Origin of the sequence: Mitsuaria sp. WAJ17, assembly GCF_014174515.1 — a bacterium.
In the GTDB taxonomy this organism is placed as follows: domain Bacteria; phylum Pseudomonadota; class Gammaproteobacteria; order Burkholderiales; family Burkholderiaceae_C; genus Roseateles_B.
In genome coordinates, this window is the sequence record NZ_JACJUG010000028.1 from 1 (window position 1) to 54,555 (window position 54,555).

General features: G+C 70.0%; 54 protein-coding genes (1 of these 54 only partly in view). 39 read left to right on the plus strand and 15 right to left on the minus strand.

Features of this window, described 5'->3' with window-relative positions:
* The 3 genes from H5407_RS19135 to H5407_RS19145 form a co-directional block, all read right to left on the minus strand.
* Positions 1-381 (minus strand): GNAT family N-acetyltransferase (locus tag H5407_RS19135; RefSeq protein ID WP_183106094.1); only part of this gene is annotated, 381 nt, incomplete at its 3' end.
* 33 nt (positions 382-414) lie between these two features.
* Positions 415-1,530 (minus strand): hypothetical protein, encoded by a 1,116-nt coding sequence (locus H5407_RS19140; RefSeq protein WP_183106095.1) that lies wholly within the window; start codon positions 1,528-1,530, stop codon positions 415-417.
* Positions 1,531-1,666: 136 nt separating this feature from the next.
* The gene (locus H5407_RS19145) at positions 1,667-2,269 is read right to left on the minus strand and encodes a phenylacetic acid degradation protein PaaY (protein ID WP_183106096.1); all 603 of its coding nucleotides are present in this window, start codon (positions 2,267-2,269) and stop codon (positions 1,667-1,669) included.
* 176 nt (positions 2,270-2,445) lie between these two features.
* On the opposite strand from H5407_RS19145, the gene H5407_RS19150 reads away from it, so the two are divergent.
* The 11 genes from H5407_RS19150 (at position 2,446) to paaZ (ending at position 13,098) form a co-directional block, all read left to right on the plus strand.
* Positions 2,446-3,282, plus strand: a complete 837-nt coding sequence (locus H5407_RS19150; protein WP_183106097.1) for an enoyl-CoA hydratase-related protein — start codon at positions 2,446-2,448, stop codon at positions 3,280-3,282.
* A gap of 50 nt (positions 3,283-3,332) precedes the next feature.
* Positions 3,333-3,809, plus strand: coding sequence for a hydroxyphenylacetyl-CoA thioesterase PaaI (gene paaI / locus H5407_RS19155; protein WP_183106098.1), 477 nt, complete (start codon positions 3,333-3,335; stop codon positions 3,807-3,809).
* Positions 3,810-3,813: 4 nt separating this feature from the next.
* Positions 3,814-5,121 (plus strand): phenylacetate--CoA ligase PaaK, encoded by a 1,308-nt coding sequence (gene paaK, locus H5407_RS19160; protein WP_183106099.1) that lies wholly within the window; start codon positions 3,814-3,816, stop codon positions 5,119-5,121.
* 27 nt (positions 5,122-5,148) lie between these two features.
* On the plus strand, positions 5,149-6,150 hold the full coding sequence (paaA, locus tag H5407_RS19165; protein ID WP_183106100.1) for a 1,2-phenylacetyl-CoA epoxidase subunit PaaA: 1,002 nt from the start codon (positions 5,149-5,151) through the stop codon (positions 6,148-6,150).
* 117 nt (positions 6,151-6,267) lie between these two features.
* Complete coding sequence (paaB, locus tag H5407_RS19170) at positions 6,268-6,558, plus strand: 1,2-phenylacetyl-CoA epoxidase subunit PaaB (protein WP_183106101.1); 291 nt, start codon at positions 6,268-6,270, stop codon at positions 6,556-6,558.
* A gap of 11 nt (positions 6,559-6,569) precedes the next feature.
* Positions 6,570-7,346 (plus strand): 1,2-phenylacetyl-CoA epoxidase subunit PaaC, encoded by a 777-nt coding sequence (paaC, locus tag H5407_RS24040; RefSeq protein WP_220800687.1) that lies wholly within the window; start codon positions 6,570-6,572, stop codon positions 7,344-7,346.
* A gap of 4 nt (positions 7,347-7,350) precedes the next feature.
* The gene (paaD, locus tag H5407_RS19175; protein WP_220800688.1) at positions 7,351-7,878 is read left to right on the plus strand and encodes a 1,2-phenylacetyl-CoA epoxidase subunit PaaD; all 528 of its coding nucleotides are present in this window, start codon (positions 7,351-7,353) and stop codon (positions 7,876-7,878) included.
* Positions 7,879-7,881: 3 nt separating this feature from the next.
* The gene (paaE, locus tag H5407_RS19180) at positions 7,882-8,961 is read left to right on the plus strand and encodes a 1,2-phenylacetyl-CoA epoxidase subunit PaaE (protein ID WP_183106103.1); all 1,080 of its coding nucleotides are present in this window, start codon (positions 7,882-7,884) and stop codon (positions 8,959-8,961) included.
* Positions 8,962-9,093: 132 nt separating this feature from the next.
* Complete coding sequence (locus H5407_RS19185; RefSeq protein WP_183106104.1) at positions 9,094-9,702, plus strand: TetR/AcrR family transcriptional regulator; 609 nt, start codon at positions 9,094-9,096, stop codon at positions 9,700-9,702.
* Positions 9,703-9,787: 85 nt separating this feature from the next.
* Positions 9,788-10,939 (plus strand): ABC transporter substrate-binding protein, encoded by a 1,152-nt coding sequence (locus H5407_RS19190; protein ID WP_183106148.1) that lies wholly within the window; start codon positions 9,788-9,790, stop codon positions 10,937-10,939.
* A gap of 104 nt (positions 10,940-11,043) precedes the next feature.
* Positions 11,044-13,098: a phenylacetic acid degradation bifunctional protein PaaZ gene (gene paaZ / locus H5407_RS19195; RefSeq protein WP_183106105.1), complete on the plus strand. Its 2,055-nt coding sequence runs from the start codon at positions 11,044-11,046 to the stop codon at positions 13,096-13,098.
* A gap of 20 nt (positions 13,099-13,118) precedes the next feature.
* Here the strand turns inward: paaZ and H5407_RS19200 are convergent, their stop codons facing one another.
* Positions 13,119-13,895 carry a glutaminyl-peptide cyclotransferase gene (locus H5407_RS19200; RefSeq protein ID WP_183106106.1) on the minus strand — a complete coding sequence of 259 codons (777 nt, stop codon included), beginning with the start codon at positions 13,893-13,895 and terminating at the stop codon, positions 13,119-13,121.
* A 135-nt stretch (positions 13,896-14,030) separates the two neighbouring features.
* Between H5407_RS19200 and H5407_RS19205 the strand changes: the two genes are divergently transcribed.
* Positions 14,031-17,111 carry a VIT domain-containing protein gene (locus H5407_RS19205; RefSeq protein WP_183106107.1) on the plus strand — a complete coding sequence of 1,027 codons (3,081 nt, stop codon included), beginning with the start codon at positions 14,031-14,033 and terminating at the stop codon, positions 17,109-17,111.
* Positions 17,112-17,197: 86 nt separating this feature from the next.
* Here H5407_RS19205 and H5407_RS19210 read toward each other — a convergent pair whose 3' ends face one another.
* From H5407_RS19210 to H5407_RS19220, 3 genes are all read right to left on the minus strand, one after another.
* Positions 17,198-17,425, minus strand: coding sequence for a DUF1161 domain-containing protein (locus tag H5407_RS19210; protein ID WP_183106108.1), 228 nt, complete (start codon positions 17,423-17,425; stop codon positions 17,198-17,200).
* 83 nt (positions 17,426-17,508) lie between these two features.
* Positions 17,509-18,243, minus strand: a complete 735-nt coding sequence (locus H5407_RS19215; protein WP_183106109.1) for a transporter substrate-binding domain-containing protein — start codon at positions 18,241-18,243, stop codon at positions 17,509-17,511.
* Positions 18,244-18,344: 101 nt separating this feature from the next.
* Positions 18,345-20,429, minus strand: coding sequence for a S46 family peptidase (locus H5407_RS19220; protein ID WP_183106110.1), 2,085 nt, complete (start codon positions 20,427-20,429; stop codon positions 18,345-18,347).
* Positions 20,430-20,589: 160 nt separating this feature from the next.
* Here H5407_RS19220 and H5407_RS19225 point away from each other — a divergent pair, with 160 nt between their 5' ends.
* Positions 20,590-21,432, plus strand: coding sequence for a hypothetical protein (locus tag H5407_RS19225; protein WP_183106111.1), 843 nt, complete (start codon positions 20,590-20,592; stop codon positions 21,430-21,432).
* A gap of 87 nt (positions 21,433-21,519) precedes the next feature.
* On the opposite strand, the gene H5407_RS19230 is transcribed toward H5407_RS19225, so the two are convergent.
* Positions 21,520-21,924, minus strand: a complete 405-nt coding sequence (locus H5407_RS19230; RefSeq protein WP_183106112.1) for a hypothetical protein — start codon at positions 21,922-21,924, stop codon at positions 21,520-21,522.
* A 38-nt stretch (positions 21,925-21,962) separates the two neighbouring features.
* Between H5407_RS19230 and H5407_RS19235 the strand changes: the two genes are divergently transcribed.
* On the plus strand, positions 21,963-23,288 hold the full coding sequence (locus H5407_RS19235; protein WP_255501330.1) for an MATE family efflux transporter: 1,326 nt from the start codon (positions 21,963-21,965) through the stop codon (positions 23,286-23,288).
* Here H5407_RS19235 and H5407_RS19240 read toward each other — a convergent pair whose 3' ends face one another.
* Entirely contained in the window at positions 23,289-24,167 is an 879-nt protein-coding gene (locus tag H5407_RS19240) for a hypothetical protein (RefSeq protein ID WP_183106113.1), read from the minus strand.
* A gap of 153 nt (positions 24,168-24,320) precedes the next feature.
* Here H5407_RS19240 and H5407_RS19245 point away from each other — a divergent pair, with 153 nt between their 5' ends.
* Genes H5407_RS19245 through H5407_RS19260 form a run of 4 tightly spaced genes read left to right on the plus strand, consistent with a single transcriptional unit; the run spans position 24,321 to position 29,141 of the window.
* The gene (locus H5407_RS19245; protein ID WP_183106114.1) at positions 24,321-25,316 is read left to right on the plus strand and encodes an ABC transporter permease; all 996 of its coding nucleotides are present in this window, start codon (positions 24,321-24,323) and stop codon (positions 25,314-25,316) included.
* On the plus strand, positions 25,309-26,154 hold the full coding sequence (locus tag H5407_RS19250; RefSeq protein WP_183106115.1) for an ABC transporter permease: 846 nt from the start codon (positions 25,309-25,311) through the stop codon (positions 26,152-26,154). The genes H5407_RS19245 and H5407_RS19250 overlap by 8 nt, the downstream gene beginning before the upstream one ends.
* A gap of 28 nt (positions 26,155-26,182) precedes the next feature.
* Complete coding sequence (locus tag H5407_RS19255) at positions 26,183-27,679, plus strand: ABC transporter substrate-binding protein (protein ID WP_183106116.1); 1,497 nt, start codon at positions 26,183-26,185, stop codon at positions 27,677-27,679.
* Between the two features lie 7 nt (positions 27,680-27,686).
* Entirely contained in the window at positions 27,687-29,141 is a 1,455-nt protein-coding gene (locus tag H5407_RS19260) for an amidase (protein WP_183106117.1), read from the plus strand.
* Here the strand turns inward: H5407_RS19260 and H5407_RS19265 are convergent.
* The gene (locus H5407_RS19265; protein WP_183106118.1) at positions 29,126-30,055 is read right to left on the minus strand and encodes a carbohydrate kinase; all 930 of its coding nucleotides are present in this window, start codon (positions 30,053-30,055) and stop codon (positions 29,126-29,128) included. The two genes, H5407_RS19260 and H5407_RS19265, sit on opposite strands and share 16 nt — an antisense overlap.
* Positions 30,056-30,166: 111 nt before the next feature.
* On the opposite strand from H5407_RS19265, the gene H5407_RS19270 reads away from it, so the two are divergent.
* From H5407_RS19270 to H5407_RS19310, 9 genes are all read left to right on the plus strand, one after another.
* Positions 30,167-31,036 carry an ABC transporter substrate-binding protein gene (locus tag H5407_RS19270; protein ID WP_183106119.1) on the plus strand — a complete coding sequence of 290 codons (870 nt, stop codon included), beginning with the start codon at positions 30,167-30,169 and terminating at the stop codon, positions 31,034-31,036.
* Positions 31,037-31,062: 26 nt separating this feature from the next.
* On the plus strand, positions 31,063-31,947 hold the full coding sequence (locus H5407_RS19275) for a hypothetical protein (RefSeq protein ID WP_183106120.1): 885 nt from the start codon (positions 31,063-31,065) through the stop codon (positions 31,945-31,947).
* The gene (locus tag H5407_RS19280; protein ID WP_183106121.1) at positions 31,947-32,891 is read left to right on the plus strand and encodes a LysR family transcriptional regulator; all 945 of its coding nucleotides are present in this window, start codon (positions 31,947-31,949) and stop codon (positions 32,889-32,891) included. Before H5407_RS19275 ends, H5407_RS19280 begins: the two co-directional genes overlap by 1 nt.
* Positions 32,892-33,064: 173 nt before the next feature.
* The gene (locus H5407_RS19285) at positions 33,065-34,738 is read left to right on the plus strand and encodes an OFA family MFS transporter (protein WP_183106122.1); all 1,674 of its coding nucleotides are present in this window, start codon (positions 33,065-33,067) and stop codon (positions 34,736-34,738) included.
* 115 nt (positions 34,739-34,853) lie between these two features.
* On the plus strand, positions 34,854-35,318 hold the full coding sequence (locus H5407_RS19290; RefSeq protein ID WP_183106123.1) for a formate dehydrogenase subunit gamma: 465 nt from the start codon (positions 34,854-34,856) through the stop codon (positions 35,316-35,318).
* Complete coding sequence (locus H5407_RS19295) at positions 35,318-36,895, plus strand: NADH-quinone oxidoreductase subunit NuoF (protein WP_183106124.1); 1,578 nt, start codon at positions 35,318-35,320, stop codon at positions 36,893-36,895. Before H5407_RS19290 ends, H5407_RS19295 begins: the two co-directional genes overlap by 1 nt.
* 2 nt (positions 36,896-36,897) lie before the next feature.
* A complete protein-coding gene (gene fdhF / locus H5407_RS19300; protein WP_404935643.1) occupies positions 36,898-39,783 on the plus strand; it encodes a formate dehydrogenase subunit alpha in 2,886 nt (961 codons plus the stop codon).
* A 7-nt stretch (positions 39,784-39,790) separates the two neighbouring features.
* Positions 39,791-40,663, plus strand: coding sequence for a formate dehydrogenase accessory sulfurtransferase FdhD (gene fdhD, locus H5407_RS19305; protein WP_183106150.1), 873 nt, complete (start codon positions 39,791-39,793; stop codon positions 40,661-40,663).
* A gap of 19 nt (positions 40,664-40,682) precedes the next feature.
* Complete coding sequence (locus tag H5407_RS19310; RefSeq protein ID WP_183106126.1) at positions 40,683-40,913, plus strand: formate dehydrogenase subunit delta; 231 nt, start codon at positions 40,683-40,685, stop codon at positions 40,911-40,913.
* Between the two features lie 21 nt (positions 40,914-40,934).
* Here H5407_RS19310 and H5407_RS19315 read toward each other — a convergent pair whose 3' ends face one another.
* A complete protein-coding gene (locus H5407_RS19315; protein ID WP_183106127.1) occupies positions 40,935-41,909 on the minus strand; it encodes a hypothetical protein in 975 nt (324 codons plus the stop codon).
* 605 nt (positions 41,910-42,514) lie between these two features.
* On the opposite strand from H5407_RS19315, the gene H5407_RS19320 reads away from it, so the two are divergent.
* From H5407_RS19320 to H5407_RS19340, 5 genes are all read left to right on the plus strand, one after another.
* The gene (locus tag H5407_RS19320; protein ID WP_183106128.1) at positions 42,515-43,609 is read left to right on the plus strand and encodes a hypothetical protein; all 1,095 of its coding nucleotides are present in this window, start codon (positions 42,515-42,517) and stop codon (positions 43,607-43,609) included.
* A 32-nt stretch (positions 43,610-43,641) separates the two neighbouring features.
* The gene (locus H5407_RS19325) at positions 43,642-43,845 is read left to right on the plus strand and encodes a hypothetical protein (protein WP_183106129.1); all 204 of its coding nucleotides are present in this window, start codon (positions 43,642-43,644) and stop codon (positions 43,843-43,845) included.
* A gap of 110 nt (positions 43,846-43,955) precedes the next feature.
* Positions 43,956-44,120: a hypothetical protein gene (locus H5407_RS19330; RefSeq protein WP_183106130.1), complete on the plus strand. Its 165-nt coding sequence runs from the start codon at positions 43,956-43,958 to the stop codon at positions 44,118-44,120.
* Positions 44,121-44,207: 87 nt separating this feature from the next.
* A complete protein-coding gene (locus H5407_RS19335) occupies positions 44,208-44,684 on the plus strand; it encodes a DUF2059 domain-containing protein (protein WP_183106131.1) in 477 nt (158 codons plus the stop codon).
* 145 nt (positions 44,685-44,829) lie between these two features.
* Positions 44,830-45,645 carry an isocitrate lyase/phosphoenolpyruvate mutase family protein gene (locus tag H5407_RS19340; protein ID WP_183106132.1) on the plus strand — a complete coding sequence of 272 codons (816 nt, stop codon included), beginning with the start codon at positions 44,830-44,832 and terminating at the stop codon, positions 45,643-45,645.
* Between the two features lie 39 nt (positions 45,646-45,684).
* On the opposite strand, the gene H5407_RS19345 is transcribed toward H5407_RS19340, so the two are convergent.
* The gene (locus tag H5407_RS19345) at positions 45,685-46,149 is read right to left on the minus strand and encodes a GNAT family N-acetyltransferase (protein ID WP_183106133.1); all 465 of its coding nucleotides are present in this window, start codon (positions 46,147-46,149) and stop codon (positions 45,685-45,687) included.
* A 106-nt stretch (positions 46,150-46,255) separates the two neighbouring features.
* On the opposite strand from H5407_RS19345, the gene H5407_RS19350 reads away from it, so the two are divergent.
* The 3 genes from H5407_RS19350 to H5407_RS19360 all read left to right on the plus strand — a co-directional run bounded on the left by H5407_RS19350 (position 46,256) and on the right by H5407_RS19360 (position 47,643).
* Positions 46,256-46,759 (plus strand): DUF1579 domain-containing protein, encoded by a 504-nt coding sequence (locus tag H5407_RS19350; RefSeq protein ID WP_220800689.1) that lies wholly within the window; start codon positions 46,256-46,258, stop codon positions 46,757-46,759.
* Between the two features lie 96 nt (positions 46,760-46,855).
* A complete protein-coding gene (locus H5407_RS19355) occupies positions 46,856-47,071 on the plus strand; it encodes a YgaP-like transmembrane domain (protein ID WP_183106134.1) in 216 nt (71 codons plus the stop codon).
* Entirely contained in the window at positions 47,068-47,643 is a 576-nt protein-coding gene (locus H5407_RS19360; protein ID WP_183106135.1) for an RNA polymerase sigma factor, read from the plus strand. Before H5407_RS19355 ends, H5407_RS19360 begins: the two co-directional genes overlap by 4 nt.
* Before the next feature lie 6 nt (positions 47,644-47,649).
* Here the strand turns inward: H5407_RS19360 and H5407_RS19365 are convergent, their stop codons facing one another.
* Positions 47,650-48,420 carry an SDR family NAD(P)-dependent oxidoreductase gene (locus H5407_RS19365; RefSeq protein ID WP_183106136.1) on the minus strand — a complete coding sequence of 257 codons (771 nt, stop codon included), beginning with the start codon at positions 48,418-48,420 and terminating at the stop codon, positions 47,650-47,652.
* 95 nt (positions 48,421-48,515) lie between these two features.
* On the opposite strand from H5407_RS19365, the gene H5407_RS19370 reads away from it, so the two are divergent.
* Positions 48,516-49,454: a LysR family transcriptional regulator gene (locus H5407_RS19370; protein WP_183106137.1), complete on the plus strand. Its 939-nt coding sequence runs from the start codon at positions 48,516-48,518 to the stop codon at positions 49,452-49,454.
* Between the two features lie 12 nt (positions 49,455-49,466).
* Here the strand turns inward: H5407_RS19370 and H5407_RS19375 are convergent, their stop codons facing one another.
* Positions 49,467-50,249, minus strand: coding sequence for an ABC transporter substrate-binding protein (locus H5407_RS19375; RefSeq protein ID WP_183106138.1), 783 nt, complete (start codon positions 50,247-50,249; stop codon positions 49,467-49,469).
* A 176-nt stretch (positions 50,250-50,425) separates the two neighbouring features.
* Here H5407_RS19375 and moaA point away from each other — a divergent pair, with 176 nt between their 5' ends.
* From moaA to mobA, 3 genes are all read left to right on the plus strand, one after another.
* Positions 50,426-51,562, plus strand: coding sequence for a GTP 3',8-cyclase MoaA (moaA, locus tag H5407_RS19380; RefSeq protein ID WP_183106139.1), 1,137 nt, complete (start codon positions 50,426-50,428; stop codon positions 51,560-51,562).
* A 302-nt stretch (positions 51,563-51,864) separates the two neighbouring features.
* Positions 51,865-52,218, plus strand: coding sequence for a hypothetical protein (locus H5407_RS19385; RefSeq protein WP_183106140.1), 354 nt, complete (start codon positions 51,865-51,867; stop codon positions 52,216-52,218).
* Positions 52,211-52,861, plus strand: a complete 651-nt coding sequence (gene mobA / locus H5407_RS19390; protein ID WP_310737672.1) for a molybdenum cofactor guanylyltransferase MobA — start codon at positions 52,211-52,213, stop codon at positions 52,859-52,861. Before H5407_RS19385 ends, mobA begins: the two co-directional genes overlap by 8 nt.
* Before the next feature lie 210 nt (positions 52,862-53,071).
* On the opposite strand, the gene H5407_RS19395 is transcribed toward mobA, so the two are convergent.
* A protein-coding gene (locus tag H5407_RS19395) for a PKD domain-containing protein (RefSeq protein WP_183106142.1) crosses the window boundary here: on the minus strand, positions 53,072-54,555 show its 3' portion. Its footprint extends 274 nt past the window's final position; only the last 1,484 of its 1,758 coding nucleotides appear in the window; the start codon falls outside the window, past its right edge — the gene reads right to left on this strand; the stop codon is at positions 53,072-53,074.

Here is a 54,555-nt window from a genome sequence, read left to right on the forward strand (position 1 = left end):
CGCGCCGCACTGCGCCGCCCAGGCCTCCAGGGCGGCCACCAGCCGGCGGGCCAGGCCGCGGCCCCGCTGCGCCGGGTGGACCATCAGCAGCCCCAAGTGCCAGACGCCCGCCGCCGGCGCCTCGCTGCAGACCTGCAGGCAGGCGAGCAGCGTGTCGCTGCCAGGTTGGACGATGCCCAGGTGCCATTGCGCCGCCCAGGCGAAATCCGCCGGGGGCAGGCTGCGCAGGTCCACCAGGGCCTCGTCGGCAGCCAGGGGCAGGGCGCAGCGCTGGAAGTAGTCGGCACAGGCCTCGAACAGCCGCTGCAGGCGGGGCGCATCGGCTTCATCCAGGGGCTGGACGAGCAGGTCCGGGCCGGCAAGAAAGTCCTGAAGGCCCATGGGCCCTCCTTGCGATGAAGAAAAGCCCGGAGCCTAGCGCAGGAGATCGTGCTGACCCGAAAGCCATTGCGGCGTCTGGCGGCGCAGGGCGCGCAGGGTCTCACCCACCTGCCGGCGCTGGCGCTCCTGGTCCTCCTGCAGCTCCCGCAGGCGCTGGGTGTACTGCGCGGCGCGCGCCGCCTCGCCACAGGCCTCGTACAGGCGCAGGGCATTGCGTAGCAAGGGGGCACGCATGAAGGGATAGGCCTGCAGCGCCTCCGGCTGCAGAAGGGGTTCTAGCAGGGCCCGCGCACGCTCCAGCTCGCCCGCCAGGAGCGCACATTCGCCCTGGGCATGCTGCAGCGAAGCCCAGGCATGTGGCAGTTCCTCTTGCCGGATCAGGACCTGCCCCGCCTCGAACAAGGCCTGCGCCTCGGTCAGACGCCCGCCATGCATCATGCCGATGCCGATGTTCATCAGCAGGGAGGCGCGCTGTCGCGGGTGCATTTCCGGCGCCTCGATCTGCGAGCGCGCCTGGAAGGCCAGGCGCAGCTGACGCTGGCCCATGGCGTCGGCCTGCAGGTCCTCGCCGCGGCGGCGCAGTTCATCGATGGCCAGCGCTCCTGCCAGCAGGGCATTGGTGTAGGCCCGAGTCATGGCGTGGGGTTCCTGGCTTTCCCGCGCGCGGGACAAGGCCTGCATGTGCAGCATCTCGGCCTCGTCGTACTGACCCAGCTGGGCATAGACATGGGCCAGGGCGCCCAAAGCACGCGGCAGCACGGTGTGGAGCTGGGGCGGCCGGGTGGCCTGCTCGACAGCCTCGCGGGCCATCTCCAGGGCCTCGTCCATCAGGCCGGCGCCGCTGAGGCACAGGCTGGCGATGTCCAGCATCTCCACACGCTCGAGCCGGGCCTCGGCCTCCAGCAGGCTCAGAGCCAGGCTGGCGCCGGCAAAGGCCTGGCGCAAGTCATAGAGCGCCCAGCCGGCGCGGGCCTGCATCTGGCCGATCTCGCAGCGAAGGGCAGGCGCCAGGGCGTCCAGCTGGCAGCTGTCTCTGGCCGCGTCCAGCAGGGCCAGGGTGTCCCGCATGCGCTGCTCGGCGAGCGCCCGGCGGGCGCGCTCCAAACATTCCCCGCAGGCGTCAGGTTGGGATTTCAGCAAAGACTTCATGCACACCGTCCCGGCCGGCGCAAACAAGGCAGGCGCCGGACTTCCCGCAGCCTAAGGCCTCGGGCGCGCCGGCCCCCCGGAGGCGTCGGTGCAAAGCGGGGGTCGCCGTGTAGAACTTGGGGCCGGATGCGCTTTTTCAGTCCTGGCGGCTGGCATGAAGGGGCTGGTGCAAGCTGGCCGGAAGCGCCGGACGGTTGCTTTCCGCCTCAGCCAGGGGCTTCACCTCCTCCAGGCTGGACAGGCAGCGCTGGCTCAGCTGCTGGTAGGTGCGGGTACCTTCGAGCTTCCAGCGGATCTCGTCCTCGCCGAGCGGGCGCATCACCTTGGCAGGCAGGCCGGCGATGAGGGACTTCTCCGGCAGCGCCTGCCCCGCCTTCACGAAGGCGCAGGCCGCGAGGATGCTATAGGCGCCAAGCACCGCCCCGTCCATCACCACGGCCTTCATGCCGACCAGCGCGTCATGCCGAATCACGCAGCCGTGCAGTACGGCACCATGGCCGATGTGGCCATTGCGCTCCACCAGGGTCTCTGAGCCCGGAAAGCCGTGAATCACGCAGCAGTCCTGCACATTGGCGCCCTCGTGCAGCACGATGCGGCCGAAGTCCCCGCGCAGGCTGGCATTGGGGCCGACATAGCAGCCGGGTCCGACGTGGACGTCGCCGATCAGCACCGCCGTCGGGTGCACGTGAGCGCTGGGATGGACCACGGGGATCACCCCGTCAATGGCGTAGCAAGGCATGGGAACTCCGTTTGGCAGGCCACAGCGCGGGTTGGCGGGTGGGTGGCAGCGCAAACCTAGGGTTTACGTCAATCCACCAGCGCTTGTGCCAGATCAAGCGACACCTTACGATCTACCGACCGGTCGGTCAAGAGTGCAGAAAACTTGACCTGACGCATAGCCACACGAGGCCACCCATGTCCCAGACGCCCGCCCAGCCTTCCGCGCCCCCCGCAGACGCCGCCCTGCTGATCAGCCAGGAAGGTGCCGTGCGCACCCTCAGCTTCAACCGCCCCGCGGCGCTGAACGCCTTCACCGCCCAGCTGTTGGCCCAGACCCGCGCCGCCCTGGACGAGGCCGCCGAGGACGCCGGCGTGCGCGCCGTGGTGATCACCGGCACGGGCCGCGCCTTCTGCGCCGGGCAGGACCTGTCCGACCCGCTGATCAAGCCCGAATTCGGCGCCGATGCCCGCCCCAAGGACATCGGCCACCTGCTGGACAACTACTACATCCCCCTGGCCCTGCGCGTGCGCTCGATGCCCGTGCCGGTGATCGCCGCCGTCAACGGCGTGGCCGCGGGCGCCGGTGCCAACCTGGCGCTGGGCTGCGACCTGGTGATCGCCGCCGAATCCGCCAGCTTCATCCAGGCCTTCTCCAAGATCGGCCTCGTGCCCGACTGTGGCGGCACCTGGCTGCTGACCCGCCTGGTGGGCCGCGCCAAGGCGATGGAACTGGCCCTGCTGGGCGACAAGCTGCCCGCCGCCGAGGCCGCCCGCCTGGGCCTGATCGCCCGCGTCGTGCCCAACGAGGAGCTGGCCGCCACCGCCCAGGCCCTGGCCGCGCGACTGGCCGGCATGCCCACGCGCGCCCTGGTCGAGACCCGCCAGGCCTTTGACGAAGCCCTGAGCCTCAACTTCGAGGACGCCTTGAAGCTGGAGGCCGTGATGCAGAGCCAGCTGGGTTTCGCGCACGACTACCTCGAGGGCGCCGCCGCCTTCCTGGAAAAGCGCGCGCCGATCTTCAAGGACCGCTGAGACAGCCCCTTGCTGCCCCGCCCCTTCCTGTTGTCCGAGGAGCCGCCTGCATGTCCACGTCCCTGAGCCCGCAAGCCGTCGCAGAAGCCGTGCGCGACGCCATGTTCCGCGAGGACCATGCCTCCAAGGGGCTGGGCATGGACATCCTGGCCGTAGGCCCCGGCAGCGCCACGATCCGCATGCCGGTGCGACAGGACATGCTCAACGGCTTCGCCATCTGCCATGGCGGCCTCATCACCACCCTGGCCGATTCGGCCTTTGCCTTCGCCTGCAACGCGTACAACGAGTTGACGGTGGCCTCGGGCATCACGATCGACATCGTGGCGCCCGCACGGCAGGGCGACGTGCTGACCGCCGTCGCCCACGAGGTTTCGCTCGCCGGCCGGACCGGTGTCTATGACGTGAATGTGCGCAACCAGCGGGACGAGCTGGTGGCCGTGTTCCGCGGCAAGTCCTACCGCATCAAGGGCAAGCCCGTGGTTCCCGGCCTGGTGTCTGCCACCGACGCTGGCGCTGCGCAGGAGTGAACCCATGACCGTGAAGCATCCCGCCCCCGGCGACCTGGAACCCATCGAGACCGCCAGTCGCGATGAACTGCAGGCGCTGCAGCTGCAGCGCCTGCAATGGACGCTCAGGCACGCCTACGAGAACGTGCCCCATTACAAGGCCGCCTTCGACGAGAAGGGCGTGCATCCCTCGGACCTGAAAGCACTGTCCGATCTCGCGAAGTTCCCCTTCATGACCAAGAAGGACCTGCGCGACCACTACCCCTTCGGCCTCTTTGCCGTGCCGCGCGAGCAGGTCGTGCGCCTGCATGCCTCCTCCGGCACCACCGGCAAGCCCACCGTCGTGGGCTACACGCAGGCAGACATCGACACCTGGGCGAACCTCGTCGCCCGCTCGCTGCGTGCCTCGGGCGTGCGCCGCGGGGACATCGTGCACATCGCCTACGGCTACGGCCTCTTCACCGGCGGACTGGGCGCGCACTACGGCGCCGAACGCCTGGGCTGCACCGTCATTCCGATGTCCGGCGGCCAGACTGAGAAGCAGGTCCAGCTGATCCAGGATTTCAAGCCGGATGCCATCATGGTCACGCCCAGCTACATGCAGGTGATCATCGAGGAGTTCGTGCGCCAGGGCCTGGACCCGCGCGAGAGCTCGCTGAAGGTGGGCATCTTCGGTGCCGAGCCCTGGACCGAAGCCATGCGCCGCGAGATTGAGGCCAAGGCCGCCATCGACGCCGTGGACATCTACGGCCTCTCCGAGGTGATGGGACCCGGTGTCGCCAACGAGTGCATCGAGTCCAAAGATGGCCCGGTCATCTGGGAAGACCACTTCTACCCCGAGATCATCGATCCCGAGACCGGCGAGGTGCTGCCCGACGGCGCCGAGGGCGAGCTGGTGTTCACCTCGCTCTCCAAGCAGGCCCTGCCCGTGATCCGCTACCGCACCCGCGACCTCACCCGCCTCTTGCCGCCGACCTCGCGCAGCATGCGCCGCATGGGCAAGATCGTGGGCCGCTCGGACGACATGCTGATCATCCGCGGCGTCAACATGTTCCCCACGCAGATCGAGGAGCTGGTGCTGCAGGAGCCGCAGCTCTCCGGCCAGTACCAGATCGTCGTCAGCCGCGAGGGCCCGCTGGACGAAGTGCTGGTGCGCTGCGAGATGCAGCCCGGCGCCGACATGGCGCTGAAGGACGGCATTGCCCGCCATCTGCAGCACCGCATCAAGACGCTGATCGGCGTCTCCACCAAGATCGACATCGGTGCGCCGGACAGCATCGAGCGGACCTTGGTCGGGAAAGCTCGGCGCGTGATCGACCGCCGCCCCAAGTAACCCCCGGATTCCCACAAGGAGCCATTCATGTACACACAAGCGATGAGCGTCGGGCCGCAGGAGCAGGCGGCCAAGGTGCAGAGCGCGGAGGATGCCAAGCGGCTGGAGGCCTTCGAGGCCCGCGTCGGCGAGGGCGAGTTCGTCGAGGCCAAGGACTGGATGCCCGAGCACTACCGCAAGACCCTGGTGCGCCAGATCAGCCAGCACGCGCACTCCGAGATCGTCGGCATGCTGCCCGAGGGCAACTGGGTCACACGCGCGCCCACGCTCAAGCGCAAGGCCATCCTGATGGCCAAGATCCAGGACGAGGGCGGCCACGGCCTCTACCTCTACTCGGCCGCCGAGACCCTGGGCACCAGCCGTGACCAGATGCTGGAGGCCCTGCACTCGGGCAAGGCCAAGTACAGCTCCATCTTCAACTACCCCACGCTGAACTGGGCCGACATCGGCGTGATCGGCTGGCTGGTCGATGGCGCGGCCATCATGAACCAGGTGCCGCTGTGCCGCTGCTCCTACGCGCCCTATGCACGGGCCATGATCCGCATCTGCCGTGAAGAGAGCTTCCACCAGCGCCAGGGCTACGAGAGCCTGCTGGTGATGATGCAAAGGGGCACGCCCGAGCAGAAGGAGCTGGTGCAGGACGCCGTCAACCGCTGGTGGTGGCCGTCCCTCATGATGTTCGGACCGCATGACAAGGACTCGCCCAACTCCGAGCAGTCCATGCGCTGGGGCATCAAGCGCATCTCGAATGACGACCTGCGCCAGAAGTTCGTCGATGCCACGATCCCGCAAGCCGAGGTGCTGGGCGTGACCGTGCCGGACCCCGACCTGAAGTGGAACGCCGAGCGCGAGCACTACGACTTCGGCGCCATCGACTGGGACGAGTTCTGGCGCGTGGTGGGCGGCGATGGCCCCTGCAACCGCGAACGCCTGGCCACCCGCGTCAAAGCCTGGGACGAGGGCGAATGGGTGCGCGAAGCCGCCCTCGCCTATGCCAAGAAGCAAGCAACAAAGGCGCAAGCCGCCTGACAGACCACCCCCTACGCGCTGCGCGCGCCCTCTCGAAGGGGGCGAGCCCGCAGGCCCGGCCAAGCCGGATCCTCGGGCTCCGCGCGGTCAGAACACCGAATACGAAAGGATGCTGACATGAGCCCCAAGAACGAATGGCCCCTGTGGGAAGTCTTTGTGCGCAGCAAGGCCGGCCTGGACCACAAGCACTGCGGCAGCCTGCACGCGCCGGACGCCAAGCTGGCCCTGCAGATGGCCCGCGAGGTCTACACCCGTCGCCAGGAAGGCGTGAGCATCTGGGTCGTGCTGTCCAGCCAGATCGTGGCCTCGGACCCGGGCGAGAAGGGCATGTACTTCGATCCCATGGAAGACAAGGTCTATCGCCATCCGACCTTCTACGAGCTGCCCGACTCCGTCAATCACATGTGAGCGTGCCCACCATGAGCCAACAATCGATCAAGGTGGGCGACAAGCCCGAGGTGCGCTACCTGCTGCGCATCGCCGACAGCTGCCTGGTGCTCTCGCAGCGCCTCTGCGAATGGTGCGGCCACGGCCCCATCCTGGAGGAGGACCTGGCGCTCACGAACATGGCGTTGGACCTCATCGGCCAGGCACGCGGCCTGCTGACCCGCGCCGGCCAGCTCGACGGCCAGGGCCACGACGAAGACCAACTGGCCTTCCTGCGCGACGAGCGCCAGTACTTCAACCCGGTGCTGATGGAGCTGCCCCGCGGCGACTTCGCCTTCACCACGGTGCGCAACCTGGCCGCCGCCACCTGGCTGCGCCTGCTGTGGGCCCGCCTGCAGGACTCCAACGACGCCGAGGTGGCCGCCATCGCCGCCAAGGCCTTCAAGGAAGCCAGCTACCACCAGCAGCACGCGGCCGACTGGACCGCGCGCCTGGGCGACGGCACCGAGGAATCGCGGCGTCGCATGGAAGAGGCCCTGAAGACGCTGTGGCCCTACACCAACGAGCTCTTCGCCAGCGATGACATCGACGCCCATGCTGCCGCCACCGGCCTGGGCCCCACCTGGGACACGCTGCGCGCCGACTGGCGTTCCGCCATGGACGAAGTGCTGGCCGAGGCCACGCTGCAGGCGCCCGCCGACAGCCGCTACATCCCCAGCGGCCGCGTGGGCATCCACAGTGAGCATATGGGCCACATGCTCAGCGAGATGCAGTACCTCCAGCGCGCCTTCCCCGGCGGCGTGTGGTGAAGCCATGAGCACGTCGACGCCCTCCAGCGACCAGGCCTGCGGGCGGCTCTCGGCCGCCTGGGAAGTCCTTCGCCAGATCCCGGACCCCGAGGTCCCGGCGGTGAGCCTGTGCGAGCTGGGCATCGTGCGTGACCTCAAAGAGACGGCCGGCGGCCTGGAGGTGGTGCTCACGCCCACCTACTCAGGCTGCCCCGCCACCGAGCTCATCCAGGACAACGTGCGCGAGGCCCTCGCCCGCTTCGGCGAGATCGCGATCACGATGCAGCGATCGCCCGCCTGGACCACCGACTGGATCACCGAGGAGGGCCGGGCCAAGCTCAAGGCCTATGGCATCGCACCGCCGGGGCCTGCGCATCCAGGGGCGGAGCAGCCGATCCGGCTGGTGCACCGGGCTTCGCTGACGAAGCTGGCGTGCCCGCGCTGCGGGTCGGAGCAGACCGAGCGCCTTTCTGCCTTTGGTTCCACTGCGTGCAAGGCCCTGTATCGCTGCCTGTCCTGCCGTGAACCCTTCGAACACTTCAAACCCATCTGAATCATGAGCCTCAGCTTCCACCCCCTGCGCGTCCGTGAAGTCCGGCCGGACACCGAAGAAGCCGTGATCGTCAGCTTTGACGTGCCGCCCGAGTGCGCCGAGCTGTTCAAGTTCACGCAAGGGCAATACCTGACCCTGCGTGCCGATGTCGAAGGCGAAGACCTGCGCCGCTCCTACTCCATCTGCGCAGGGGTCGATGACGACTGCCTGCGCGTGGGCGTGCGCAAGGTGATGGGCGGCCGCTTCTCCAACTGGGTCAACCGCGAGCTCAAGGCCGGAGACGTGATCCAGGTCTTCCCGCCGCAGGGCCGCTTCTTCGTGCCGGTGGAGCCGCAAAGCCAGCGCCACTACCTGGGCGTCGCCGGCGGCTCGGGCATCACGCCCATCCTGTCCATCATGAAGACCGTGCTGGCGAAGGAGCCGGGCAGCCGCTTCACCCTCATCTACGGCAACCGCCGCCAGGCCTCCACCATGTTCAAGGAGGAGATCGAGGACCTGAAGAACCAGTACCTGACCCGCGTCTGCCTGCACCACGTGTTCAGCGACGAGGTGGTGGACTCGCCCCTGATGGCCGGCATCATGAACCGCGACAAGATCGCCGAGTTTCTGGGCGCCCTCATCGAGCCCGCCAGCATCGACCACGCCTTCATCTGCGGCCCCTACCAGATGAACGACGAGGCCGAGGCCGCGCTGCTGGCCGCAGGCGTGAAGCCCGAGTCCATCCACATCGAGCGCTTCGGCACGCCCGAGATGCTTGCCGGCCAGCCCGCGCCGCACGAGGTGCGCGAGGGCGATGCCGAGGTGGCCACGGTGCTGGTGATCCGCGACGGCCTCTCGCGCGAGATCAGCGTCAGCAAGAGCGACCCCAGCATCCTGGACGCCGCCGCCCGCGCCGGCATGGACGTGCCCTTCTCCTGCAAGAGCGGCGTGTGCTCCACCTGCCGCTGCAAGCTGATCGAGGGCGAGGTGCGCATGGACAAGAACTTCGCGCTGGAGAAGCACGAGGTGGCGGCCGGGTTCATCCTCAGCTGCCAGGCTCACGCGCTGACCCCCCGCGTCGTGATCTCCTTCGACGAGCGCTGAGAATGGCTCCCCCCCTACACGCTGCGCGTGCCCCCTCGAGGGGGCGAGCCCGCAGGCCCGGCGAAGCCGGATCCTCGGGCTCCACTCGATGAAGACGAGATCGGCAGCCACGACAGAAAGCTAGACGACCCCATGGCCAGAGGCAGAGCCCCCGGATTCGATGCCAGCCGCGACCAGATCCTGGCGCAGGCGGCGCGGCTGTTCGCCGCGCAAGGCTATGCCGGCACCTCCATGAACCAGGTGGCGGAGGCCTGCGCGGTGAGCAAGCCCACGCTCTACCACTACGTGCGGGACAAGCACGAGCTGCTGGTGCAGATCTGCGAGACCCATGTGCAAGGCCTGGCCGCCCTGGTGGCCGAGGTGAAAGGGCAAGACCTGCCCCCCGAGCAGCACCTGCGCACCCTCATCGCCCGCTTCATGCAGGCCTATGGCGAAGCGCAGAACGAGCACCGCGTGCTGACCGAGGACGTCAAGTTCCTCGAAGGCTCCGACCAGGAACGCCTGCTGGCCGTCGAGCGCCAGGTGGTCAACGCATTCGCCGAGGCCGTGGCCGCGGTGCGCCCGGAGCTGCAGGCCGCCAAGCTGCACAAACCGCTGACCATGCTGCTCTTCGGCATGATCAACTGGACCTTCACCTGGCTGAAGCCCGACGGCGAGCTCAGCTACGACTCGGTCGCGCCCATGGTGGCGGACCTCTTCTTCGGGGGCCTCGGCGCCGTGGGTGCCACGAAAGTCTCGTGAAGGCTTTCGCACCGACGATCACCGCGCGAGGATCCGCATCCTGCACACATTGGCAAGACCAACACAAGGAGACACCGTGAAGCTGATGAAGAAGACCCTGCTGGCGCTGGCCGGCACCGCCGCCCTGATGAGTTCCCTGGGTTTGGCACATGCCGACATCAATGTGGGCGTGACCGTCTCGGCCACCGGCCCCGCCGCCTCCCTGGGCATCCCCGAGAAGAACACCTTCAGCCTGCTGCCCACCACCATCGCCGGGCAGAAGGTCAACTACATCGTGCTGGACGACGCTTCGGACACCACCACGGCAGTCGCCAACACCCGCAAGCTGATCACCGAGCACAAGGTCGATGTGGTCGTGGGCTCCACCGTGACGCCCAACAGCCTGGCCATGATCGACGCCGTGGCCGAGAGCCAGACGCCCATGATCTCCATGGCCGCCTCGGCCCGCATCGTCGAGCCCGTGGACGCCAAGAAGCGCTGGGTCTTCAAGACGCCGCAGAACGACATCATGATGGCCCTGGCCATCGCCTCGCACATGGCCAGCCAGGGCGTGAAGACCGTCGGCTTCGTGGGCTTCGCCGATGCCTACGGCGAGGGCTGGTACAACGAGTTCAACAAGGTCGCCTCGACCAAGGGCCTGACCATCGTGGCCAGCGAGCGCTACAACCGCACCGACACCTCGGTGACCGGCCAGGTGCTCAAGATCCTCGCCGCGCGGCCTGACGCCGTGCTGGTGGCCGGCAGCGGCACGCCCGCCGCCCTGCCCCAGAAGACGCTGAAGGAGCGCGGCTACGCCGGCAAGTTCTACCAGACCCACGGCGTGGCCAACAACGACTTCCTGCGCGTGGGCGGCAAGGACGTGGAAGGCACCTTCCTGCCCTCCGGCCCCGTGCTGGTGGCCAGCCAGCTGCCGGCGGACCATCCGGTCAAGAAGAGCGCCCTGGACTACGCGGCCAAGTACGAAGCCGCCTTCGGCAAGGGCACGGTCTCGACCTTCGGCGGCCACGCCTGGGACGCAGGCCAGCTGCTGCAGGCCGCCATCCCCGCTGCAGTCAAGAAGGCCCAGCCCGGCACGCCGGCCTTCCGCGCCGCCCTGCGCGACGCCCTGGAGGCCGTCAAGGAACTGCCCGGCGCGCATGGCGTGTTCAACATGTCCGACAAGGACCATCTGGGCCTGGACCAGCGCGCCCGCGTGATGGTCAAGATCGAGAACGGCACCTGGAAGTACCAGCCCTGATCGCCCATCCCTGACGGCGGCGCCCCGCAAGCGCCGCCCCATGAAGCGCCCCGCCTTGCGGGGCCTTTCTTTCATCCCCTCACAAGCCATCCGGAGGAGCCGCCATGAGCGCCAACGTCCCTGTTCTTCAAAGCCTGATCGCCGGCCGCTGGGTCGGCAGCCAGGCCGCGCGCGGCCTGCACAGCGCGCTCAATGGCCGGCTGATCGCCCAGACCCATGCCGAGGGCCTGGACTTCGGCGAGAGCCTGGCCTATGCCCGGGGTCAGGCCTTGCCTGCCCTGCTGAAATCCACCTTCCAGCAGCGCGCCGCCACGCTCAAGGCCCTGGCCAACTACCTGATGGAGCGCAAGGAGCAGCTCTACGCGATCTCGGTGCACACCGGCGGCACGCGCCCGGACAACTGGATCGACATCGAGGGCGGCATCGGCACCCTCTTCGCCTACGCCTCCATGGGCCGCCGCGAGTTGCCCTCCAGCAATGTGGTGCATGAAGGCCCGGCCCAGCAGCTGGGCAAGGAAGGCCACTTCTGGGGCAGCCATGTGCTGGTGCCCAAGCGCGGCGTGGCCGTGCACATCAACGCCTTCAACTTCCCCATGTGGGGCATGCTGGAGAAGTTCGCCCCCACCTTCCTGGCGGGCATGCCCTGCATCGTCAAGCCGGCCACGGCCACCAGCTATGTGGCCGAGGCCTGCGTGCGGCTGATCCAGGAGTCCGGCCTGCTGCCTGAGGGTTCACTGCAGCTGATCATCGGCAGCTCGGGTGACCTGCTGGACCGCCTGGAGGAGACCGACGTCGTCACCTTCACCGGCTCGGCCGACACCGCCGCCATGCTGCGCGTCAACAAGAATCTGATCGCGCGCTCCATCCCCTTCAACGCCGAAGCGGACAGCCTCAACTGCGCCATCCTCGCCCCGGACGTCACGCCGGACGACCCCGAGTTCGAGCTCTTCGTCAAGGAAGTGGCCAAGGAGATGAGCGCCAAGGCCGGCCAGAAGTGCACGGCCATCCGCCGCGCCATCGTGCCGCGCCATCTGGTCGATGCCGTGGGCGAAAAGCTGCGCGAGCGCCTGGCCAAGATCAAAGTGGGCGACCCCATCGTCGAGGGTGTGCGCATGGGCGCCCTGGCCTCTCGCGAGCAGCAGAGCGACGTCACCGAGCGCGTGGCCCTGCTCTCGGAAGGCAACGAGGTGCTGCTCAGCGCCCGTGACGGCTTCGCGCCGGTGGGCGAGGGCGTGGCCGAGGGCGCCTTCTTCGCGCCCACCCTGCTGCTGTGCCGCAACCCCCTGGCCAACGAGACGGTGCACAGCGTCGAGGCCTTCGGGCCCGTGTCCACGCTGATGCCCTACGAGGACTTCGACGAGGCCCTGCATCTGGCCGCCAAGGGCCGCGGCAGCCTCGTGGGCTCGGTGATCACCAAGACGCCGGCCCTGGCCGCACAGGCCGTGATGCACGCGGGCGCCTTCCATGGCCGCATCCATGTGCTGGACCGCGATGCCGCCAAGGAGTCCACAGGCCACGGCTCGCCCCTGCCCATGCTCAAGCACGGTGGCCCGGGCCGCGCCGGCGGCGGCGAGGAGCTGGGCGGCATCCGTGCCGTCAAGCACTACCTGCAGCGCGTGGCCGTGCAGGGCTCGCCCACCATGCTGACCGCCATCACCGGCGAGTACCAGCGCGGCGGCAAGGTGCACGAGGACGTGATCCACCCCTTCCGCAAGCACTTCGAGGAGATCCAAGTCGGCGACTCGCTGCTCACGCATCGCCGCACCGTCAGCGAGGCGGACATCGTCAACTTCGGCGGCGTCTCGGGCGACTACTTCTACATGCACTTCGACGAGGTCGCTGCCAAGGACACGCAGTTCGGCCAGCGCATCGCGCACGGCTACTTCGTGCTGTCGGCCGCGGCGGGCCTGTTCGTCTCGCCCGCGCCGGGCCCTGTGCTGGCCAACTACGGCCTGGACACCCTGCGCTTCGTGAACCCCGTGGCCATCGGTGACACCATCCAGGCCCGCCTCACCTGCAAGCGCCGCATCGACCGCGGCAACCGCCCGGACCAGCCGCCCCAGGGCGTGGTGGCCTGGGACGTGCAGGTGATGAACCAGCGCGGCGAGCTGGTCGCCAGCTACGATATCCTGACCCTGGTGGCGAAGAAGAACGGCTGAGGCCGTAAGAAGCCGGGGGCTCAGGCCCTCGGCACCAGCCGGATCTCGAAGAGCTGGGGCCAGAGCTTGCCGGTCACAAAGATTCGCTTGCCTGCAGCGTCGTAGGCGATGCCATTGAGCACATCGGCCTGGCGCGCCTGCGCCGGGGGCAGCAGGCCGCGCAGATCGATCCAGCCGCGCACCTGGCCGCTGGCCGGGTCGATGCGGGCGATCACGTCCTGCTGCCAGACATTGGCCCAGACCTGGCCGTCCACCCACTCCAGCTCGTTGAGTTGCTCCAGCGGCCGGCCCAGGGCGCTCACCGACACGCGGCGCACCTCCTTCATCGTGGCGGGGTCGAGGAAGCGCAGCTGGGTGCTGCCGTCGCTCATGATGAGGTGCTCGCCGTTGTGCGTCAGGCCCCAGCCCTCGCCGGCGTAGCGGAACTCGCGCTTCTTCTTGAAGGTCTTCTTGTCCCACACGAAGCCGAGCTGGGACTTCCAGGTCAGGCTGAGGATCTCGTCGCCGACGATGGTCATGCCCTCGCCGAAATGCTCGGCGGGCACGTCCACCTTCTGCTGCACGCGGCCGTCTTCCAGCCTGACCCGCCGGATGGAGCTCTGCCCCTCCAGCCCGGTGCTCTCGAACAGGTGTCCGTCATGCCATTCCAGGCCCTGGGTGAAGGCGCCCGGGTCATGCGGATAGGCCTTGACCACCGCCACGCCCCACACGGGCAGGGCGATGCGCTGGGCCCGGGCCGCGCCCAGGCCGCCAGCGGCCAGCAAGGAAAGCAGGAGGTCACGTCTGCGCAGGGTCATGGGGCGTCACTCGGCAAGTCGGGAGGCGCCTCTATTGTCGCGGTTGCGTCGCGGCAACTGCCCGGACTCTGCCACCCTTACAGTGCACCGCTGACGGGCCTCTCGCGTTGAGGCCTGCACTGTCGAGGAGGACCCATGCCCACATTTCCCCACAGGCCAGGCAAGACCTGGCACCGCCCGACGCTGCTGGCGCTGAACCTGGCCTGGCTGAGCCTGGCCGCCCCCGTGGCCGAGGCCGCGCCCTGGAAGATCCGCGCCGATACACAGGTGCAACTGGAGCTGCGCCAGATCGGCTGGCGTCTGCAGGGTCCCTTTGCCGAGCAGCGCGTCGAGCTGGTCCTGCGCAACCCCTCGGCGCGGCCCATGGAAGCGACGGTGCTGCTGCCCCTGGCCGACGGTGAACGGCTGCGGGGCTATGCGCTGGACATCAACGGCGAGCTGCGCGACGCCGTGCCCGTGGAGCGCGTCCAGGCCCGCGTGGCCTTCGAGACCCAGACCGCCCTCAAGGTGGACCCGGCCCTGGTCGAGCGCGACAGCGACAGCGACTACCGCCTGCGCGTCTTCCCCATCCCGGCCCGCGGCGAGCGCCGCCTGCGCATCGATCTCGCCCGTCTGGCCGAGCGCAGCGACTGCGGCTGGCGGCACACCCTGTCAGCCGACGCCCTCCCCCAGGGCAGCCGCCTGACGGCCACGCTGAGCGCCAGCCTGAAGCCGGTCCTCGTGCCGGAGGGGCTGGGCGAGCCGGCACCCTCCATCGACAAGTCCGCGCCCGCCGCGGCCTGGACCGCCACCCTGCCCCTGCGCAGCGGCGACGCGCCCCGCACGGTCTGCCTCCCGGCGCCCGGACAGCCCGCCGGCTTCACGCACCGCCTGGACGACGGCACCGAGTTCCGCTGGCTGGAGGTCCCGATGACCGACGCCGGCCTGCAGCCCCTGCCGGCGCCGAGCCGGCTGGAGATCGTGTGGGACGCTTCGCTGCGCATGCCCGGCGACCGCCTGCTTGAACTCCAGCTGCTGGAGCGCTACCTGCAGGGCCGCAGCCTGAGCGTGACCCTGACCGTGCTGCGTCTGGGGATGAAGCGCCAGCAGTTCCAGGTTCGCAACGGCGACTGGACCGCCCTGCGCGAGACCCTGCTCGCCCTGCGGCCTGAAGGCGCGCTGGACCTCGGCAGCTGGTCCCCCGCGGCAGGCGCCCAGCAGGTGCTGATGTTCAGCGAGCTGCGGCACAGCTGGCCCCATCGCGAGGCCATGAAGTCGCCGGGGCTGCCTGTGCATCTGGTGTCGCGACAGGTGGCCGACCTGGCCCTGGCCCAGCCTCTGCTGCAGGACGGCGGCCAGTGGCTGGACCTGAAGCAGACCCGTCTGGCCGAGCTGGCCCGCCAGCTCACGCTGACCCCCGGGGTCCGCATCGCCAGCCGCTGGGATCAGGCCGCCTGGCATGCCGAGAGTCGCACGCCGCGACATGGCGTGCTGCGGGCCTGCCATGTCCAGCCGGCGGACGAAGCGTGGCGCGACCAGCCCGCGCTGCTGCTCAGCCAGCAGGACGCGCAAGGCCGCCGCGAACGCAGCGTGCAGGCCGAGCGCTGGACGCCCGAGCCCCTGGCCGCCTTCTGGTGCGGCAGCTGGTGGATCCAGACCCTGGAGGCCGAGCCCCTGCGCAACAGGCGCCAGCTCGCGCGCCTGGGCGAGCAGCTGGGCCTGGTCAACCGGGAGACCAGCCTGCTGGTGCTGGAAACGCTGCAGGACTACATCAACCACGGTGTGATGCCGCCCGTGACGACCCCGGCCATCCGCGAGGCCGTGCTGCGTGGGCGCGAAGCCAAGGCCCAGCGCGAGCGTGAGCAGACCACGGTCCAGCGCAACGCGCTGGCGCAGCAGTGGTCGAGCCGGGAAGACTGGTGGTCGCGCGACTTCTCGGAAGCGAAGGAGGAAGCCCGCCACCAGCGCGAGCTCGAAGCCCTGAAGAAAAGACAGGCCCGGGAGCGCGAGCGCCTGGAGACGCAGTTTGAGCGCAAGGGCCGTCCGGCCCCGAGCATTGCGATGCAATTCAGCACCCCGCCGCCGCCGGATTTCATGCGCCCACCCGAGGTCCATGTGATGGCGGCCCCTACACCGGCCCCCAAGGCTGAATCCCCGACCCCACGGCCGGTGGATGTGCCAGCGCCGCATCCCGCGTTGCCGCATCCCGCGCCCCCCACCCGCGTCGAGCAGCCCCGCGAACCCGCCCCGTCCGTGGCACCCGCCGCTGCCCACACCCTGCGCGCCGTCGCCACCACCGAACGCTACGCCGCCGAGCTCGCACAGGCCCGCACCGCGGAGGCGCTGGATCGGCTCGTGGCCGACCTCAGCGGGACCTATGCCGACAGCCCCGCCTTCCACGCCGATGTGGCCGAACGTTTCGCCGCCTTGGGCGACAGGCCCCGTGCGGTGCAGGTGCTCAGCAACATCGTGGCGCTGATGCCCCGCGAGGCTTCAGCCCTGCGCCTGGTGGCCTACCGCCTGCAGGGCATGGGGCAGTCCGCGCCGGCCCTGGACCTGCTGCTGCGGGCGCGGGATCTGGCGCCTGACGAGCCCCAGTCCTGGCGCGACGCCGGCCTAGCCCTGGGTCAGGCCGGCCGCTGCGAGGAGGCCGCCGCCTCGCTGCAGCACGTGGTGGACACGGCCTGGCCAGACCGCTTCGCCGAGATTGCCCTGATCAGCCTGGCCGAGCTCAACGACCTGCAGCAGCGCTGCCCCAGCTCGAGCTTCTCGACGCTGCCCGTGGCCCTGCGCAAGTCGCTGCCGGTAGGCCTGCGCGTGGTCATGCGCTGGGACCTCAACAGCACGGACATCGATCTCCATGTGATCGACCCGCTGAACGAGGAGGCCTTCTTCATGCACCGCGACACCCGCCAGGGCGGCCATCTCTCGCGTGACTTCACCGCCGGCTACGGCCCGGAGGAGTTCATCCTGCGGCGCCCGGTGCCCGGCCGGTACAAGATCGTCGCGCGCTACTACGGCAGCCAGATGGCCACGCTCAGCCGCGGCGCCACGGTGCAGGTGGACGTGCAGACCGGCTTCGGCAGCCCGCAGCTGCAGTCCCGGACCCTGACCTACCGCCTGGTCGAGGGCGGCGGGGACATTGAGTTGGGCGAGTTCCATCTCGATGCCAAGGGGCGTCTGCTGGCGTTACCTGTCCCGGCCAAGGCCAAGGGCAAGGGCCCGTCCGCCCCCTGAATCCGGCCGGCGGGGCCCGTCGCCCCATGTCGCCAGCCACAAAAAAGCCCCGCCTCGGCGGGGCTTTCTACTGGCGCAAGCCGCGATCACTGCTTCTCGTAGGTGATTTTCCTGCTGCCGCCCTCGCAGCTGCCGATCACCTTGGCTTCGCCGACCTTGTCGCTCTCGACCACGGCCAGGGTGTAGTTCTTGACGCCCTTCTCGTCCAGCTTGGCGGCGATCTCGGCCTTCAGCTCCTCGCAGGGCTTGACGGCGGCAAGGGCGGGCGTGGCCAGCACGGTGGCGAGCAGGGCCAGGGTCAGGGTCTTGTTCATGGGGCCTCCACAAAGATCAGGCGGGACATTCCGCCGCCCGCGCATTGTCTGGACGCCGGACGACTGTCTGTCGTCGGGCGGCCTCACTCCTTTTGGGGGGCTGACGTGTCCCGGTACTGCGCCGCCACCTCCTCGCTGGTGCGACGGATGAAGCCGCTGCGCTCCAACTCACGCAAGGCCAGGGTGAGGGGCGCCAGCAGGGCTTCATGCCGGCGATGCAGGTAGTGGAAGACCGGGAAGGTGGCCAGCGGCGGCTGCAGCAGTATCACGCCCTGGATGCCGTGCTGACGCAGGTTGGCCAGACCGGAGAGACGGTTGGACAGAACCAGGTCCGAGCGGTCCAGCTCCATCTTCACGAAGGCCTGCTGCAGCGTGGCCACCGGCTCCAGCTGCATGCCCTTCGTGTTCTCCTCGATGATCTTGATGCCCTTGACGAAGCCCAGGCGGTAGGGCCGCAGGCTCTCCCAGCCCTGCACCTTGAAGTTCCAGCGACGCGAGAACACCACGATCTCGTACTGCACCAGCGCCACCGGCACCCGCACCAGATTGGGATAGAGCTGCTCGATGCCGGCCTTGCGGTAGAGCTCGCCGTCCGTCTCACCGGTATTGGCGCTGATGAGGGAGCGCTCGCCGGGCATGCCTATCACCTGGAGGTCCCGGCCCAACTGGAGGTAGGCCTCGCGCAGCACGCGTTCGGCCACCTGGGTGGCGGGATCCTGCTCCAGCAGGGTGGAGATACGCAGGGGCGCCTCCACGGCCAACGCCAGGGGTGGCAGGCAGGTGCTGAGGGCCAGGACAGCTTGTCGGCGCGAGGTCATGCGGACGATCCAGGCAGTGGTGCCCGAGCATAGCCCAGCTACGGCACCGTCGCCGCCCCGAAAGTCTGGCGCCCGGGCTTGATCACGGCTCAGTGCCCCTCTCAGTGCCCCTGCATTTCCTTCAGCAGGGCGCGGGCACCGTAGACCTTGTCCATGGCCTCGGCAATGGCCGCGGCATTCACGGCCACCGTGCGGTTGCGCGCGGACTCGAACCAGTAGGCGCCGCCGATGGAGTGGATGTTGCCGTCGAACACCAGGCCCACCAGCTCGCCCCGTGCGTTCAGCATGGGACTGCCGCTGTTGCCGCCGATGATGTCGTTGGTGCTGACGAGGTTGAAGGGCTTGGCGTGGTCCAGCTTGTCCTGTGCGGCCAGCCAGGAGGCCGGCAGCGCGAAGGGCTCGGCGCCGGTGGCGCGCTCGTAGGTGCCTCCCAGGGTGGTGAAGGGCGGCACCTGGGCGTCGCCCTCCTTCCAGCCCTCGACCTTGCCGTAAGACAGGCGCAGGGTGAAGGTGGCGTCGGGATAGACCTTGGGACCGGTCATCGCGAAGCGCGCCTGGGCGACCCGCTCCGAGTTCTTCTGAATCACCGACTCCACCTCGCGCTCATAGCGCTGGCGCAGGGCGCGCGCCTGCTCGTCCACCGCCAGGGCCAGGCGGATGAAGGGATCCTGGCTCTGGCGCACCGCGGCCATGCCGCCTTCCCAGAGGGCCTTGCGCTGGGCGATGTCGGCCAGTTGGCTGCCATCGACGAGGCGGGCGGCCATTTGCTCGGGCGAGTCCTTGCCCAGCACCTGCTTGACCAGGGGTGCATCGGCGCCCAGCTGCTCGCGCATCTTCTCCAGCGAGTAGCTCAGCTTGAACTTCTCGAAGGCCCGATAGACCGGGGCCGGGGAGAAGAGCTGGGCCTCGACGGCGGGCAGGCCGGCCTCGGCGAACTCGGGCAGGCGCTCGGCGTCGGGCTTGCTGCGCTCGGCCGCACCGCGCACCAGGGTGCGGGCGATGCCGAAGAGCTGGCTGTTGAAGGCGCGGCCGCCTTCCAGCTGGTTGTTCAGTGTGCGGTAGCTGCGGTAGTTCTGCAGGGCCTGGGCGATGGCGTCCCAGGCGCCCACGGAGGACTTCAAGGCGGGCTGCCGGGCCACGAAGGCGCGCAGCCGCGCCTCGTCCGCCCGCTTGGCAGCCAGCAGGGAGGCTTCGTTGAGGGCATCCAGCTGGCCCTTCAGCACCTTGATGCCGTTCTCCACGTAGAACAGCTCGGCATTGGCCATGCGGGCCTGCTCCTCGCCCTGGGTGCGGTACTGGGCCAGGCGACCGCGGTACTCGGACATGTCCACCAGGGTCTCGGGCAGGCGCCGGGCACGCAGCTGCTCCAGCTGCGCGACAGTCAGCGTGCGCTGGGTGGATCCGGGATGACCGGTCACGAACACCGCCTCGCCCGCGGCCGGGCCCTGGGTGTTGACCGGGAAGAAGTCCTTTACCGCGGCGGGCTGGCCGTTCTCGTAGACGCGCAGCAGGCCCATGTCCAGGTCATAGCGCGGGAAGTTGAAGTTGTCGGGGTCGCCACCGAAGAAGGCGATGGCCTGCTCCGGCGCGAAGGCCAGGCGCACGTCCTGGAAGCGGTGGTAGCGGTAGAGCTTGTACTGGCCGCCGTGGTAGAGATCGACCAGATCGCAGCGCTGCGTCTTGCTGTCGGCGCCCACGCAGGCAGCGGTCAGCTGGGCACGGACCGCGTTGAAGGCCTTGGTGAAGTCCTCGCCCTCACGGCCGCGCGTGGCGGCCTTGACCTGGTCGGTGACGTCGGTGATGGCTTCCAGGCGATTGACCTCCATGGCGGGACAGGCCTTCTCCTCGTCCCGGGTCCGGGCCAGGAAGCCGTTCTTCATGAAGTCCTTGTCCGCGCTGGAGAGCTGCTCCACACATTCGGCCACGCAGTGGTGGTTGGTCAGCACAAGCCCTTGCGGGGATACGAAGCTGCCCGAGCAGCCGCCAGCCAGGCGGGCCGAGCCGCGCATGGCCTTGCCCAGCCAGGCCGCGTCGGGCGCAAAGCCCAGCTGCTGGCGCATGAGGGCGGTGGGCGGGTTGTCCAGGGTCCACATGCCTTCGGCGGCCTGGGCCAGCAGCGGGCTCAGCAGCAGGCCGGTCACGAGGGCCAGACGGGTGGGACGGCAGGAGGGCTTGAGCAGTCGCATGGTGGGTCTCGGCGTGTCCTTGAGGTGCGGCCATTGTGGAAGCCGCCCTGCACCGGGCCGGAAGCCATGGCCGCCCGCCCGGGACTTCCCAGGGAAAACACCGGGCGGACTGTGGGCCCGGCGCGTCATGATGCGCGCAGTCAAACGGTCAGCCCCTTCTATGACGGTCCCTGCCGCACCCTCCACCCTCCTCAAGCGCTGGACTGCCTGGCACGAGCGCCGCGGAGCGGCCCGAGTGCGCCAGCAGCTGCAGCGCCGTTGCCCCCAGGCCCTGGCCCTGCAGCAGCGCCTGCCCGCGGGCCTGCATGCGGCCTGGCTGGACCATGCCGCCGAGGAATTCCCCGGCCTGCCCAGCCGCGAGGCGGACTGGCTGCTGGCCTCCACCGGCTTGATGCAGTTCTTCCTGGCCGCCGCGCGCTGCGACGGCCCCTGCGCCCTGCCCAGCCGGGCGGCGGATGCGGTCTGGCATGCCTGGCTGCGCTGGGATGCCGCCGGTCTGGCCGCCTTCCAGCGCGAGCGGCTGGGCCACGAGGTGCCCCATCTGAAGGAGGCCCAGCTGCCGGGGCCGCTGGACCATGCCTTGAGCCGCTGCTATGCCGCCTGCTGCCGCACTGAGCAGCTCAGCCCGCTGGACGGCCAACTGCCCCTGGTCTTCGAGCTCGATCGTCGCCTGCGCATGCCGGCCGGCTGGCACTACACCTGGCACAAGCGCCTGCGCTGCCTCAGCCACCAGGTGCTGGACATTGACGGCGACCCGCGCGGCCGTTCCCAGCTCCACGCCGTGCATGGCGCCAGCCTGCTGGGCCTGGGCCTGCTGACGGCCACCGAGCAACTCGCCTGGCAGCACCAGTTGCAGCGCCTGGACCGGCAGGCCGATGCCCGGGCACGTGGCGAATCGGGCGGCTCCGGCAGCAGCTGCGGCAGTTCCTGCGGGGCCGACCTCGGCAGTGCCAGCAGCGATGGCGGCAGCAGCTGCGGCAGTTCCTGCGGCGGCGGCGACTGAAGCAGGCTCAGCGGCCGGCCCTGGCTGCGACATACCTGGCGGCGCCTGGACATGAAACCCCGCTGGGGCGGGGTTCTCTGGGTGCGATCAGTTGCTCTTGTCGTCCGGGCCGGCCACGCAGGTGGTGCTGCCGGTGGCCAGCACCATGCCCTTGTCAATGCCACCGCTGCTGGCGCCGCCGGTGAAGGAGCCTGCCGACCCGGCCGGCGCATCCGTGCTGACGACGGCGTGGCTGTTGCTGTTGCCGGAACCGGCCATGGCGGTGGCCAGGGCCAGCGTGTTCGAGGATTGGCTCACCACCGGGGTGGCGAGGGCAGCGGAACAGGTCACAGGGTCGCTGCGACAGCCAGCTTGCGGAAAAACATGGAGCTTGACGCTCTCATGTAACAAATGCCGATTTAAAAATGCAATATTCGCGCCAACCTTGATTGCATCGAGGCAATTGGCCGACCGCTGCTGTTCCGCTTTTTTGATTCCAAGTGAAAAGTTCATCGACACCCCAAAGCGAGGGAGAACCGGGCGCGCCACGCTTGTTCGCCCTGGCCTGGCCCTTGTTGCTGGAAATGGGCCTGGGGATCGCCGTGGGCCTGCTGGGCACCCTGCTGGCGGCCCGCGTCTCTGACGGCGCAGGCGCGGGCTTCGCCCTGGCCAACCATGTCTCGGGCACGCTGTTCATCCTCTTTCGCATCATCGGGGCCGGCATCAGCGTGGTGCTGACCCAGGCCCTGGGCAGCGGCCGCCGCGACATCGCCGACGCCACCGCCCGCGCCGCGGTGGGCGCGAGCAGCTGGATCGGCTTGCTGACGGGCCTGGGCGCCATGCTGGCGGCCCGGCCCCTGCTGAGTCTGCTGGGGGCGCCCGCCGAGGTCCTGCCCCTGGCTACGCCTTTCCTGGTGCTGCTGGGCCCGGCCATGCTGCTGGACGCCTGGAACGCCGCCATGGCCAGCGTCATGCGCGCCCACCTGCGGGCCCGCGACACCCTGGCCGTGCTGGTGGCCATGCAGGCCTTGCAGCTGGCCCTGGCCGTGCCGCTGATGCAGCAGATGGGCCTCATCGGATTCGCCCTGGCCCTGATCGCCAGCCGCCTGCTGGGCCTGGGTCTGCATCTGTGGCTGTGGCGTGCGCGGCTGGGCCTTCGCCTTCAGCCCGCGGACTGGTGGCGGCTGCCCCGGCGGGAGCTGGGCGCCATCCTGCACATCGGCTTGCCGGGGGCTGGCGAGAACATCGCCTACCGCCTGGCCTTCATGGTCAGCGTGGCCGTGGTGGGGCACATGGGCGCGCAAGCCCTGGCCACGCATGCCTACGTCTCGCAGCTGATGTACTTCATCCTGCTCTTCGGCCTGGCCACCGGCTTCGCGGCGGAGATCGTGGTGGGCCACCTGATCGGCGCCGGCCAGCTGCATGCGGCCCACCGCCTGGTGCGGCGGGCCATGGCGCGCGGCCTGATGGTCTCGGTGGTGGTGGCGGGCAGCTTCGCCCTGGTCGGCCCCTGGCTGCTGGGTCTGTTCACCAAGGACCCGGCCATCATCGGCCTGGGCAGCACCCTGCTGTGGCTGACGGTGCTGCTGGAGCCCGGCCGCACCTTCAACCTGGTGGTGATCAACGCCCTGCGCGCGGCCGGCGACGCCCGCTATCCGGTGATGGTGGGCAGCGGTTCCATGGTGCTGGTGCTGGCCGGCGGCAGTTGGCTGCTGGGCCAGCAGCTGGGCCTGGGCCTGGTGGGCGTGTGGATCGCCTATGCCGCCGACGAATGGGTGCGCGGCCTGCTGATGTGGCGCCGCTGGGCACGCCAGGACTGGGTGCCCCATGCGCGCGCCGCACACCGCCGGCTGCGCAGCACAGGTGCCAGCGCCTGATCAGCGGTCGTTGCTGTAGCTGAGCACCTGGCGGGCCTGGCTGATGCCGGTGACCAGGCTGTAGGTGGAAAGCCCGCTCGCCACCACGCCCTTGACGCTGTACTCCCACACCAGGCCCAGCCGGCACTGCTTCACCGTGACCGCCGTGTTGGCACCGCCCGACGCCCCGGCGGCCGCCTGGTCCAGGCTGGCCTGCAGGTCCTCCAGACCGACGCTGTACTGGGCCTGGTCGGCGTTGCTCCCCTGCAGACGGGCCTGCGGGCCGCCCCGGTAGCCCGTCCAGCGCACGGTGCGGCCGTCGGCGAGCTGGCATTCGCCGTCCGCCAGGCTCAGCTGGGGCTGCAGGCCGGCCGGGCCGGACAGCGAGGCGCTGAACTGGCCCTGCGAGCGCTGCAGCGAGCCGGGCGCCGCGGCCCGGATCTGCACCGCCGACGGCAGTGCCACCGTGCTGTCATGGGTCTGCCCCTTGTGCTGCAGCCGGATGGTCCAGGCGTCCTGGCTGCTCAGGACCTGGGCCGCCAGCGTGTCGCCCAGCTCGGTGGTGGGCGACAGCCGCACGTTGCCGGGCATCAGCCACAAGGCATCCGGCGCATCGAGCCGGACCACGGTGAGCAGGTTCGCCCGGTAGCTGAAGCCCAGGTCGGCCGACACGCGGCCGTCTTCGCGCCGCAGGCTGCCGCCCAGGCGCAGGTCCTGGGCGGCAGCCTCGGTCGAGGATTTGCAGTTGCTCAGGCCGCACTGAACGCCCTTGCCGATGTCCTCGAATTCGGAGCCCCCGCAGGCCGACAGGCCGATCAGCAGCATCGAGGCCAGCGTTGCGCCAAGCGGGCGCAGGGCCAGGCGAAGTGGCGTATTTGAGGGAAAGGCGGAGGGCAGCATGGTCCGTGTCCTTGGAAGACGAAGGTGCCGGGCGCAGGTCCGGCGCAATGCGCGAAAGTCTAACGTTCCGGTGGATGCTGTCACCTGCCTGGCGGCCGGGCGATCCGCGCATCGAACAGCCGATGCGGGGCCCGGGCCATGCAGAATGCCGCCATGCCCGTCCGCCCTGCGCATCCCGCCCTGCCGGTCCTGCTGCGCCCCAGCCTGCAGCTGCTTCTCACCCTGGCCCTGGCCTCGGTGCTGATTTTCGCCAGCCTGGAGTTGCTGCCGGGGCACGCCGCCGCGCTCATGCTGGGGCCGGATGCCGCCCCCGAGGCCGTGCAGGCCCTCAGCCGCGAGCTGGGCCTGCAGCAGCCGGCCTGGCAGCGCTACGGGCAGTGGATCGCCGGCCTGCTGCGAGGCGAGATGGGCCTGTCATACGCCTACCGCACGCCGGTCGCGCCCATGCTGGCCGAGCGCCTGCAGCTGAGCCTGCCGCTGAGCGTCCTGGCCCTGGCACTCACGGTGCTGGCCTCCCTGGGCCTGGGCCTGCTGGCCGCGGCTCGCCGCGGCCGCTGGGTCGATCACCTCCTGCTGGGCCTCAGCCAGTTGGGCCTGGCTTTGCCGGCCTTCTGGTTCGGCATGGGCCTGATGTGGCTGTTCGCGGTACGCCTGCAGTGGCTGCCCGCGGGCGGCTTTCCGGGCTGGGACGCCGAGCTGGGCGGCGGCTGGGGACCGGCGCTGCAGGCCCTGCTCCTGCCCGCCCTCGCCCTGGCTCTGACCCAGACCGCCCTGCTGGCCCGGCTGCTGCGCGCCGGCCTGCTGGACGTGCTGCAGGAGGACTACGTGCTCGCCGCCCGCTCCCGCGGCCTGTCCGAGCGCCGCGTGCTGCTGCGCCACGCGCTGCGCAACGCCCTGGTGCCGGTGCTCACCCAATTGGGCACCCAGTTCGCTGGCCTGCTGGCCGGCGCCGTGCTGATCGAGACCCTGTTCCAGCTGCCCGGCCTGGGCCAGCTAATCGCCCAGGCCATCGCCAACCGCGACCTGGTCGTGGTGCGCAATGCGGTGATGCTGCTGGTAGCCCTGGTGCTGCTGCTCAACTGGATCGTGGAACTGCTCAACGCCTGGCTGGACCCGCGTCTTCGCCGCCCGGAGGCCAGCCATGGCTGAGGGCCAGGTCTTGCCTGCAAGCCGGGTGCGCCGGCTGCGCAGCCATCCGCGCCTGCTGGCTGGCCTGCTGATGTGCTCCCTCCTGATGCTGGCCGCGGCGGCTGGCCTGCTGATGCCCGGATCCGCTGCGCTGAAGGTGGACCTGGCGCAACGCCTGCAGGGCCCGGGTGCTGGGCACTGGCTGGGCACCGACGCCCTGGGCCGCGACCTGCTCCCGCTGCTGCTGGGCGGTGCGCGCAATGCCCTGGGCGTAGGCTTCATCGCGACCGCCCTTTCCCTGGGCCTGGGCCTGCCGCTGGGACTGCTGGCCGCCTCGCAGGGCGGCTGGGTGGACCGGCTCATCGGCCGCTTCAGCGACCTGGGCCAGGCCTTCCCCGCCCTGCTGCTGGCCATCCTGATGGCCGCCAGCCTGGGGCCCGGCATGGGCGTGGCCATGGCCGCCATCGGTCTGCACGGCGTGCCGGCCTGCCTGCGCCTGGTACGCGCGGCGGCGCGGGTGCAGTGGCAGCGCGACTACGTGCGGGCAGCGCGCGCCTTCGGCCGCCCGGGCTGGCAGATCGCCCGCGTCCATGTGCTGCCCAACATCGCCTCGCCCCTGCTGGTCCTGGCCAGCAACCAGTTCGCCCTGGCCCTGCTGGCCGAGACCGCGCTGGCCTACCTGGGCCTGGGCACGCAGGCCCCGGCGCCCAGCTGGGGCCGGATGCTGGCAGAAGCCCAGACCTGGCTGTTCGAGGCCCCGCAACTGGCCCTGCTGCCGGGCCTGTGCCTGATGCTGTCGGTGCTGGGCCTGCAGCTGCTGGCCGACGGCCTGCGAGACTGGCTGGACCCGCGGGGCTGAGCCCGCAGCCCATGCCATGATGGCGGCCATGGACCGCCGCCATCTCTTGCACGCCCTGCCCGCCCTGGGCGCCAGCCTGGCCCTGCCCGCGCTGGCCCTGCCACGCGGGCGCGACGCCGTCGTGATCGGCATGACCCTGGAACCCCCGGGCCTGGACCCCACCGTGGGCGCGGCCTCGGCCATCGCCGAGGTGGTGCACTACAACGTCTTCGAGACCCTCACCCGCATCGGCCCGGACGGCCAGGTCGGGCCGGGCCTGGCGCTCTCCTGGGAGGTGTCACCCGATCTGCGGACCTACACCTTCCGCCTGCGCCGCGGCGTGCGCTTCCACAACGGCGAGCCCTGCACGGCGGCCGCGGTGAAGTTCAGCTTCGAGCGGGCCGGCGGCGATGCCAGCACCAACAAGGACAAGCGTGTCTTCGCCAACATCGCGGTGATCGGCCAGCCCGAGCCCGAGGTGCTGGTCCTGGTTCTGAAGCAGGCGGAGCCTGACTTCCTCTTCCTGCTCGGCCAGGCCACCGCCGCCATCGTCGAGCCGAAAAGCGCAGCCAGCAACGCGCATCTGCCGGTGGGCACCGGGCCCTACCAGATGGCCGGCTGGGTGCGCGGCGCCAGCCTGCAGCTCAAGGCCTTCGAAGGCTATCCCCAGCGCGGCCAGCCCCTGCCGCCCATCCGCCGCGCCACCTTCCGCTTCATCAGCGACCCGGCCGCGCAGATGGCGGCCCTGCTCTCGGGCGATGTCGATGCCTTCCCCCGCGTGGCCGCGGCGCGCAGCCTGGAACAGTTCAAGCGCCAGCCTCAGCGCTTCCAGCTGATCATCGCCGGCTCGCGTGCCAAGACCCTGCTGGCCATGAACCACCGGCGCAAGCCGCTGGACGACGTGCGCGTGCGCCGCGCCCTGTCCATGGCCCTGGACCGCAAAGCCCTGATCACCGCCGCGGCCGACGGCTTCGGCATTCCCATCGGCAGCCACTACGTGCCCGGCGCCCCCGGCTATGTGGACCTCACCGGCCTCAGTCCCTACGACCCCGCCCGCGCCCGCGCCCTGCTGAAGGAAGCCGGCGTGAAGGACCTCGCGCTGACGCTCAAACTGCCCCCCGCCCCCTATGCCCGCCAGGGCGGCGAGCTGGTGGCGGCGCAGCTGGCGCAGGTAGGCGTGCAGCTGAAGCTGGAGAACATCGAGTGGGCGCAGTGGCTGGCCGGCGTCTACGGCGCGCACAACTACGACCTCACCCTGATCTCGCATGTGGAACCCTTCGACCTGGGCAACTTCGCCAAGCCCGGCTACTACTGGGGCTACGAGAGCAAGGCCTTCAACGAGATGTGGCAGCGCTATCTGGCCAGCGCACGCGAGGCTGATCGCATCAGGCTGCTGGGCGAGATGCAGCGCCGCATCGCCGAGGACGCCGTGGCCGTCTGGCTCTACCAGCCTCAGTGGATCACCGTGGCCCAGGCGGGGCTCAAGGGCCTGTGGGCCGGCATGCCCATCTTCGTCAACGACCTGGCAGCCCTGCGCTGGGAATGAGGCCTCGATGCAAGACCTGACCCCGTCCACCGACGCCTTGCACGAATGGCCGGCCCTGCGCCTGCTGCAGGCCTACGGATCCCGCGAGCTCAGCCCCGTCGAGGTGCTGGACAGCCTGGTCGCCCATGTGCAGCGCTGGGAGCCGCACCTGCAGGCGCTCTACGCCCCCGACTTCGACAGCGCCCGCCGGGCGGCTCGCGACGCCGAGGCCCGCTGGGCGCGGGGCGAGCCGCTGGCCGTGGCAGTCGCCGGCCAGCGCATCACCCTGGACGGCCTGCCGCTGACGCTCAAGGAGAACATCGCCAGCCGCGGCACGCCGGTTCCCCTGGGCACGGCCGCCACCACCTTGCAGCCCGCCGCTGAGGACGCGCCGCCCGCCGCCCGCGCCCGCGAGCTGGGCGCCGTGCTCTTCGCAAAGACCACCATGCCGGATTACGGCATGCTCAGCTCCGGCCTCTCCAGCTTCCACTCGCTCACACGCAATCCCTGGGACCTGCGCAAGAACCCGGGCGGCTCCAGCGCAGGTGCCGCGGCCGCCGCCGCCGCGGGCTACGGGCCTCTGCACGTGGGCACGGACATCGGCGGCTCCATCCGCCTGCCGGCCGGCTGGTGCGGGCTCTTCGGCCTCAAACCCAGCCTGGGGCGCATCCCGATCAAACCGCCCTTCGCGGGGCGCGTGGCCGGCCCAATGACCCGTCGGGTCGAGGATGCCGCCCTGCTGATGGCCGCCCTGGCCCGCCCCGACTGGCGTGACGGCATGAGCCTGCCGCCACAGGAGCTGCCCTGGCTGGACCTCGACATGGACCTTCGCGGCCTGCGCATCGGCCTGATGAGCGACGCAGGCTGGGGCCTCACCGTCGACAGCGAGGTGGCCGCCGCGGTGGACGAGGTGGCGCGCCGGCTCAGTGCCGCCGGATGCCAGGTCTTGCCCCTGGGCCCCTGCTCCTCCCGCGCCATGATCGACGGCCTGGACGCCTTCTGGCGCATGCGCTCATGGCTGGACATCTCGGCCCTGCCCGAGGAGCGCCGCGAGCGCGTCCTGCCCTATATCCGGGCCTGGGTGGACCGCGGCGCGCAGCTGACGGCCAGCGAGCTCTTCCACGGCTACAGCCAAATGGCCGCGCTGCGCGATGCTGCGCTCGCGGCCTGCCAGCCCTTTGACTTCGTGATCTCCCCCACCAGCCCAGTGCCGAGCTTCCCGGCGGAATGGGCCAGCCCCATCCACGACCCGCAGCGGCCCTTCGAGCACATCGCCTTCACCTTGCCCTTCAACATGAGCGAGCAGCCGGCGTCCACGCTCAATGCGGGCTTCACGGCCTCAGGGCTGCCCATCGGCGTTCAGGTGGTGGGACAGCGCTTCGATGACCTCGGCGTGCTGCGCCTGAGCCGCCAGCTGGAGCGCCTGCTGGCCGACCGCCAACGGCCCTGGCCGCAGCCGCCCACCGCTCAGACCAGCAGCTGAACCTGCCCGGCGAGTTCGCGCACCTCGGTCAGCCGGGGCGCGCGGGCACCGGCCTGCAGGCAGGCGGCCGCGCCGGCGGCCATGGCGAAGCGCAGCTGGGCCTCCTCGCCGTCCTCGTGAAGGCAGGCGTAGATGAAGCCGGCCATGGCGGCATCGCCCGCGCCCACGGTATCGACCACCTCGACGGCCAGGGCGCCGGCCGACCATTCCCGGGAGCCCTTGTAGAGCGTGGCGCCCTCGGCGCCGCGGGTGTAGAGCAGGCGGGCCTGCGGATTCCAGGCAGACAACTGGCCCAGGCCCAGGTGGGCCGTGGGGCTGCGGAAGAGGCCGCAGAGGTCCTCGTCGGACACCTTGATCACGTCCGCAAGCCGACTCATGCGCTCCAGGGTGTCGTCGTACCGGCTGTCCATGCCCTGGCGGTAGTTGGGGTCGTAGCTGATGGTCACGCCCTGGGCCTTGAGCGACTCCGCCAGCTCGACCAGGCGGCCGGCCAGGGGCTCGCGGCTGAGACTGATGCCGCCGAAATGCGCCCATCGCACGAACTGCCTCCAGCCCTGGGGCAGGCCGCTGGGGTGGAAGTGCAGGTCGGCGCTGTCATCGCCGACGAAGAAGTAGCGCGGCGGGTGGGTCTCGTGGACCACGGCCAGCAGCGGCGAGCGTTCGACCTGCTGGATGAAGCGCGGGTCCAGGCTGGCATCCATGCTCTCCTGCCACAGGGCCTGGCCAAAGACGTCGCAACTGACGGCACCGCCGAAGGCCGAGAGCTCCCCCAAGGTGGACAGGGCCCGCGCCACGTTCCAGGGCGCTCCGCCGCAGCGGCTGATCCAGCTGTCCAGGCCGGTGCATATGAGATCGGTCAAGGCCTCGCCAAAGGCAACAAAGCGGGGCAGGTCGGCATGGAGGACTGGGCTCATACTGCAATTGCAGCGCCGTCCTTCACACTCCGCAAGCCCTCTGTGGCGGGAGAGGGATGACAGCCGCGCGGTGCGCTTCCACAATCGTTGCCAACCACGCAGTACCTGACGATGGATCGACGTTGCCTGCTCCTGAGCCTGCTTGCCTGCCCCGTCGGCGCCGGGGCGGCGGACGCCGTGATCAGCTACCCCAGCTATTCAGACGCCGATGCTCAGGACCCCATCCACCAGTTCCACCTGGTCGTCCTGCGCCTGGCCCTGGAGCGCGCGGGGAGCCACTACCGCCCGCAGCCGGTACGCAGGCCGGCGGGCCAAGGGCGGGCGATCCGCGAACTGGCCGGTGGCGGCGCGGACCTGGACCTGCTGTGGAGCATGACCAGCGAGGAGCGCGAACAACTGCTGCTGCCGGTGCGCATCCCCATCGACCGCGGCCTGATGGGCTGGCGCCTGCTGCTGATCCGGCGCAGCGACGCCGAGCGCTTCGCCGCCATCCGCAACCTGGAGACCCTCCGGGACCTGACCGCGGGCCAGCTCCATGACTGGCCGGACACCGGCATCCTGCGCGCCAATGGCATGACGGTGGGCACAACCAGCGTCTACGGCAGCCTCTTCGCCATGCTCAGCCGCGGGCGGGTGGACTACTTCCCGCGCTCGGTGCTGGAGATCCAGGACGAGATGCAGCAGTACGGCTCGGCCCACGAGCTGATGATCGCCCCCGGACTCATGCTGCGCTACCCGGCCGCCAACTACTTCTTCGTCAACCGCCAGAACCAGGCCCTGGCCGCCGACCTGCAGCGCGGCCTGGAACGCCTGCTGGACGAGGGCACGCTGCACAGCCTGTTCATGAGCCATTTCCGCGCGCGCCTCAGGCCCCTGCGCCTGGCCGAGCGGCGCGAGCTGCACCTCCGGAACCCCCTGCTGCCGGCCGCGACGCCGCTGCAGCGCAGCGAACTGTGGGCCGACCCGGCGCAGTTCTCCTGAGTCACGGGCTGCCCTGTATGGAGCGCATGCCATCCCCGAGCCCGATGCTGAATCGCCGCAGTCTGCTGCTGAGCCTGCTGGCGCCGGGCGTGCTCCTGGCGCAGCCCGTGACCCGCGTGGTCTATCCCGAGCACGAGGTCTTTCACGACCCCCAGCTGCCCTACATCCTGGACGTGCTGCGCCTGGCGCTCTCGCATGGGCCCAATGCCTACGAGGTCCATGCAAGCGGCACGGCCATGACCCAGGGCCGCGGCCTGCGCGAGCTGGAATTCGGACGGAGCGACATCAACCTGCTCTGGAGCATGACCAGCCGCGCGCGCGAGAAGACGCTGCTCACGGTGCGCATACCCCTGGACCGCGGCATCCTGGGCTGGCGGCTGCTGCTGGTGCGCGCGGACGACTTGGAGCGCTTCGCCCGCATCCGCAGCCTGGACGCGCTTCGCAAGCTGCAGGCCGGCCAGATGCACGACTGGCCCGACACCGAGATCCTGCGCCACAACGGCCTGCCCGTGGGCACGGCCAGCATGTACGAAAAGCTCTTCCGGATGCTGGCCCGCAGCCGCATCGACTACTTCCCGCGCTCGGTGATGGAGATCGAGGACGAGCTGCAGCGTTACGGTCGTCCGCTGGACCTGGTCATCGCGCCGCGACTGATGCTGCGCTACCCCACGGCCAACTACTTCTTCGTCAGCCCGCGCTTCCCGCAGCTGGCCGAGGACCTGCGCCTGGGCCTGGAGAAGGCCATCGCCGAGCGCAGCCTTCAGGCCCTCTTCGCCCAGCACTTCCGCGCGCTGCTGCAACGCATGGACATCATGCACCGCCAGGTGCTGAGGCTGGACAATCCCCTGCTCCCCCCGGAGACCCCGCTGCAGCGGCCCGAGCTCTGGGCCGATCCCTCCATTGCCTTCTGATGAACCTCTTCGTCGCCCTGCGCTACCTCGTCGCCCTGGACGATCACAAGCACTTCGGACGCGCAGCCCTGGCCTGCCATGTGACCCAGCCCGCGCTGTCCAACGCCCTGCGCGCGCTGGAGGAGCACTACGGCTGCGCCATCGTCAAGCGCGGGCGCAGCTTCGAGGGTTTCAGCGCCGAGGGGGAGCGCGTGCTGCACAGCGCGCGCCGCATGCTGCGCGAGCAGGAGCTGCTGGACCAAGACCTCAAGAGCCGCGCCGATGCGCCCCAGGGCCACCTGCTGGTGGGCGCGGTGCCCACGGCCATGCCCATCGCCGCGCGCTTCGTGGCCCTGCTGCAGCGCCGCCATCCGGGCATCCTGCCCACCCTGCGCTCGCTGAGCTCCATCGAGCTGGAGACCGGCCTGGACCAGCTCGCCCTTGACCTGGGCCTGGGTTACACCGAGCGCATGGCCGACACCCGCGTGCCCCTGCGCCAGCTGCCGCAATACACCGAGGCCTATTTCCTCGTGCGCCGCGCCGAAGTCCCGGTCGCCGGCGGCCTCCAGATGGGGCCGCCCCTGCCCTGGGCCGAGGCGGCACGCCTGCCCCTGTGCCTGCTGAGCCCGGAGATGCACAACCGCCGCATCATCGACCGCGCCTTCGCCGAGGCGCGGGCCGAGGTGCGGCCGGCCATAGAGTCCAACTCCACCCTCACCCTGGTCACGGCCGTGCTGGCGGGCAGCGTCTGCAGCGTGCTGCCCGGCGCCCTGCTCGGGACGGTGCTGGAGCACGGCGGGCTGGAGGCTCGCCCGCTGAGCCACCCCGAGGTGCGCATCCCCATCGCCTTCATGCTGCACAGCGCGAGCCGCCCCTCCCGGACCCTGGAGGCCGCCCTGCAGCTGGCCCAAGAACCCGAGTGGCTGGCGCAGGCCGCCCGGCACAGCGGGGCGCTGCGGGACTGAGGGCAGCCGATCCACTGGCGCGCGATCATGCGGCGGACGGATGGCGGGGGCCGGGGCAACCCTGATTTCGCACACTGATCGTCTCATCACGTAAAAAAATTGGACGCCCCTCCCCTGCGTGGCAACACTCGCCTGCGCACCGCACGAGTGCGCACAACACGCAGGAGACACGCATGTCCACGGTTCTCACCGGAGACGCCCGCCCGCTCGGCGAAGCCCCGCCCGGCTTCCTCGACAAGGAACGCATCATCGCCCCGCCGGGCTTCAAGCGCTGGCTGGTACCGCCCGCGGCCCTGGCCATCCACCTGTGCATCGGCATGGCCTACGGCTTCTCTGTGTTCTGGCTGCCGCTGTCCAAGGCGCTGGGCATCAAGGAGGCGATCAAGTGCGGCCCCGAGATCGGCTTCTTGCAGGAGCTCTTCGTCAGCAGTTGCGACTGGAAAGTCTCGACCCTGGGCTGGATGTACACCCTCTTCTTCGTGCTGCTGGGCAGCTCGGCGGCGCTCTGGGGTGGCTGGCTGGAGCGCGTGGGGCCGCGCAAGGCCGGCGTGGTGAGCGCCGTCTGCTGGTGCGGCGGCATGCTCGTCTCGGCCCTGGGCGTGCACCTGCACCAGTTCTGGCTGATGCTGCTGGGCTCGGGCGTGATCGGGGGCATCGGGCTGGGCCTGGGCTACATCTCGCCGGTCTCGACCCTGATCAAGTGGTTCCCCGACCGCCGCGGCATGGCCACGGGCATGGCCATCATGGGCTTCGGCGGTGGTGCCATGATCGGCTCGCCCTTGGCGGCCGAGCTGATGAGGGCCTTCGCCACCCCGACGGACGTGGGCGTGGCCTCGACCTTCGTCGTGATGGCCGCGGTCTATTTCGTCTTCATGATGGGCGGCGCGCTGGCCTACCGTGTGCCCGCCACCGGCTGGAAACCCGAGGGCTGGACCCCACCGCCCGCGCAGACGAGCAACGCCATGATCACCCAGCGCCATGTACACGTGAAGAAGGTCTGGGGCATCCCGCAGTTCTGGCTGGTGTGGATGGTGCTGTGCATGAACGTGTCCGCCGGCATCGGCGTGATCGGCATGGCCAGCCCCATGCTGCAGGAGGTCTTCGGCGGCGCGCTGATCGGGGGCACGCAGAAGTTCGGTGAGCTCGACAAGGCCCAGCTGGCCGCCATCGCCGGCGTGGCCGCTGGCTTCACGGCCCTGCTCTCGCTCTTCAACATCGGCGGCCGCTTCTTCTGGGCCAGCCTCTCCGACAAGCTGGGCCGCAAGCCCACCTACGTGATCTTCTTCGTGCTGGGTGGCCTGCTCTATGCCAGCGTACCGGGCAGCGCCGCGGCCGGGTCCAAGCTGCTCTTCGTGGCGGCCTTCTGCGTGATCCTGTCCATGTACGGCGGCGGCTTCGCCACGGTGCCGGCCTACCTGGCCGACCTCTTCGGCACCCAGATGGTGGGTGCCATCCACGGCCGCCTGCTGACGGCCTGGGCCACGGCCGGCATCCTGGGCCCGGTGGTGGTGAACTACATGCGTGACTACCAGCTGGGCTTGGGGCTTCCGCGCGAGCAGGTGTACAACCAGACCATGTTTATCCTGGTCGGCATGCTGGTGATCGGCCTGGTCTGCAATCTGCTGGTGCGCCCCGTGGCCGACCGGCACTTCATGAGCGACGCCGAGCTGGCCGAAGAGAAGCGCCTGGCGCACGAACGCGCCGCCGCCGCCGAGCTGGGACCGGGCACCGTGACCTTGCGCAGCACCTCGCCGCTGTGGGTGGCGCTGGCCTGGGCCGCCGTGGGTCTGCCCCTGGCCTGGGGTGTCTACAAGACGGTGCAGAGCGTCATGAAGTTCTTTGCCTGATCACGGCCCCGGGCCGGCCGCCCTCCAGCCTGTGGGGCGGTCGTGGCCAGGGTCTCTCCCAACGGGGACAATGCGCAGCAAGGCTGCCCGAACAGCACCATTCCCAAGTTCCGCCATGGACCAACAGACCAACCACTCCCTCGCCGCCGTGCTGGCGGCCCATCCGCCGGCCCCCGGCGCCCTGCTGCCCCTGCTGCACGCGCTTCAGGAGGCCGTGGGCCATGTGCCGGCAGAGGCCGTGTCCGCCATCGCCGAACACGTAAACCTCTCGCGCGCCGAGGTCCATGGCGTGGTCAGCTACTACCACTTCTTCCGCCAGCAGCCCCCGGGCCGCACGGTGCTGCAGGTCTGCCGCGCCGAGGCCTGCCAGTCGCGCGGGGCCGAGGCCCTGCTGGCCCATGCCGAAGCACGTCTGGGTTGCCCCTCGCACACGACGCGGGCTGATGGCGCCGTGACGCTGGAACCCGTTTACTGCCTGGGCCTGTGCGCCTCCTCGCCCGCCCTGATGCTCAACGACCGCCTGCATGCGCGCATGAGCGCCGCGAAGCTCGACGCCCTGCTTGAGAAGGAGGGCCTCTGATGTCCGCCGTGAAAGTCTTCGTCCCGCGCGACTCCGCCGCGCTCGCCGTCGGCGCCGATGAGGTCGCCGCCGCACTGATCACAGAATGCCAGTGCCGTGGTCTTTCCATCGAGCTGGTCCGCAACGGCTCGCGCGGCCTGCTGTGGCTGGAGACCCTGGTCGAGGTCGAGACCCCGCAGGGCCGTGTGGCCTACGGCCCGGTCGAGGCCGCCGACGTACCCGGCCTGCTCGATGCCGGCCTGCTGGCCGGCGCGGCGCACGCGCTGTGCCACGGGCTCACCGAGCAGATCCCCTACCTCGCGCGGCAGGAGCGACTGAGCTTTCGCCGCATCGGTGTGACGGACCCGCTGTCCCTGGCCGACTACGAAGCCCTGGAGGGTTGGGCGGGCCTGCGAAAGGCCCTGCAGCTGGATGGCGCCGGCATCGTTGCCGAGATCATGCAGTCGGGACTGCGCGGCCGTGGCGGTGCGGCCTTCCCCGCCGGCATCAAGTGGAGGACGGTGCTTCAGACCGAGGCGCAGCAGAAATACATCGTCTGCAATGCCGACGAGGGCGACTCCGGCACCTTCGCCGACCGCATGGTGATGGAGGGCGACCCCTACATGCTCATCGAGGGCATGGCCATCGCCGGCCTGGCGGTGGGGGCCGACCGCGGCTACATCTATGTGCGCTCCGAGTACCCGCAGGCCATTGCCGTGCTGAACGAGGCCATCGCGCGTGCCACGGCCGCCGGCTTCCTCGGCGTCAATCTGCTGGGCTCGGGCCGCGCCTTCGATCTGGAGGTGCGCAAGGGCGCGGGCTCCTACGTCTGCGGCGAGGAGACCGCCTTGCTGGAAAGCCTGGAAGGCAAGCGTGGCGTGGTGCGCGCCAAGCCGCCGCTGCCCGCCATCCACGGCCTCTTCGGCCAGCCCACTGTCATCAACAACGTGCTGACCTTCGCCGCCGCGCCGCTGATCCTGGCGCGCGGGGGGCAGTTCTATCGCGACCACGGCGTGGGCCGCTCGCACGGCACCCTGCCCTTCCAGCTGGCGGGCAACGTCAAGCACGGCGGGCTCGTGGAGAAGGCCTTCGGCCTCACGCTGCGCGAACTGCTCCACGGCTTCGGCGGCGGCACGGCCACGGGCCGACCCATCAAGGCCGTGCAGGTGGGCGGCCCGCTGGGCGCCTATGTGCCCGAATCGCACTGGGACGTGCCACTCGACTATGAAGCCTACGCCGCCATGGGCGCAGTACTGGGCCACGGCGGCATCGTCGTGCACGACGACACGGCGGACCTCTCGCAGCTGGCGCGCTATGCCATGGAGTTCTGCGCCCTCGAGTCCTGTGGCAAGTGCACGCCCTGCCGCATCGGCTCCACGCGCGGCGTGGAGGTGATCGACCGCATCCGCCGCAATGAACAGCGCGAGCAGCAGGTCGTGCTGCTGCGCGACCTCTGCGACACGCTGCTGCACGGCTCGCTGTGCGCCATGGGCGGCATGACGCCCTACCCGGTGCTGTCCGCCCTCAACCATTACCCGCAGGACTTCGGCCTGAAGAGCGAACAGCCGTCTGTTCAAGCGTCGGCACAGGAGGCATGAGCATGAACTCCCACGAGATCGACTACGGCACGCCCCGCCGCGAATCCGAACACGAAGTCACCCTGGAGATCGACGGCCACAGCGTCACCGTGCCCGCCGGCACCTCGCTGATGCGCGCCGCCGCTGAGGCCGGCGTGATGGTGCCCAAGCTTTGTGCCACCGACAGCCTGGAGCCCTTCGGCTCCTGCCGGCTGTGCCTCGTGGAGATCGATGGACGCAAGGGCTTCCCCGCCAGCTGCACCACGCCGGCCGAGGCTGGCATGAAGGTGAAGACGCAATCGCCGAAGCTGCAGCAGCTGCGCAAGGGCGTGATGGAGCTCTACATCTCCGACCACCCCCTGGACTGCCTCACCTGCAGCGCCAACGGCAACTGCGAGCTGCAGACGCAGGCCGGCGTCGTTGGCCTGCGCGAAGTGCGCTACGGCGTCGGTGAGAAGGCCGGCGCGCATCATTGCGACCTGCCCAAGGATGAGTCCAACCCCTACTTCACCTTCGACTCCAGCAAGTGCATCGTCTGCAACCGCTGCGTGCGCGCCTGCGAGGAGACGCAAGGCACCTTCGCGCTGACGATCAGCGGCCGCGGGTTCGAGGCCCGTGTCTCGCCGGGGCAGGACCAGCCCTTCATGGAGTCCGACTGCGTGTCCTGCGGCGCCTGCGTGCAGGCCTGCCCCACGGCCACGCTGCAGGAAAAGACCGTCATCCAGATCGGCCAGCCCGAGCACAGCGTGATCACCACCTGCGCCTACTGTGGCGTGGGCTGTGCCTTCAAGGCCGAGATGAAGGGCAGCCAGGTCGTGAACATGGTGCCCTGGAAGGACGGCAAGGCCAACGAGGGCCACAGCTGCATCAAGGGCCGCTTCGCCTGGGGCTATGCCACGCACCCGGACCGCATCACCAAGCCCATGATCCGCGCCAGCATCCAGGACCCCTGGCAGGAGGTGAGCTGGGAGGCCGCGCTCGCGCATGCCGCCAGCGAGTTCCGCCGCATCCAGGCCAAGCACGGGCGTGACTCCATCGGCGGCATCACGTCCTCGCGCTGCACCAACGAGGAGACCTACCTCGTGCAGAAGCTGGTGCGCGCGGCCTTCGGCAACAACAACGTCGATACTTGCGCCCGCGTCTGCCACTCACCCACCGGCTATGGCCTGGGCCAGACCCTGGGGACCTCGGCCGGCACACAGACCTTCAAGTCGGTCGACAAGGCCGATGTGGTGATGGTCATCGGCGCCAACCCCAGCGAAGCCCATCCGGTCTTCGGCTCGCGCCTGAAGAAGCGGCTGCGCGAGGGCGCAAAGCTCATCGTCATCGACCCGCGCCGCATCGACCTGGTCAAGAGCCCGCACATCCAGGCGGCCCATCACCTGCAGCTCAAGCCCGGCACCAACGTGGCGGTGATCAGCGCGATGGCGCATGTTGTCGTCACCGAAGGTCTGGTCGATGAGGCCTATGTGGCCGAGCGCTGCGACCCCAGGAGCTACGCCCAGTGGCGCGATTTCGTGGCCCGCCCCGAGGACTCGCCCGAGGCCCTGGAAGCCGCCAGCGGCGTGCCCGCGGCCGAGCTGCGCGCCGCCGCCCGCCTGTATGCCACGGGTGGCAATGCGGCCATCTACTACGGTCTGGGCGTGACCGAGCACAGCCAGGGATCGACCATGGTGATGGGCATCGCCAACCTCGCCATGGCCACAGGCAACGTCGGCCGCGAGGGCGTTGGCGTGAACCCGCTGCGCGGCCAGAACAATGTGCAGGGCAGCTGCGACATGGGCAGCTTCCCGCACGAGCTGCCGGGCTACCGCCACATCAGCGACAGCACGGTGCGCGGACAGTTCGAGGCCGCCTGGGGCGTGACGCTCAACCCCGAGCCCGGCCTGCGCATTCCCAACATGCTGGACGCCGCGCTCTCGGGCAGCTTCAAGGGCCTGTACTGCGAGGGCGAGGACATCGTGCAGTCCGACCCCAACACCCAGCATGTGGCCGCCGCGCTGATGGCCATGGAATGCGTGGTGGTGCAGGACATTTTCCTCAACGAGACCGCCAAGTACGCGCATGTGTTCCTGCCCGGCTCCAGCTTCCTTGAGAAGGACGGCACCTTCACCAATGCCGAGCGCCGCATCAGCCGCGTGCGCAAGGTCATGCCCCCTCTGGGCGGCTACGCGGACTGGGAGGTGACGGTCAAGCTGGCCGAGGCGCTGGGCTATCCGATGCACTACCGCAATCCCGAGGAGATCATGCAGGAGATCGCCGCGCTGACCCCGACCTTCGCCGGCGTCAGCTACGGGAAGATCGAGCGCCTGGGCAGCGTGCAATGGCCCTGCAACGACAGCACGGGCGAAGCCGGCACGGCCATCATGCACGTGGGCAAGTTCGTGCGCGGCCAGGGTCGCTTCATCATCACCCAATACGTGCCGACTGACGAAAAGGTGACCCGCAAGTTCCCCCTGCTGCTGACCACCGGCCGCATCCTGAGCCAGTACAACGTGGGCGCCCAGACGCGCCGCACCGAGAACAACCAGTGGCACAGCGAGGACGTGCTGGAGATCCATCCGCACGACGCCGAGGAGCGCGGCATCGCCGAGGGCGACTGGGTGGGCATCCACAGCCGCGCCGGCGAAACCGTCCTGCGCGCCACCGTCACCGAACGGGTGCAGCCGGGCGTGGTCTACACCACCTTCCACTTCCCCGAGTCCGGCGCCAACGTCATCACCACGGACAACTCCGACTGGGCCACCAACTGCCCCGAGTACAAGGTGACGGCCGTGCAGGTGATGAAGGTGATGCAGGCTCAAGCCCTCTCGCCCTGGCAGAAGGAATTCAACCGCTTCGACGCCCTGCAGCATGAGCTTCTGCAGGCGGCGCAGCATCCCGCGGAGGCCGTGCATGGCGGCAAGTGAGGCCCCGATGAAGCGCGCCCGCTCCCGGACCACACCCGCGCTGGACTTCTGCGAGGGTGCCCGCGCCCTGCCGGTGCGCCGAGTGCGCGGCGGGCACAGCGCGGAGCTGCTGGACTGGGTGGCCGACGAGGTGCCCGTGGCCCTGGAGTACAACGGCGTCAGTCACGCCGTGATGCTGGCCACGCCCCTGGACCTGGCGGACTTCGCCCTGGGCTTCTCACTCAGCGAGGGCATCTTGCAAGGCCCGCAAGAGCTCTACGGTGTGGAGGAAGTGCCCGGTCCGCAAGGCATCACCCTCAAGCTGGAGATCGCCAGCGGTGCCTTCCTTCGACTGAAGGAGCGCCGCCGCAGCCTGGCCGGCCGCACCGGCTGCGGCCTGTGCGGCACCGAGAGCCTGGCTCATGTGGCGCGCGACCTTCCCGAGCTGCCGGCATCAGGGGGTCAGGTCTTGCGCGGCGAGGCCATCGCCCATGCCATGAGCCAGTTCTGCGAGCAGCAGACCCTGCAGCAGGCCACCGGCGCCGTGCACGCCGCCGCCTGGTGCTCGGCCGAGGGCGAGCTTCGCTGGCTGCGGGAGGACGTGGGCCGGCACAACGCCCTGGACAAGCTCATCGGCGCCCTGGCCCGCATGGGCGTGAAGGCCAGCGAGGGCTTCATCGCCGTCACCAGCCGCGCCAGCTTCGAGATGGTGCAGAAGACCGCCATGGCCGGCGTGCCCCTGCTGGCAGCCGTCTCCGCGCCCACCAGCTTTGCCGTGGCCACCGCCACGCAGGCCGGCATGACGCTCGTCGGCTTCGCCCGCGGCCAGGACCTGGTGGTCTACTGCCATCCCGAGCGCCTGGACCTGGACCCACGAGGTGCCGGCGCCACGCCTCACTGAACACGCATCGCGACACACCATGGATATCGCCAAACTCGTCCGCATGGCCAACCAGATCGGCACCTTCTTCCAGGCCATGCCCGACCATGCCGAGGCCCTCGACGGCATCGCCCTGCACCTCCAGAAGTTCTGGGAACCCCGCATGCGACGGGAATTCCTCGGCGCACTGGAGGCAGGGCATGCCGACACCGCTTCCCTGTTGCCCATCGTGCGAGAAGCGGTGCAAGCACGGCGGGCCGCGCTCAAGTGAGGTCGCGGCCCGCGCCGGGGCTCACTCCTCCCCTTCGATCAGCACCCAGTTGAAGCTGCGCGTCAGGTTGATCTGGAAGCCCACCTGGGAGACCCCGCTGTCCAGGAACTCGATGCCCAGCGCCTTGCCGGAACGCAAGCTGGGGCTGGGCACATGGTTCAGGGAGGGAACATAGAACGAGGCGGGATCCGCCACCGAGAGCCGGACCTGCTTGTTCACGTAAAGGGTCTGGATGTTGTTCTTCAGGTACATGCCCACGTCCACGCCGCCGTAAAGGTAGGTATTGGGCTGGATCGCATTGACGAAGCCGAACAGGGCCTGCTGCGGCGCGATGTCAAGGACCCTGCCCGAGAAGCTGCCAGTGGCCAGGGCGATCTGGCCGGCGGCACCGGCCAGCTTGCCGTTGATGTAGTCACCCAGCCAGGGCACCCAGCCCAGCGAGTTGTCGCAGCCGGTGGTCTGGCTGGGCTCGAAGCTGACGTTGGCGCCGCTGATGGCACCGGTGTAGGGGTTGTAGTCCAGGGTGGCGACGATGGAACCGATGGTTAGCGAGACATTGCACTCGAAGCTCACCGGGCCAGAACGCCCGTTGGCCTGCAGCACGACGTCATAGCGCAGGCCGTCCAGACGGAAGCGGATGTTCCCGCCCTGCAGGCCCGAGAGCGAGGCGTTCAGGGTGCCTCGCAGCACGCCGGAAGGGTATTTCATCCGCACCGAGACATCGCCGGACTGCGCCACCGCGGCGCGCACCGCGTCGTTCAGGGCCCACTGGATGCCCTGGTAGTAGCCCTGGGCCGTGCCGATCAGGCTGCTCATCTGCGCCGACTGCGCCAGGTCCCCGCCGCTCAGGGGGGTGGCGCTGCCCTGCCAGGTGGCGGAAGCCGCATAGCTGCTGCCGCTCAATGAGGACTGGTAGGTGTTGCCGCTGCGGGCCTGGGCCGTGTTCGCGGACAGCAGGATGGCCAGGGCGCATCCGATCGCTTGGATCACTCTCATGGGTTCACTCCCTCGTCAATGGACTGGTCTTGCTTCCAGATAGCGCGGGCCATTCGAAGGGCCTGCGCAGGCTCGTGGCGCAGGGCAGCGCATGAGGCCGCCCCGGCCGCCGCGCAGGCTAAGGCGAGGCGGTGGCGGGTCGACACCTGTCAACTCTGACAGCATCATGGCGGCAAACCCGCGGCGTCCGGGCGACGCTACCGGCGCGCGCTGAGCCGCCTGTTGAGTGCGCACCCACATTCGGTGGAGCGGGGCTGCGGCTCCACAAGTCGCTATGCGCACAGCCCTCGGGGGCGTTCGGATCCGGCAGGCCCTTTCTGTGAGCGGCGCGGTCGCCAGCGCCCGCCTGTCAGCGAACCGCCAACGCTCGGTCTACACTCCCCGGCCGAGGGATGCGCATGACTGGGAAGCACCGCTGGATCGCCGCACTTGCCCTGCTGGTCCTGGGCAGCAGCCTGGGGTGGAGGCAGTGGCGGGAGCCGCAGGACCCGATGCCGCCCCCGCAGGCTCCGGCCCCGCGACCGGCGGCTGCCTCGCGGGCATCTGCACCGGCACCCCAGCCGCTGCCTTCGTTCGCCCGATCGACACCTGCGCCGAGCCCGCTGTTGGCGGCTCCGCGGCCGGACGGCCTCACGCCCCGCGCCCGCCGCATGCGCGAGGATTGGTGCGGCTACGGACTACAGGAAGCCCACAAGGAGGAACAGCAGCGAGAGGCCCGGCAGATCAGGGACACGGCCGACGAGGCGGCCGAGGACACCGGCGAGGCGGAGCTGCTGATGGCCCAGGCACGGGAACAGGTGCTGGCCTTCTGGATCAGCGTCCTTCGGGATCGCAAGGACCTGCGCTCCCAGGCCATCGCCGACTACCTCGCTGGCGACACGCCCAGCCGCGCCCATCTGCAGGACCTTGCCCGGCGCAGCACCGATCCCATGGTCACCGCCCTGGCCCTGCAGCGCCCGTGCAAGGGCCAGGCCTGCACGGCAGTCGACAAGGCCCAGTGGGCGCGCCTGGAGCCGGACAACCTGATGGCCTGGATGGCGCAGACGGGGACGGAGCAGACGGCCTATCTGATCGAGCGCATGGGTCGGGAGGCCCAGCGCAGCGAGGACTACCTGCTGCCCCTGAGCCAGGCCCTGGCCGAGCTGAGCGTTGCCACAACGCCCGGCCTGCGCCAGATGGCCGAGCTGGAGCTCATGGCCGGTGTCCTGGCGTCCTGGAATCTGCCCGCCATGCGCCCCGTGCTGGACGGCTGCCAGGCGGCCCGCACCCAGCCCGCCATGGCCACTCACTGCGAGCGCATCGCCCAGCTGATGTGGGGCAGCTCCCACCTCCTGGGCCGCGGACTGGCCCTGGCCCTGGCACGCCGCCTGGTGCCGCCCACCCATGACCAGCGCCCGGAGTGGGAGCGCCGCGCCCTGCGCTATGAGGCCCTGGTGCAGGCCGAGATGGATCGCAGCCAGGCCCAGGCGGAGCGCTGGGCACACCGACTGCCGCAGGAGGGTTGCCGCGTCGCCGCCTTCGACCATGCCGAGCTGCGCAAGCGCATGCGGCTGGGCGAATGGGCCTTCGCCCAGGACTTCCAGGCCGCCAGCGGCGACAGCCTGGAAGTCCTGGCGCTCAGGAACCGCGCCAGCCGCGATGGTCGTTCGCTGCTGGACAGCCCGGTGCCCGCCAGCGCGGCTGCGCCCTCGGGCCGCTGAAGCCCCGGCGCGCCCACGGCACAATGCCGCCCATGAGCCAAGAAGTCCCCACCGTCCACCTGACTCCCGAGGAACGCGACCACCTCTGGTACATGCCCCAGCAGCCCGGTGGCCGCATCGTGCCGGAGCCCATCCAGCAGCGCCTGCAAGACCTGGGCCTGGTGACCGCGCCCCTGGCCGACGGCCAGCGTGGCATCACCGTGCTGGGGGACAAGGTCCGGCGTGGCGTGATCTGAGGGGACAGGTCGGACCGCTGCATTGCCGGCCCTGTGCTGTCTGGAGCCGCCCCACGGCGCGACAGACGCCAGGGCGCCTGCGGCAGCGCGCGCCCAGAGGGCGGCATTGCATGACACCGATCACGGAATTGGCGCGCCGCGATCGGCGCCATCGCAGCCGGGGTGGCAACCGGCCGCCGCCGGCCACCCAGCGTGGCGGCGCCCCCGCTGCGCGGGTGAAGTCCGGCAGCGCCGCGCCCAACGCGGCCGACGCCAGTTCGCCCCGCTCCAGCTGAAATCCAGGGTACAAGTGCGTCCTGCATGCAGCGCCGGGCCGCCTCCGCGAAGGCAGGCGCCGCACGAGACCAAGAACCGGAGTTCCCATGAAGCGTCATATCAAGACCGCCGTCGCCATCGCCACCCTGGGCTTCAGCAGCCTGGGCTTTGCAGCCGACACGGCTCCCGTCGAGGCCGCCCGCCTGCTCGACACCCTCAACCTGCAGCGGGTGCTGCAGGAATCCATCGAGACCTCGCTGGATGCCCAGATTCAGCGCCAGCCCAAGCTCGCCCCCTACCGGGCGGTGATGCTCAGCTTCATGGCCAAGTACATGAGCTACGAGGGGCTCAAGGGCGAGCTGATCGACATCTACGCCAAGGAGTTCAGCGGCGAGGAGCTTGCCGCCCTGCGCGAGTTCTACCAAACGCCCGTGGGCCGCAAGGCCATCGAGCGCCTTCCCGCGCTGATGGCACAGGGCATGCAAATGGGCCAGCGGCGCGTGCAGGCCCACCTGGGCGAGCTGGAGGACATGATCAAGTCCGAGACGCAACGCCTGCAGTCCCAGCAGCAGAAGACGCCCTGACCGGCGTGCACCGGACGCCCGCCCCGCCTTGCCCACGGTTTGCGTGCTGGACGAGGCAGAGGTCCGATTCCGTCCAACCCCGCGGCGCCCTGGCGTCTAGAGTACAGGCTCCCTCCCACGACCTGCCTGCACCGCTATGACTTCCATGAGCACGCGCTCTCAAGACCTTCAAGACTTCCACGCCCTGCATGCCCCCGGCCAGCTGCTGATCCTGGCCAATGTCTGGGACGCCGGCAGCGCCGTGCTCGCCCGGCAGGCCGGCGCCCGCGCCCTGGCCACCAGCAGCGCGGCCCTGGCCTGGTCCCTGGGCCATGCCGATGGCGGGCTGCTGCCCCGCGAGGAGCTGCTGGGCGCCGTGGCGCGCATCCAGCGCGTCAGCCCTCTGCCCCTCAGTGTGGACATCGAGAACGGCTACAGCGACGACCCCGGCATCGTGCTCGAGCTGGTCCAGGCGCTGCTGGCGCTGGGCGTCGCCGGCATCAACCTGGAAGACGGTCAGCAGCCCGCCGAGCTGATGGAAGCCAAGCTGCGTACCCTGCGCGAGGCCCTGCCCCGGCCGGGCCTGTTCATCAATGCCCGCATCGACACCTACCTGCTGCGCCGCCAGCCCGCCGAGGCGCTGGAGGACGAGGCCCGCTCGCGGATGGCGCGTTACACGGCCGCCGGTGCCGACGGCCTCTTCCTGCCCGGCCTCGCCGACCTGGACGTGGCCCGCCGCCTGGCCGGGGCGGCAGCGCTGCCGCTGAACCTGATGAGCTGGCCCGGCCTGCCCGGCGCCGAGGCCCTGCGCGCGGCCGGTGTGCGCCGCCTGAGCGCGGGCGCATCGCTGTTCAAGTCCTGCTATGGCGCGCTGCTGGATGGCATGACGGCCCTGCACCGGCACGGCGAGTTCCAGGCCTGGGCACAGCCGCTGGACTATGCCCGGACCAATGCCTGGATGGACGAGGCCCGAAGCGCCTGAGGTGCCCGCCGGAGCGGCGCACAGGCAAGGCCCGGGGGCTCAGGGCCCGGCCAGCTCGAACAGAAACTCCAGCTCCTCGTCGCCGTAACGGTCCCGACGGCCGGTGGGCCGCCAGCCCAGGTGGCGGTAGAAGCCGGGGGAACGCAGCGTCGGATCGCTGGCGCAGCCCAGGAAGAGCCGCTGGTGGCCACGAGCCCGCAGGTCCGTCATCAGGCACTGCAGCAGGCGGCGGCCCAGGCCCTGGCCCTCATAGGCGGGCAGCAGGGCCAGCACCACGACCTCACCGCTGGCGACGTTGCCAAAGGCATAGCCGGCCATCTGCCCGCCCTGCCAGGCGACATATCCGATCAGCTCGCCGCGCCGGACCTCGCCGGACCAGGACTCCACGGTGATGCCCAGGGCCGCCAGGCGCTCGGCCGGGACGGCGTTCTCGCGGGTGCGGCCGCGCAACTCGACGCAGGCGGCGATGTCTTCCGGCCGGGCCGGGTGCAGAAGGATGTCCATGGCGCTGCATTGTGCAGGCCCACCGCTGCCGCAGCCTGCTGACAGACGGTGGCAGGGGCCGGCCTTAGGCTGCGGGCCTTGCCATCCCGATTCACCCAAGACGCCCATGAACCTGCCCGCCCCGATTCCCATGCGCGACGACGCCCCGAAGGACTTCGACTTCATCCACGGCCACTGGCGTGTGCGCCATCGCCGCCTGCTCAGGCGACTGCAGGGTTGCCAGGAATGGGTGGCCTTCGAAGGGCTGTCGTCCGCGCGCCCGGTGCTGGGCGGCTTCGGCAACCTGGAGGACAACCTGCTCCAGCTGCCCGAGGGCGAAGTGCGGGCCGTGGCCCTGCGTTCCTATGACGCGGCCCAGCGTCAATGGTCCATCTGGTGGCTGGATGGCCGCCTGCCTGGCCAACTGGACACCCCCGTTGTGGGCGGATTCCAGGGCCATCGCGGCGAATTCCTGGCCGAGGACCAGTTGGACGGCCGCCCTATCCGCGTGCGCTTCACCTGGCTGGCCGAGCCCGGCAAGCCGCCGCGCTGGAGCCAGGCCTTCTCGCCGGACGGCGGCCAGACCTGGGAGGAGAACTGGACCATGGAGTTCCTGCCGCTGGCGCCCTGAGCGGCGCCGCAGAAAATTTATTCGCGCGGCTGAATCCTTTGGCGACTTCCCTGCCTCTTGTCCCGGGTCATCCACTGCCAGCCCGGGAGGCTGTCCATGTTCTATCTGAAACGCAATGTGCCCGCGGTTGAACGCATCGCACGCCTGGCGGGCGCCACCTTGCTGGCCCTGGCGGCCGGCTTCGCCGGACTCGGCCCGGCCTGGGCCTGGCTGCTGGGCGGCTCGGCCCTGGGCCTGGCGCTCACCGCCCTGCTGGGCTTTTGCCCGGCCTGCGCGATGATGGGGCGCCGCCCCCTGGACCGTCAGCCATGAATCCTGCCCATGCCCCCCTGGTCGAGGCCGCCCGCGCGGGAAACCCCCAGGCCCTGGATGAACTGCTGCGCCGCTGCCAGCCAGACCTGCGGCGCTTTGCCCGGCGCAGCTGTGCCAGCACCGAGGACGCCGAGGACGCCGTGCAGCTGGCCCTGTGGCAGCTGCACCGGCGCATCGGCACCCTGCGCACGGTGGCGACCTTCACCACCTGGCTGTTCCGCATCGTCGAGCGTGAATGCTGGCGGCTGCTGCGCGGCCACCCGCGCCACGTGCCCCTGGACGAGCTGGCCGCGCAGGACCACCCCGAAGCACCCGCCCTGCCCCTGGACCTGCGCCGGGACCTGGTCCGCGCCCTGCAGGCCCTGAGCCCGCCCTACCGTGAGGTGCTGCTGCTGCGCGATGTGCATGAGCTCAGCGGCCCCGAGGTGGCCGCCGAGCTGGGTCTGAGCCTGGAAGCGGTGAAGAGCCGACTGCACCGGGCCCGCGCCCAGGTGCGCGAGCGTCTGCTGGGCAGCGGCTACTGGCTGAAGGATGGGGGACCGGAAGCGGCGGCTCCGCCCCCGCCTGCCTGAGGCACCTCAGAGGAACATGCCGCCCGAGGCCTCGATGCGCTGGCCGGTGATCCAGGCCGCACCCGGCTGCATCAGGGCGGCCACGGCACCGCCGATGTCCTCGGCCTCGCCCACCCGCCCCAGGGCCGTGACCGAGGCCAGGTAGGCATTGAGCTGGGCGTTGTCACGCACCGCGCCGCCGCCGAAATCGGTGGCGATGGCGCCGGGAGCCAGGGTGTTGACGCGGATGCCGCGCGCCGCCAGCTCCCTGGCCTGGTAGCGGCTCATCACCTCCACCGCCCCCTTCATCGCGGCATAGCCTGCGTAGCCCGGCACGGTGAAGCGGGTCAGACCGCTGGAGATGTTGAGCAGGCGGGCACCGTCTGACAGCAGAGGCAGCAGAGCCTGAGTCAGGAAGAAGGGGCCCTGCAGGTGAAGGCGCCACATCTGCTCCATCTGGACCGGCGTGGTCTCGACCACGCTGGCATGCAGGCCGGCTCCGGCGTTGTTGACCAGGCCGTCAAGCTGCTCTCGACCCCAGTCGGCCAGCTGCGCCTTCAGGGCCTGGACGAAGGCCGGGAAGCCGTCGATCTGCGCCATCTCCAGCGGCAGCGCGGCGGCGCGGCGGCCGAGTGTCTGGATCTGCGCCACCACGGCCTGCGCGCCCGCGATCGACTCGCGGTAGGTGATCAACACGTCGTGGCCGCTGCGGGCCAGCGCCAGGGCCATGGCGGCGCCCAGGCCACGGCTGCCGCCGGTGATCAGGGTGAGGGGGGAGGTTGGAGTGGGCTTGTTCATGGCGAGGTCCTGCATCGGTTGAGGGATGTCTTCACTTTATTGATCGGCCCATTGCGCATAAAGTCAGTCAAATTGAATTGAATGTTCCAGAATTCATGAACAACAGCCGCGAACTCGACCTCTCTTCGCTCCGTGTCTTCGTGCGCGTGGCCGAGCTGGCGCATTTCAGCCGGGCGGCCGAGGGACTGGGCCTGCCCAAGGCGCGGGTGAGCCAGATCGTCGGCGAGCTGGAGTCGCGTCTGGGCACACGGCTGCTGCAGCGCACCACCCGCCGAGTCAGCCTGACGCCGGACGGCAGCCTGCTGTTGGAACGCGCCCGCGCCCTGCTGGACGAGGCCGCCGAGATGGCCACCCTGTTCCAGCAGGAAGGCGAGCTCGGCGGCCGCCTGCGCGTGGACCTGCCAGTGCGCCTGGCGCTGCAGGCGGTCTTTCCCGCCCTGCCGGCCTTTCTGGACGCACACCCGGGCCTGCAGCTGGAGCTGAGCTGCACCGATCGCCGGGTCGATCTGATCGAGGAAGGCGTGGACGCCGTGCTGCGCATCGGCCCCGTGCATGACACCAGCCTGGTGGCGCGGCCCCTGGGCCATCTGCCCATGGTCAACGTGGCCAGCCCGGCCTATCTGGATCGCCGCGGTCGCCCCCAGACGCCCGAGGACCTTCGCCGGCAAGGGCATGCCCTGGTGCACTACAGCCAGACCTTTGCCGAGCGCGAGGCCGTCTTCGAGTGGCAGGACGCGGGCGGTCTCCTGCAGCACCTGGCCCTGCCTTGGCGGGTGTCCGTCAACAACACCGACGCCTTCGAGGCCGCGGCCCTGGCCGGCGCGGGCATCGTTCAGCTGCCGATCACCGGCGTGCGCGAGGCCCTGGCCCAGGGCCGACTGGAGCGCCTGCTGCCCGGATTCGAGGCCCCGCGCCTGCCCATCACCCTGCTGCGCAGCGCGCGCCGGCACACGCCGCGGCGGGTGCGGGTGTTCATGGACTGGCTGGCGCAGGCCCTGGACACCGCGCTGGCCCAGGCGTGCAGGCCGCTGTGAAATCCCCCGGCCTCAGACGCCGTACTGCCGCCGCAGCGCGTCCAGCCGCCCCTGCCGGCGCAGCTGCTCCAGCGCGTCCTGCAGTTGCTGCGCCAGGGCACGGGCCCCGGGGACCACGCCGAACCAGTAGGCGCCCTCGCCGTCCAGCTCCTGGAGAGGCTTCAGCACCTCGGTGCCCAGGCCCAACTGGCGGACCGCCCAGGCCGCCGCCAGTTCGTTCATGGCCAGGAACTCGGCCCGGCCGGCCACCAGCATGCGCAGCGCCGTCGTGTAGTTGACGGAGACCTGCAGCTGCGCCGGCGACACATGGAACTCCTCCAGCAGCTTGCGATGCGTGGCCGTGCCTTTGTTGACCACCACCTGCGCCGAGCCCAGTCGGGACCAGCCTCGGAATTCCAGCTCGCTGCGTTGGGCCAGGCGGTAGAGCATCACCCGGCGGCGCAGCACGGGGCCGATCCAGAGGTACATGTCCTCGCGCTCGGGCAGGCGCACCAGGGGGAAGGCCACCACGCCCGGCCCCAGCATGGTTGCCTGCTGCAAGCGCAGGAAGGGCTGGATCTCCACCCAGCCGGGCAGGCCCAGCTGGGCGGCCATCTCCCGGAAGAGATCGACGAAGAGGCCGTGGACCCGCCCGCCTTCCTCGAAACTCAGGGGCGGCAGCGAGTTCGCGTAGCCCAGCAGCTGGTCCAGGCCCAGGGGCGAGGGAGCGGACCAGGCCGGCGCCGCCACGACGCCCGCCCCCAGGACGGCCTGGAGACACTGGCGGCGAGAGAGGGGCCGGTCTGACGAGCGCATGCGGCCATGATCCGGCCCAGCCCCTCACGAAGCTGACGGCGCCGGCCGAAGCGCCCTGCATTCGTGATTTGTCACCGCCGGCACCCGCACCGGCAGGCCTAGCGCGGGCCTTGACCTTGCTCAAGCCCATTGCCCTTCCCCCGGCGACCACCGGCGGCGCGCGGCACAATGGCACCATGTCCGAACGCGTGATCCCCCTGCTGGACCAGCGCCAGCGCTCCCCGGTGCCGCCCCGCCCGGCCGGGATCGCCCTGCCCGAGCCGGGCACCGCCTTGCTGGACGCCCGCGGGCGCCCCTTGCGCGACCTCCGCATCTCGGTGACGGACCGCTGCAACTTCCGCTGCAGCTACTGCATGCCGAAAGAGGTTTTCGACCACTACCACCCCTTCCTCTCGCACGGCGAGCTGCTGAGCTTCGAGGAGATCACCCGGCTGGCTGGCGTCTTCGTGCGCCTTGGGGTGCAGAAGCTGCGGCTGACGGGCGGCGAGCCCCTGCTGCGCAAGCATGTGGAGCGCCTGGTCGAGTTGCTGGCGCCCCTGCGCACGCCGCAAGGGCAGCCCCTGGACCTCACGCTGACGACCAACGGCTCCCTGCTGGCCCGCAAGGCCCGCGCCCTGAAGGACGCCGGCCTGCAACGGGTCACGGTGAGCCTGGACGCCTTGGACGACGCCATCTTCCAGCGCATGAACGACGTCGGTTTCCCGGTGGGCGAGGTGCTGGCGGGCATCGAGGCCGCGCAATCCGTGGGCCTGGGGCCCATCAAGGTGAACATGGTGGTCAAGCGCGGCACCAACGAGGACCAGATCCTGCCCCTGGCCCGGCATTTCAGGGGCACGGGCGTGGTCCTGCGCTTCATCGAGTACATGGACGTGGGCGCCAGCAACGGCTGGCGCATGGACGAGGTCCTGCCCTCGGCCCAGGTGCTGGCGAGGCTGCGCGAGCATTGGGAGATGGTGCCTCTGTCGGCCAGCGCGCCGGGCGAGACCGCCGAGCGCTGGGCCTATGCCGACGGCAAGGGCGAGATCGGCCTGATCTCCAGCGTCACCCAGGCCTTCTGCGGGGACTGCAACCGCGCGCGACTCTCCACCGAGGGCCAGCTCTACACCTGTCTCTTCGCCAGCGGCGGCCACGACCTGCGTGCCCTGCTGCGGGGCGAGCGCGGGCATGCAGCCCTGGACGACGAGTCCCTGGTCGCCACCCTGGCCGCCTTGTGGAACCGCCGGGCGGACCGCTATTCCGAGCTGCGCTCCGAGCTGATGGCCGAGCCGGGGAGTGGGCAGCGGCGCATCGAGATGCACTACATCGGAGGGTGAATGGCCCCCCCCCTACCGGCTTCGCCAGCCCCCCCGAGGGGGCACGGCCGTAGGACCGGCAAAGCCGGATCCTCGGCCGTCGTGCCTGAGGGCCCGCTGGCGCGGCCCGGCTGGCTGACGGGCGCTGCAGGGAGATTCGGCCCGGTCAGGGACGCACAGAGCGGGACCCGCAGGACCGGCAAAGCCGGATCCTCGGCCCTCGTGCCTGAGGGCCCGCTGGCGCGGCCCTGTCCAGGGCGGCGTGTACAGATCGGCAAGCTTCTTGTCCCGGGCATTCGGGGCTGATTGACATCGAGACCGCCATGCCCCCCTCACCTCCCGAGCATTTCCACGAAGCCCTCACGGGCTGGTTCACGCCACCGGTGCGGCGGCGGGCGCTGCTGCTGACGGCGCTGAGCTTCGTGGTGCCCTGGCTGCTGGGGGCCTGGATCAAGCTGGGGCAGCAACCGGGGCTGCACAACGACGCCGAACGCCAGCAGCTGCTGGTGGACTACATGGTGACGGGCGCCATCCTCTTCTGCCTCAGCATGGTGCTGACCTGGCTGATCGGGACCTGGATCCTGGCTGTGATGAAGGGCCGCCAGCTGCTGGGCGATGACTTTCCTGAAGAGACGCATCGGCCCAGCCCCGCCGATGACCGGGTGCGCCGTGGCTGAGCGGGGCCCCGGGCCGGCACAGATCACCGGCCTCATCCTTGCCGGTGGCGAGGGCCGCCGCATGGGTGGGCAGGACAAGGGCCTGCTCCTGCTGCACGGACGACCGCTGGCAGCCCATGCCCTGGAGCGCCTGGCACCGCAGGTGGGCCAGGTGCTGATGAGTGCCAACCGCCATGCCGGGGCCTATGCCGCCCTGGGCGTGCCGGTGCTGGAGGACTGCCTGCCCGGTTTCCTGGGCCCGCTGGCGGGCCTGCTGACCGGCCTGCAGGCCTGCGGGACCGACTGGCTGCTGAGCGTGCCCTGCGACAGCCCTGCCCTGGTCCCGGACCTGGCGGCACGCCTGGCCACCGCGCTGGGCCAGGCGCCCGAGGCACGGGTCGCCCTGGTGGAAGGCCCGGACGAGGAGCGCGGCGGCTGGCGCCTGCACCCGGCCCTGGCCCTGATGCACCGGTCCTTGGCGGCACCGCTGGCCCAGGCCCTGGCCGCCGGCGAACGACGCCTGGGCCAGTGGCTCGGCAGCCAGCCGCACGTCCGCGTTCGCTTCGACCGTGCCGAAGACGCCCTGATGCTGGCCAATGCCAACACCCCCGAGGCCCTGGCCGCGCTGGCAGATCGCTGGAACGCGCGTGTGGCGCCGCCTTGATGGCACTCGCAGGCTCACCGCGCCCGCGCGTTGCCCTCCTGACCTCCTGCCCTTCACTCAGGCCATCGACCAGGACGGCCACGGGGTCAGGTCTTGCCTCCAGCCGCCCTCCCTGCGGACCCGCGCCCCGACGAGGGTCCACGCAGAAGCCGGAACAGGCCCCGCAGGGCCTGCCCATGGCCGGGCGAGCCGGCCGGCTTCAGCGCGAACTCACTTGAGGCTCAGCGTCACGCCCGAGAACGTGGCATAGGCATAGAGCCCAACGTACACCACATCGCCCGCCGCCACGGCCAGGGTGCAGCTTTCGGTGTTGCTGCTGCTCCAGGAGCGGCAGCCGTAGCTGCTGGTCGTGGGCGCCGCGCCCTTGCGCAGGTAGAGGTCGGCATCGCCGCTGCCGCCGCTGCTGGCGAAGGTGACGCTGCTGACGCCGGAGGGCACGGTATAGGTGTAGCTCAACCAGCTGCCCTTGCTGGCGGACAGATTGGTCTTGGGGAAACCGCTGCCGCCGCCGGTCACGCTCACGGTGGCGGACTTGCTGTTGCTGGCCCCCTTGTCGTCGGTGACGGTCAGGCTGACCGTGTAGCTGCCCGCGCCGGCATAGGTGTGAGCGGGCTGCAGGCCGCTGCCGGTCGTGCTGTCACCGAAGGTCCAGGCGTAGCTGACGATGCTGCCGTCGGCATCGCTGGAGCCCGCGCCCGAGAAGGTGCAGGCCAGGCCCGTGCAGCTGCTGGTGAAGCTGGCCACGGGCGGCGTGTTGTTGCCGCCGGTGCCGCCGTCGCCATCGGGCACTTGGTTGTTGAAGTGGGTGGCGACCTGGGGCCAGATCTTGCTGATCTTCACGCCCTGGTTGGTGCAGCCGCCGAAATGGTGCAGGGCCAGGGCCTTGTTGCTGGAGCCAGCGATCACGGGCGAACCGGACGAGCCGCCTTCGGTGTCACAGTAGTAGGCGACGTCCGTGCCCGTGCCGTTGCCATTGGCGTTTGCATTGTTGATCTTGCAGTTGCCGCCGCCGTCCTGGTCGCTGGTGAGGGCCAGCTGCTTGGGCTTGCCGCCGCCGTGCTGGGCGATGTAGATGGTCTCGTTGAGGATGGGGTCGTGCACGTCCAGCCCCAGGTAGCCGAAGCTGGCCACATTGGCGAAGTTGTTGATGGTGAACAGGGTGTAGTCCAGGGTGGCGTCGGTCTTGAGCAGGGTGCCGCCGGTCACCTTGGTCACAGCGGCCAGGGTGCTGCCGCCGCAGCTCGTCTTCTGGTAGTTGAACCAGACCTCGGTATTGGTCAGCGTGGACTGATCGGCGAAGCAGTGGTTGTTGGTGAACATGCGATTGTCCGGGCCCACGCGCCAGCCCGTGCACAGGCTGCTGCCTGCCATCAGCAGGCGCGCCACCGGGCGGGTGCGGTCCACCTGGGTGGGATTGCTGCTGGCGAAGCAGACCGGGTCGCGGCGCTCGTCCGTGCCGCAGACGGACAGCGTGGTGCGCTCCGCTGCCGAGATCTGGCCGGCATGGAACTGGTCGATGCGCAGGGCGTGCGAGGCGCCCCAGGCCACGCCGGGCGGCAGCACCAGGGTCACGGTGGCGCTGTCGCCGAAGACCGAGAGCGCGGCAAAGCGCGTCACCCCGTCCTCACCCTGGTTGCGGTCGAAGGTGCGGTTGGCCTGGGGCTCGGCCTCGTAGCGATGCGCCTCGCGGCCAT

What these genes read in the sequence shown, in the direction of transcription:
- H5407_RS19140 (WP_183106095.1), bottom strand. Translation starts at nt 1,530, where the DNA reads ATGAAGTCTTTGCTGAAATCCCAACCTGACGCCTGCGGGGAATGTTTG.
- H5407_RS19145 (WP_183106096.1), bottom strand. Translation starts at nt 2,269, where the DNA reads ATGCCTTGCTACGCCATTGACGGGGTGATCCCCGTGGTCCATCCCAGC.
- H5407_RS19150 (WP_183106097.1), top strand. Translation starts at nt 2,446, where the DNA reads ATGTCCCAGACGCCCGCCCAGCCTTCCGCGCCCCCCGCAGACGCCGCC.
- paaI (WP_183106098.1), top strand. Translation starts at nt 3,333, where the DNA reads ATGTCCACGTCCCTGAGCCCGCAAGCCGTCGCAGAAGCCGTGCGCGAC.
- paaK (WP_183106099.1), top strand. Translation starts at nt 3,814, where the DNA reads ATGACCGTGAAGCATCCCGCCCCCGGCGACCTGGAACCCATCGAGACC.
- paaA (WP_183106100.1), top strand. Translation starts at nt 5,149, where the DNA reads ATGTACACACAAGCGATGAGCGTCGGGCCGCAGGAGCAGGCGGCCAAG.
- paaB (WP_183106101.1), top strand. Translation starts at nt 6,268, where the DNA reads ATGAGCCCCAAGAACGAATGGCCCCTGTGGGAAGTCTTTGTGCGCAGC.
- paaC (WP_220800687.1), top strand. Translation starts at nt 6,570, where the DNA reads ATGAGCCAACAATCGATCAAGGTGGGCGACAAGCCCGAGGTGCGCTAC.
- paaD (WP_220800688.1), top strand. Translation starts at nt 7,351, where the DNA reads ATGAGCACGTCGACGCCCTCCAGCGACCAGGCCTGCGGGCGGCTCTCG.
- paaE (WP_183106103.1), top strand. Translation starts at nt 7,882, where the DNA reads ATGAGCCTCAGCTTCCACCCCCTGCGCGTCCGTGAAGTCCGGCCGGAC.
- H5407_RS19185 (WP_183106104.1), top strand. Translation starts at nt 9,094, where the DNA reads ATGGCCAGAGGCAGAGCCCCCGGATTCGATGCCAGCCGCGACCAGATC.
- H5407_RS19190 (WP_183106148.1), top strand. Translation starts at nt 9,788, where the DNA reads ATGAAGAAGACCCTGCTGGCGCTGGCCGGCACCGCCGCCCTGATGAGT.
- paaZ (WP_183106105.1), top strand. Translation starts at nt 11,044, where the DNA reads ATGAGCGCCAACGTCCCTGTTCTTCAAAGCCTGATCGCCGGCCGCTGG.
- H5407_RS19200 (WP_183106106.1), bottom strand. Translation starts at nt 13,895, where the DNA reads ATGACCCTGCGCAGACGTGACCTCCTGCTTTCCTTGCTGGCCGCTGGC.
- H5407_RS19205 (WP_183106107.1), top strand. Translation starts at nt 14,031, where the DNA reads ATGCCCACATTTCCCCACAGGCCAGGCAAGACCTGGCACCGCCCGACG.
- H5407_RS19210 (WP_183106108.1), bottom strand. Translation starts at nt 17,425, where the DNA reads ATGAACAAGACCCTGACCCTGGCCCTGCTCGCCACCGTGCTGGCCACG.
- H5407_RS19215 (WP_183106109.1), bottom strand. Translation starts at nt 18,243, where the DNA reads ATGACCTCGCGCCGACAAGCTGTCCTGGCCCTCAGCACCTGCCTGCCA.
- H5407_RS19220 (WP_183106110.1), bottom strand. Translation starts at nt 20,429, where the DNA reads ATGCGACTGCTCAAGCCCTCCTGCCGTCCCACCCGTCTGGCCCTCGTG.
- H5407_RS19225 (WP_183106111.1), top strand. Translation starts at nt 20,590, where the DNA reads ATGACGGTCCCTGCCGCACCCTCCACCCTCCTCAAGCGCTGGACTGCC.
- H5407_RS19230 (WP_183106112.1), bottom strand. Translation starts at nt 21,924, where the DNA reads ATGAACTTTTCACTTGGAATCAAAAAAGCGGAACAGCAGCGGTCGGCC.
- H5407_RS19240 (WP_183106113.1), bottom strand. Translation starts at nt 24,167, where the DNA reads ATGCTGCCCTCCGCCTTTCCCTCAAATACGCCACTTCGCCTGGCCCTG.
- H5407_RS19245 (WP_183106114.1), top strand. Translation starts at nt 24,321, where the DNA reads ATGCCCGTCCGCCCTGCGCATCCCGCCCTGCCGGTCCTGCTGCGCCCC.
- H5407_RS19250 (WP_183106115.1), top strand. Translation starts at nt 25,309, where the DNA reads ATGGCTGAGGGCCAGGTCTTGCCTGCAAGCCGGGTGCGCCGGCTGCGC.
- H5407_RS19255 (WP_183106116.1), top strand. Translation starts at nt 26,183, where the DNA reads ATGGACCGCCGCCATCTCTTGCACGCCCTGCCCGCCCTGGGCGCCAGC.
- H5407_RS19260 (WP_183106117.1), top strand. Translation starts at nt 27,687, where the DNA reads ATGCAAGACCTGACCCCGTCCACCGACGCCTTGCACGAATGGCCGGCC.
- H5407_RS19265 (WP_183106118.1), bottom strand. Translation starts at nt 30,055, where the DNA reads ATGAGCCCAGTCCTCCATGCCGACCTGCCCCGCTTTGTTGCCTTTGGC.
- H5407_RS19270 (WP_183106119.1), top strand. Translation starts at nt 30,167, where the DNA reads ATGGATCGACGTTGCCTGCTCCTGAGCCTGCTTGCCTGCCCCGTCGGC.
- H5407_RS19275 (WP_183106120.1), top strand. Translation starts at nt 31,063, where the DNA reads ATGCCATCCCCGAGCCCGATGCTGAATCGCCGCAGTCTGCTGCTGAGC.
- H5407_RS19280 (WP_183106121.1), top strand. Translation starts at nt 31,947, where the DNA reads ATGAACCTCTTCGTCGCCCTGCGCTACCTCGTCGCCCTGGACGATCAC.
- H5407_RS19285 (WP_183106122.1), top strand. Translation starts at nt 33,065, where the DNA reads ATGTCCACGGTTCTCACCGGAGACGCCCGCCCGCTCGGCGAAGCCCCG.
- H5407_RS19290 (WP_183106123.1), top strand. Translation starts at nt 34,854, where the DNA reads ATGGACCAACAGACCAACCACTCCCTCGCCGCCGTGCTGGCGGCCCAT.
- H5407_RS19295 (WP_183106124.1), top strand. Translation starts at nt 35,318, where the DNA reads ATGTCCGCCGTGAAAGTCTTCGTCCCGCGCGACTCCGCCGCGCTCGCC.
- fdhF (WP_404935643.1), top strand. Translation starts at nt 36,898, where the DNA reads ATGAACTCCCACGAGATCGACTACGGCACGCCCCGCCGCGAATCCGAA.
- fdhD (WP_183106150.1), top strand. Translation starts at nt 39,791, where the DNA reads ATGAAGCGCGCCCGCTCCCGGACCACACCCGCGCTGGACTTCTGCGAG.
- H5407_RS19310 (WP_183106126.1), top strand. Translation starts at nt 40,683, where the DNA reads ATGGATATCGCCAAACTCGTCCGCATGGCCAACCAGATCGGCACCTTC.
- H5407_RS19315 (WP_183106127.1), bottom strand. Translation starts at nt 41,909, where the DNA reads ATGAGAGTGATCCAAGCGATCGGATGCGCCCTGGCCATCCTGCTGTCC.
- H5407_RS19325 (WP_183106129.1), top strand. Translation starts at nt 43,642, where the DNA reads ATGAGCCAAGAAGTCCCCACCGTCCACCTGACTCCCGAGGAACGCGAC.
- H5407_RS19330 (WP_183106130.1), top strand. Translation starts at nt 43,956, where the DNA reads ATGACACCGATCACGGAATTGGCGCGCCGCGATCGGCGCCATCGCAGC.
- H5407_RS19335 (WP_183106131.1), top strand. Translation starts at nt 44,208, where the DNA reads ATGAAGCGTCATATCAAGACCGCCGTCGCCATCGCCACCCTGGGCTTC.
- H5407_RS19340 (WP_183106132.1), top strand. Translation starts at nt 44,830, where the DNA reads ATGAGCACGCGCTCTCAAGACCTTCAAGACTTCCACGCCCTGCATGCC.
- H5407_RS19345 (WP_183106133.1), bottom strand. Translation starts at nt 46,149, where the DNA reads ATGGACATCCTTCTGCACCCGGCCCGGCCGGAAGACATCGCCGCCTGC.
- H5407_RS19350 (WP_220800689.1), top strand. Translation starts at nt 46,256, where the DNA reads ATGAACCTGCCCGCCCCGATTCCCATGCGCGACGACGCCCCGAAGGAC.
- H5407_RS19355 (WP_183106134.1), top strand. Translation starts at nt 46,856, where the DNA reads ATGTTCTATCTGAAACGCAATGTGCCCGCGGTTGAACGCATCGCACGC.
- H5407_RS19360 (WP_183106135.1), top strand. Translation starts at nt 47,068, where the DNA reads ATGAATCCTGCCCATGCCCCCCTGGTCGAGGCCGCCCGCGCGGGAAAC.
- H5407_RS19365 (WP_183106136.1), bottom strand. Translation starts at nt 48,420, where the DNA reads ATGAACAAGCCCACTCCAACCTCCCCCCTCACCCTGATCACCGGCGGC.
- H5407_RS19370 (WP_183106137.1), top strand. Translation starts at nt 48,516, where the DNA reads ATGAACAACAGCCGCGAACTCGACCTCTCTTCGCTCCGTGTCTTCGTG.
- H5407_RS19375 (WP_183106138.1), bottom strand. Translation starts at nt 50,249, where the DNA reads ATGCGCTCGTCAGACCGGCCCCTCTCTCGCCGCCAGTGTCTCCAGGCC.
- moaA (WP_183106139.1), top strand. Translation starts at nt 50,426, where the DNA reads ATGTCCGAACGCGTGATCCCCCTGCTGGACCAGCGCCAGCGCTCCCCG.
- H5407_RS19385 (WP_183106140.1), top strand. Translation starts at nt 51,865, where the DNA reads ATGCCCCCCTCACCTCCCGAGCATTTCCACGAAGCCCTCACGGGCTGG.